The organism is Sagittula stellata E-37 (assembly GCF_039724765.1).
GTDB lineage: Bacteria > Pseudomonadota > Alphaproteobacteria > Rhodobacterales > Rhodobacteraceae > Sagittula > Sagittula stellata.
The window spans coordinates 959,149-1,012,888 of record NZ_CP155729.1 but is presented as its reverse complement, the minus strand read 5'-3'; the positions used below and the strand labels follow the sequence as shown (position 1 = coordinate 1,012,888).

Sequence of the window (53,740 nt, the reverse complement as noted above, 5' to 3'; positions counted from 1 at the left end):
GGCGGCGCCATAGCACTTGCCTCGCAGGGCGAAAGCCTTCTGCGGGTGACGGCGATCATGGCGGCCTTCGCCATGGGCGTCTCGACCCTGATCCTCGGGCTGGCCTACGGCACGCGCGGCGCCATCGGACGGCACGGCGCCACGCTCCGGCGGCTGGCGGTCGCGGCCCGGCCCGTGCTGGGCGTGGTCTTTGCCGCCACCGGGCTGGCGCTCCTGTTCAACCTCCACCATATGGTCGAGGCCTGGCTGATCGGCATCCTGCCAGCCTGGCTGATCGACCTCTCCGTTTCGCTCTGACCCGTTGTCCCCTTCCCTTGCCAAAGGAGTTTCCCATGCACCGCCGCAGCTTCCTGACCCTGACCGCGGGCGCGCTTGTCCTGCCCTTCGCCGCCCGTGCCGCGCTGGAATACACGCCCGGCCTCACCAGCCAGCGGCTCGCCGCCGGAGAGACCCTCTTCCTCGACTTCCGGGCAAGCTGGTGTTCGACCTGCGCCGCCCAGGAGCGCGTGCTGTCCGCGCTCAAGCAGGAAAACCCCGCCTACGAGCAGAACATCACCTTCATCGACGTCGACTGGGACACCCATGGCAAAGGGGAGCTGTCGCGCATGCTGAACATCCCGCGCCGTTCCACCCTCGTCGTGCTGAAGGGCGATCAGGAGCTGGGCCGCCTCGTCGCACAGACCGGCAAGGCCGAGATCAAGGCGCTGATGGACACCGCGCTCGGGGCCGCGACGTCCTGATCCGCAGGCCGCGCTACAGCACGCTTTCCAGCCCGAGGGAGGCGATCAGTTCGTAATACGCGACGACCACCGCCGCGAAGGCGGCGATCTGGATCAGCTCCCGCTTGAAGGCGTGAGAGTGGAAGAAAGCCCGGTCGCGGTGGTGGATCACGTCCATCAGCTCGTCCCCGATTCGCACCGACAGGAAGGTCCCGGCGGCGGACAGTCCGACAACGCCCCAGTAGGGCCAGGGGTGCGTGAGGATCTGATGGAACAGACGGGTCAGCACGGTCGTGTCGAAATAGGCCGGGCCCAGCAGAAGGGTTGTGCCCACGATGCTGCCCGCCAATGCCCAGACCGCCAGTTCGGAGATCACCATGCGGATGCCGAACAACACCCGCAGCGGGAAATCCAGCAGAAAGCCCGCGTCGGCGATGGGCGTGCAGAGCACGAAGAAGGCCCAGGTCAGCCCCGCCGTGACCGCACCGGTGGCCGCGTCGAACCGCACCCAGAGGTAGGCGAAGTAACCGGCGAGCAGCCCGAGCAGGAGCAGGAACTTGACCAGCACCTGCCGGCGCGGCGGCGTGGCGGACGGATCTGACGGCATGGCGGCTTCTTTCAGAGGGGCGGCGCGGTCTTCGGATATGCGCGGCCCTGCCCTTCTCCGCAAGCGGGCGTGTTGACGCGGTGGGCGCCGGGGAACACTGGCGGGACGGTGGGTAGGGCGGGCCTGCGGGCCGCCTGCCGCCTTACATGCGCTTGAGCGCCGGGGCCGGAAGAATGTGGCGTGGCGCGGGCCTTCGGGCCGCGTGGCCCTCGGATGCGGTCGGTCGGATGCGGTTTGTCAGATCCGGTCGGCGATCATCCGCAGGCCCTGCGTCACGTCGGTGCGCACCGCCAGTCTCAGGCCCGGCTCGTCCCCGGCCTTCAGCGCGGCGATGATGAGCCGGTGGTACTGCGGCGGATCGGTGCGGCGCAGGCGGCTGTAGAGCGCCCGCATCGTCGGCCCGAGTTGCAGCCAGACCGTTTCGCACATCGCCAGCATCGCCGGAGCCTGCGCCCGCAGGTAGAGCGCGCGGTGGAATTCCAGGTTCGTGCGGATGTAGGCCACCGCATCACGGTTCGACACCGCATCGCCGATGGTGGCGTTGATGGTCTGCAACCGGTCGATCAGCGCCATGTGGGCGCGGGGCAGCGCGCGCGATGCCAGTTCGACCTCCAGCAGGGCGCGCAGCGCGGCCAGTTCCTCGATCCGTTCGTTCGACAGTTCCGGCGTCGCCACCCGGCCCGAGTTCGACATCGACAGCGCGCCTTCGGCCACCAGCCGGTTCACCGCTTCGCGGGCGGGCGTCATCGACACGTCGAATTCCTTGCCGATGCCGCGCAGGGTCAGCGCCTGCCCCGGCCCGATCTGGCCGTGCATGATCCGCGTCCTCAGCCCGCGATAGACGCGGTCGTGGGCAGAGGCGGTGATCTCGGTCTTCAGTGGAACGGTTTGCATGCGGCCATGTGATCACAAACAGGCGGCAGGTCAATCGGTTCTCGCCATGCGGCACCTGAACCGGGCCATTCGGACATTACGCAACGTCAAGATGAAATTCCTGAAACAACTTCGCCCATGCGTTCGTGAATAGAGTCAAACGCCGGGCCGGAAATGGTCCGGCAGGGATCGGAGAACGTCTTGGGGCGCGTTCTTCGTTCGGGTCGGGTGCCAAATCAAGACACACCTGCGGCACCCTCCGGCTGTCATGTGCCTGGGCACGTGAAGAGCCCCAAACCAGACCATGCCCAGGCATGGCAGGGGAAGGGGGACTTCCGGGTCCCCCTTTTCCATTTCCTTTTGCCACTGCGATGAGAGCGTGCAGTCGTGGGCGCTCAAACAGCGATCCCGGTGTGCGGCGTCCAGGCGGTGCGGAAGGGCGGGCTTTGCAGGATACACCGGATGCGCGGGTCGTCCCGCGTCCGCTCGGGCGGGTGGAAGTACAGGTCGGCGTAGGCGTCGGCGAACCTTTCCTGCGTGCCGCCGGTGATGCCGTTGTGCGGCTGGCGGGCCAGCAGGCGAAAACCCTCCGCGTCGTTGCGCATGATCCAGCTCAGCGCGCCATAGCTCCAGTCGACGAGGTGCCCCAGTTCGTGCAGCAGCGTGTAATGCTTGCCGCTGGGACGGTTGTTGATCGGCCGCTGGCGCGGGTCGAAACTGTCGATGTCGATCATGATCCAGAAGCGGCGACTGTGCGGCGACAGGTCCCTCCAGCCGCGCTGCGTCGCGTTGGTCGACCCGCCGGCGTATTCGCGCATCTCGCCGGATCGGGAGTCGCGCACCTGCCGGTCGCGGATCACGATGCGTTGCAGGCTGCGCAGATGATCCGCGGGGACGCAGCGCAACGTGTGGGACAGGCGTTCCTGCTGTTCCGGGGTGATCGGCAGGCCTTCGAGCGGGATCGCGCCCGCGCGGGAGTGAAGCGTCGTCATCGGACCCTCCTTCGGGTGTGACTTTACTACCTGAAGATGTGGGGACGCGCAGCGCACCGTCACAGGCAGGGATACCTGTCTTGACGGGACGGCGCCTGTCGGGTCTGTCAGAGGTCAGTCGAACCGGTAGCGGTGCAGCTCGTTGCCGTGATCGCGCAGCCATTTGCGCGGCGCCCGCCAGTCGCCGTAGAGGCGCTCGACCTCTGCCCAGAAGCGGTCGGAGTGATTCATGTGCCGCAGGTGCGCGACCTCGTGGGCGGCAACGTAGTCCAGCACCTCCGGGTGGCCGAGGATCAGCCGCCACGAATACATCAGCCCGCCGTCCGACGTGCACGACCCCCAGCGCGACCGCGTGTCGCGCAGGGTCAGCCGGGTGTAGGGCTTGCCCAGTTTCGCACTGTAGACATCCGACGCCGCCGCCAGCCGGTCGCGGGCCAGCGTCCTGAGATAGCCCTGGAGCCGCGCCGCCGCCCGGTCGGGATCGCCCGGCACGCAAAGCACGCCGTCGCCCCGGGTGACCGAGCGCCCCGTGCCCGCGACGATCTCGTGCAGTGCGCCCTCCAGCGGGATGCGCGTGCCAAGGCCAACGGGCACCGGCGCGCCCTGGTTTTCGAGGTGGCGCCGCAGCCAGGCTTCCTTGGACCGCAGGAAGGCACGGCCCTCCGCCTCCGGCACGGCGCGCGGCAGGGTCAGCGTCACGCGCCCGTCGAGCTGCGAGATCCGCAGGCTCAGCCGGCGTGCACGGGCGGACCGGCGTACGGTGACCGCAATCTCGGGGTTGCCAGTCAGGCGGATCTGCCCCATATGACGCCTTCCCCCAAAAGCTTTGACATCGAACCGGTCATATGGCAGGGGGCGCAGATTGTCGACGGGGCCGCGCAAGGGCCCAGCATCAAGAGGGGAATACCCATGCCGAAGGAAGAATGGGGCACGAAGCGCGTCTGCCCGACCACCGGCAAGCGCTTTTACGACCTGAACCGCAACCCGATCGTCAGCCCGTACACCGGTGAGGTCGTGAACATCGACACCGGCAAGCGCAGCATGATCGCGGCGGATGCCGAGGATCAGGCCTCGAAGGCGAAGAAGAAAGACTCGGAAGACGTCGATCTGCTGGACGACGACGATGTCGAAGTCGATCTGGACGACGACGATGTTCTGGAAGACGAGGACGACGACAACGTCTCGCTCGACGACATCACGGACGTGTCCAACGAGGACGACGATTCCTGATCGCACGCTTTGGCCTCTTCCCGATGGGGAGGGGCTGCCTGCCCGCCGCAAGACGGGCCACAACAAAAGCCGCGACGCGGGGTGCATTTTCCGCTTGATCCCGCTGGCGGCTTCTCGTAATCACCCCCGCACGGCGCGGATGCGCCGCCCAGGGACGACACTTCGACAGGCCGAACGGCCCGCCGGAGAAGACCAGAAGATGGGGCCTTAGCTCAGCTGGGAGAGCGCTACAATGGCATTGTAGAGGTCAGGGGTTCGATCCCCCTAGGCTCCACCATTCTTCCTATAACGCGACAGGTCGACCGCCCGGGCAGGCACCGGGACAGGGTCCGCCCTGTCGTTTTGACGTGTTTGCAGCCGGCATTCCGGCAGACTTATCCCGCATCCTGCCAGATGCCGACCCTTCCGCGTCCGGACCCGGGCGCCCTTTTCCGGAGCCGCTCCGCATGATTCCTGCCCTGACCGACGCGCTGACCGAACGCGGTTACGCCACCCTTACCCCCGTGCAGGAGGCCGTGACCGCACCGGAGGCCTTCGGGCGCGACCTGCTGGTGTCGGCGCAGACCGGATCGGGCAAGACGGTGGGCTTCGGCCTTGCCATCGCGCCGACGCTTCTGGGCGAGGAACAGGCCTTCGGACCCGCCGGCACACCGCTGGCGCTGGTCGTGGCCCCCACGCGCGAACTGGCCTTCCAGGTGATGCAGGAGCTGCGCTGGCTGTACGAAAAGACCGGCGCGATGGTGAATTCCTGCGTCGGCGGCATGGATGTCCGGCAGGAGCGGCGCTTTCTCGAACGCGGCACGCATATCGTCGTGGGCACGCCCGGGCGGCTCTGCGACCACATCCGGCGCGGCGCGCTGGATCTGAGCGACGTGCGCGCGGTGGTGCTGGACGAGGCCGACGAGATGCTGGACCTGGGCTTCCGCGAAGATCTGGAGTTCATCCTTCAGACCGCCCCCGCCGAGCGGCGCACACTGCTGTTCTCGGCCACCGTGTCGCCGGTTATCGGCCGGATCGCGGAGGAGTTCCAGAAGGACGCCTTCCGGATCAACACCATCAACAAGGCCCAGCAGCACGCCGACATCGCCTACAAGGCGCTGCGCGTGGCGCAGGCGGATTCGGATCACGCGATCTTCAACCTGCTGCGGTTTCACGACGACGAAAGCGCGATCGTCTTCGCCAACACCCGCGCGCAGGTGAACCACCTGACGGCGCGTCTGCACAACCGCGGCCTGTCGGTGGTCTCGCTGTCCGGCGAGCTCAGCCAGCAGGAACGCACACACGCGCTGCAGGCGATGCGCGACGGGCGGGCGCGGGTCTGCGTCGCGACCGACGTTGCTGCGCGGGGCATCGACCTGCCGAACCTGTCGCTGGTCATTCATGCCGACCTGCCGACCAACACCGAAAGCCTGCTGCACCGCTCTGGGCGGACCGGGCGCGCGGGGAAGAAGGGTATCTCGGCCCTGATCGTGCCGCCCAAGTCGGTGAAGAAGGCCGAGCGCCTGCTGAAATGGGCGAAGATCACGGCGGAGTGGGCCGTGCCGCCTTCGGCCGAGGACATCAGCGCGCGCGACGAGGAAAAGCTGCTGACCGATCCGTCGTGGCAGATGGGCGTGCCGGAGGACCAGGCCGAGTTCGCCGCCCGCCTGCTTGAGGCGCACGGGCCGGAGGCAGTGGCCGCCGCGCTGGTCCGCATGCACCTGTCGCGCCATTCCGCGCCGGAAGACCTGCAAAGCCCCGACGCGCCCGCGCGCCGCGACACCAAGGGCTTCGGCCCGAGCCGCTGGTTCGCGCTGTCGGTGGGCCGCAACGACCGAGCGGAAGCGCGCTGGCTCCTGCCACTGATCCTGCGCGCCACGGACCTCGAAAAGGACGCGATCGGCGCGATCCGGGTTCAGGACACGGAGACATATGTCGAGATCGCCGCACCCCGGGCCGCGACCTTCGAGGGCGCGCTTGGAGCCGACGGGATGCTGGCCGACAACATCACGGCCCGCGCCGTGGACGGCGAGCCGGAATTCTCCCGCCGCCCCTCTGGCCCGCGCCGCGACGACGGGTTCCGCAAGGGACCGAAGCCGCATCGCGGGCGGAGCGACGATCGGGACGACCGGTCGGAGCGCAAGCCGCGCCCGCCTCGTGAAGATCGCCCGCAGCGTTCGGAGCGGACCGAGCGCCCCGCGCCAGCCGCCGCACAGGCATCCGCTCCGGTGAGCGACGCCGCGCCGCGCGCCGAAGCGTCTGCCGCCCCGGCCGCCGACGCGCCGCGCCCGAAGAAGCTCGCCGCACGTCCGGAAGGCAGATCCGAAGGCAAGCCGGCGGGCAAGTTCACCCAGCGCACCGAGGGCAAACCATACGGCAAACCGAACCGCGAACGCTCCGACCGGGACGGCCCGAAGAAGCCCTACAAGCCGCGCGCGTCCAGGGACGGCGATGGCGCACCGGCCAAGCCCGCCTACCGCAGCAATGCCTCCGACCCGTCGCAGCGCATGTCTCGCGGACCGGCGAAGGGCCCCGGCAAGGGGCCTGCGAAAGGTCCGGGCAAGGGGTCGTTCAAGACCGCATCGAAGGATGGCGCCAAGGGTCCGTCGAAGTTCAAGGGCAAGACCGGCGGCAAGCCGCGCGTCGGCGGGACGGAACCGCCGCGCCGCAAGGGCTGAGCGCGCGCGTCACGCTTCGGCAAAGGTTTCCGCGTGGAACCGGTCGACGGTCAGCGTATCGCTCCAGTGATCCCCGGGCAGCCCGGCCTTGACCATCAGCGCCTCGACGAAGGCGCGGGGGTCGGGCAGCTTTTCCCAGACCATCGGCAAAAAGGTCCCTGCGCGGTCCGCATCGCGCAGGATCAGACCGTCGCGCCCCGGCACCAGTTGCGACAGGAGATCCTGCAGGTTCGCGAAGCTCACCCGCCGCGCCGGTGACAGGATGGCGATCTTGATCGCGGTCCGCTTCAGCTCCCGTTCCTTCAGCCGGCGAAAGCGCGGGTCCTCGAAAGCGGATTTCTGGATGTTGACGGTCACGTCTTCGACCAGGGGGCGATGTGCCCTGAGACTGCCCATGCAGCCGCGCAACTGCCCCTTCTGTTCCAGCGTCACGAAACTCGCCCCAAAGGTCTGCAGCGGCGCCGGGAAGCTGGCCGTGTCGATGACCGGCGGTGTGCCCCGGCGGAGGCTGGAGGCCAGCGCCTCGCGCGCTGCGCGGAGAAGTCGGCTGCGCAGGTCCTTGTCCAGGCAGGCCGCCTGCCCCGCCGTGATCGCCCAGGCGCCGTAGCCCACGGTGCGGCTCTCGTCCCCCGTCACCTCGCCCGAGTTCGCCATGGCCAGACGGGTCAGCCGCGTGCCCTCGGCCAGTCGCGAGGCGAAGAAACCGGCGATGGCGCGTGCGCCGCAGGCTTCTTCTGGGTGCAGGTCGGGGGCGGCACCGGTTTCCAGCCGTTCGGCGGTGCGGGCGTCCTTCGCCCGCGCGTCATCGCGGGTCAGAAAGTGGCTGAGGTCGGAAGAAAGGACAATCAGCGTGCCCTCGGGCAGCGCATCCACCAGCGCCGCCACCCGATCGTTGCCAGTCCGCCCGATCACCAGCGGCAGGACGGGCACATCGGGATGCAGAGCGTGGAGGACGGGAAGCTGCACCTCGACACCGTGCTCCTGATCGTGGGCGGCGTCCTCCACATGGATCAAACCGGCGGCGACCATCGCGGCACGCGTGGCGATGTCGATGCGCTGCGTCCCCGTGGGCAGGGCGAAGGCGTCCTGCGACGGCGCGGCGATGCCGTCGAAGGCGTGCCGGTGCGAGGGTGACAACACGGCGATGGACTTGGGCGCGGCCTCCCGGGTCGTGGCCAGCGCCCGCGCGGTCAGACGCCCCGAGAAGCGGTAGCCCGCGTGGGGCGAGATCACGGCAACGGGCGGTTCGGGGGCAGTGGGCGCGCCGTCCAGCAGCGCCGCCACCTCGGCCGCCAGCGCGCCGGGCTGGCCCGGGTAGAATCGCCCCGCGACGGCGGGCTGTCGTGTGCTGGTCATCGTCACCTGCCTTCCGTTGCCCGATCATTGTCTCGCGTCGGGCACAGGAAACCAAGCGCCTTTCACGAGACCATCCTGCGACGGAAACAACCGAGAGTTCGGTCGATGTGCACTCTGCCCCAGCGAATGCCCGTTGCGCGACGGGCACAGCAGCCGATGTGACCGGAGGCGGCAGATCCTCCGGCCGGTCTGGGTTCGTTGCGCGAAAGCGTCGGCCTGAACGCAACGCGCCCCGGAAATGCCGGGGCGCGCGCGTTGGTCCGTGCGGGACAGATCAGTTGTAGGTGCAGGTCAGGACGTAGCGGCCCTTGCCCAGGAAGGGCTTTTTCCAGACAAAGCGCGTGCCCTTGTAGGGGTCCTTGCAGGCCAGAGAGGAATAGTGGCCCTGAACATAGGGATCGCCCCCGGTGAAGCACACGTCATAGACGGCAAGACCGCTGCCATACCGGTCGCAGGCCGGCGTAACCAGATCCATCGGGCCGTCATGGGATTGGTGGCCTGCGGACGCTGCGGTGGCCATAGCGGAAATTGCAAAAGCGGCAGCGCCAAGGAACGTTTTGATCTTCATTAGTAACCTCCAAAAATAAGTTGGTGATCCGAATTAAGACCGATTCGCCCCCGCCTGTCGCGCAAAAAAGGCAAAATTATGGCCAATTCCCTGACGGCGTAAGACCCCGGTTTAATTCACAATGGCAACGGCTAAATCGAGAATTATTCCCACTGCTGGAAATCGACCCAACCATTGGTTGATATTGAATCGAATGCTGGGAATTAAGTCCAGTAGGGATTTCCATAGTAGACCGACAGTGAACAATGGCGCAGCCAAAGCGATCCGCTTTCGCATGTCCAGGACAGAGCGGGCACTCCTGCCGTCCATGAGATCGGCCATGCGGGCAAAGGCCGTGTCACCCGTCTGTCCGGCGCTGCGGACCATCGTCGGCATCTGCCGCGACGCGCGGCGCGCGTTTTCGTCTCGAATGGCATATCTGTGTCAGAGCTCCGCGGCGCGAAAGGCTTCGACCGCCGGACTCGGCGCCATGTAACACACCATTCCCGCCGGTGCAGCACAAGACAGCGTGCCGCAATCCGAAAGCCCTGTCGCGCCTGTGGATATATCCGAAGGGCGCAATTCACGGCCATCTGGCGACGGACGGATATAGCACGCCGAAATTCCCGGGAGAGCCGCAGTTATCCGTACAGCGCTGCGGGACTTTGCCAAGCGGACGCGGCGGGGGGGCAAGATTTCCCGGTCGTCAGACCGAGGAAAAGCAGGCCAGCGCCGACCCATGCACGCCGATGTCCACCGGTCCGAAGAACGAGTCGACGCAGAGCGAGAAGAGCTCTGCCTCCGGAAGCCACACCATCGTGTAGGCGCCGTTCGAGCGGGTGACCATGATGCAGGTCGTGGTGGCGCCACCCGGCGCGGTCACGGTGATCGGCACATGGCGGGCGCGCAGGCGGCGGAAATCGTCCAGCAGCATCCGGTCGGCCCGTGTGGCCTTTGGGTGCATCGCCAGTTCCGCATCGACAAGCGCCGTGACGTGATCGGTCAGCGTGGTCATGGACGGGAGTCTAGCGCAGCGGTGGCGGGCGGTCAGCCCATCATGGCGCGACGGATCAGGTTCAGACCCGCCACCAGCAGCACGGCCAGCGTGGCGCGGCGGAAGGCGCGCTGGTCGATGCGGTCCTGGATGCGGTTGCCGATCCACATGCCGCAGACGGCGGTGGGCAGCAGCAAGGCCGAGAACCAGACCGACCGTTCGTTCAGCACGCCCGACCCGATGTGCGCAATGGTCAGCGCCACCGCACCCAGACCGTAGATCACGCCCTGAACGCGCATCTGCTCGGTCTTCTCGGTGCCGATGGCGGTCAGGTAGGCCACAGTCGGCGGCCCCCAGACGCCGGACAGCCCGCCGATGAACCCCGCGAAGGCGCCGATCCCGGCTTCGAGCCCGGGGCGCGTGCCGGGGGCGAGCTTCAGTTGCCATCCGGCCAGTTGCAGCATGGCGAAGACGGAGATCGGCAGGCCGATTGCCAGCAGCAGCCACTGCACCGGCAAGACCGCCACCAGTTGTGCGGACCCCAGCAGGAACACCAGTCCGACCGCCAGGAACAGCCGGAACCGCTTGAGCGACTGCCACGCGGCGCCTGCCCCCTGCCGGAGGGCCTGCATGCCGTTGGTGACGAGTGTCGGCAGGATCAGACCGGCGAGCGCCAGTTCCGGTGGCAGCAGGCTGGTCAGGCCGGAGATCATGATCATCGGCATGGCGAAACCGACCATTCCCTTGACGACGCCCGCCACGAATCCGATGGCTATGGCGGCCAGCAGGACAGGCAGGGCGAGATCGGGCAGCAAAGCGGTCATGATGCGCTGATAGCACGGGCGTCCGGGGCCCGCCGCAACAAACGTCTGCGCAAGAATTGAACACTGCGTGGCGTCCCTTGGTATTTTTGTTGCGCTGCAGGTGCAAACTGTTTAGGACCGTCGCAATCGAATTCACAACCCGAACACGTCGCGTCCGGCGACCGAAAACGACGACAAGGAGACGAGAAATGGCGCATGATGGACAAGACCTGGGCCAGGGCCGCGTGATCCTGCCCGACCTTCTGAGCCTGACCGGCGCGGCGGTAGCCCCGGTGGAACAGGTGTTCGAGGCCGCACGCGCGCGCGTGCGCGAATTGGTCAGCGTGGACGGTCGCGTATCGGCCCGCGCGGTGGAGGACAACCAGACCGCTGCACACGGCCTCGCGTGGTTCGCCACCTACCTCGAGTCGCTGCGCCAGATGCAGGGCTGGGCAGAGAAGCTGACAGCCGAAGGGACCTTCGGAGAGGTCGAGCAACTGCTGCACCAGATCGCCTTTGGCGAGTACCTCGCGCAGATCATGGGCGGCATCCAGATGAACCAGGGCGAGATGGTGCGCCTTGCCAACCTGGGCGTGACCCCCGCCGAAGCCGCGCCGCTGGCCAGCGAGGCCATCGTCACTTTGACGCTGAATGCCAACAGCCAGGCCGCGCGGACCCGGTTGGTGGAACTGATGGAGGAACGCTCGGCCGAAATCACGGTCGGCCGCAGCGGTCTCGACGAAGAGCTGGAGATGATCCGCGAGCAGTTCCGCCGGTACGCCGTCGACAAGGTGGAGCCCTTTGCCCACGAATGGCACCTGAAGGACGAGCTGATCCCGATGGAGGTCATCGAGGAACTGTCGGAGATGGGCGTCTTCGGCCTGACCATCCCCGAAGAGCACGGCGGCTTCGGCCTGTCCAAGGCGTCGATGTGCGTGGTGTCGGAGGAGCTGTCGCGCGGGTATATCGGCGTCGGCTCGCTCGGCACCCGGTCCGAGATCGCCGCAGAGTTGATCATCGCGGGCGGCACGGAGGAGCAGAAGGCGAAGTGGCTGCCAAAGCTCGCCTCGGGCGAAGTGCTGCCCACCGCCGTCTTCACCGAGCCGAACACCGGGTCCGACCTCGGATCGCTCCGGACGCGGGCGGTGAAGGACGAGAACGGCGACTACCGGGTCACCGGCAACAAGACGTGGATCACCCACGCCGCCCGGACCCACATCATGACGCTACTGGCGCGCACAGATCCGTCGACGGACAACTACAAGGGTCTGTCGATGTTCATCGCCGAAAAGACGCCGGGCACCGACGAGGCACCCTTCCCCACCGAGGGCATGACCGGCGGCGAGATCGAGGTGCTGGGTTACCGGGGCATGAAAGAGTACGAGCTGGGCTTCGACAACTTCAAGGTCAAGGGCGAGAACCTGCTGGGCGGCGTCGAGGGCAACGGCTTCAAGCAGCTGATGGAGACGTTCGAATCGGCGCGCATCCAGACGGCGGCGCGGGCCATCGGCGTGGCGCAAGCGGCGCTGGACGTGGGCATGCGCTACGCGCTGGACCGCAAGCAGTTCGGCAAGGCGCTGATCAAGTTCCCGCGCGTGTCGGGCAAGTTGGCGATGATGGCGGTCGAGGTGATGATCGCACGGCAACTGACGTATTTCTCGGCGCGGGAGAAAGACGAGGGCCGGCGCTGCGACCTTGAGGCCGGGATGGCGAAGCTGCTGGGCGCGCGTGTCGCCTGGGCCGCAGCGGACAACGCGCTGCAGATCCACGGCGGGAACGGTTTCGCGCTGGAATACACCGTGTCGCGCATCCTGTGCGACGCCCGCATCCTCAACATCTTCGAGGGCGCGGCGGAAATTCAGGCGCAGGTCATCGCGCGGCGTTTGCTGGGCTGACATTGTCATCATGGACGGGAAAGGCGCCCCCGGAGGGCGCCTTTTTCGTGGGCCGGGACACGCGGCGACACAGGCCACGTCGGTCTCCAAAGGCGCGCCCGGGACAGGCGCGCCTTTCCGCACTCAGGCTGGGGTGGGCGTGAGGGAGTGAAGGAAGGCCCGCCAGCCGCCGAACGCGGTGATGTCCTCTGCGCCCTCGACCGCCGCCGCCTCGACCAGGAAACCCTTGCAGGTTTGTTCGTCCTCCAGCGTCAGCGTGCCGATGGACAGGGGAGAAGGGATACCGGCCATGAAGGCGCCGACAGCGGCGGTGGGCACAGCCCAGAGCTCGATCTCGATCGCCTTGCCGCCACGGTTCACCCACAGGAGGCCCGGCTTCGGCACACCGCGCCCGGGCAGCTGGAACAGACGGTAGTCCGCGCTGGTCCGGGCGGGGCCGAGGCAGCGGGCGCCGAGGCGGGTCAGCTCGCCATTGAGCGGTAGGCCGGACATATGCGCCCCCACGGCCGCAATCACGGTTTCGTTCCGGGCGCACGTCGGAAGCGGCAAGGGCATGGGGATGGCAAGACCGTTGCCGGGCGTGACAGCGGCATCCGTCTCGATCCGGGCGGCCAGCGCCGCCAGAAGCCCGTCCCTGCCCGAAGCGGCCAGCAGGGTGAGGCTGCCGGGACGCCCGTCGCTGCGCGGCCTGGTGGGCACGGCAAGGCCGCACATGTCCAAGAGGTTGACGAAGTTGGTGTAGGTGCCGAAACGGGAGTTGGGCTCGACCGGGTCGGCCTCCAGATCGGCGCGGGTGTAGAAGGTCGGCACGGTGGGCACGATCAGCATGTCGTAGCGTTCGAGCACCGGCTGGACCGCGCGACGCAGGTCGGCGAGGCGGTAGAACCCCCGAAAGGCGTCAACGGCGGTGAGCCGGTCGGCAGCCGAAACGATGGCCCGTGTGACCGGGTGCACAACGTCGGGTTCGACCGCCATGATGTCTTCCATCGCGGCCTTGCGTTCGGCCACCCATGCGCCCGAGTACAACATCTGCGCCACGTCGTAGAACGGCGTCAGGTCGATTTCCTCGACAGTCACGCCCATGTCCATCAGCCGCGCGGTGGCAGCGGCGAAGGCTTCTGCCTGCAGGGTGTCGTCGAAGAACTTTGCCGAGGCCGCGTCCGGGATCGCAACGGTCAGTGTCTCGCGCGTGTCGAGCGCGGGCGCGGGCAGGTCGCGGGAATAGGCGTCGGCGGCATCGTAGCCGGCGGCAACCTGCAACGCCCGCCAGCCGTCCGCCACCCCTGCCGAGAAGATGGAGATCGTGTCGAGCGTCCGGCAGGCGGGCACCATGCCGGTGGCGCTGAGCAGCCCGAGCGAGGGTTTGAATCCGACGATGTTGTTGAGCGCGGCAGGCACCCGCCCCGATCCGGCGGTGTCGGTGCCCAGCGCGAAGCTGACGATGCCCTGCGCCACGGCCACGGCAGACCCGGAGGAGGAGCCGCCCGGGACGATCTCCGGATCGACGGCATTGAACGGCACGGCGTAGGGAGAGCGCATCCCGACGAGGCCCGTGGCGAACTGGTCGAGGTTGGTCTTGCCGATCACCAGCGCCCCGGCGGCACGCAGGCGGGCGACGACAAAGGCGTCCTCGGCGGGTTCGTAGGCGAAGGCGGGACAGGCGGCTGTGGTGGGCAGGCCCTCGACGTCGATGTTGTCCTTCACGGCGAAGGGCACCCCCCAAAGCGGATAGGCCTCCGGGTCGAAGGGCGGCAGGGCCATGGCTTCTGCCACGACCTCGGCCCGGTCGCGCAGCGCGATGAAGATGCCGGGGTCGCCGACCTCGGCGATCCGGGCATAGACGGCGGCGATCACCGTGTCGGGCGTGGTGCCCGCGGCATAGAGGTCGTGCAGCGCGCCGATCCGCAGGTCGGGCGCCTGATGCGTCATCACGTTCATAGGTCAGTCACCTTCCAGAAATTCCACCGGCTTCGTCCACTGGATCAGCACGACGCAGCCTTCGTCCGAGCGCACGGTATGCACGCTGCCTTCGGGGTTCAGCACGAGGCTGCCCGTGGGGTAGTGCCCGTTCTCGTCGCTCTGGCTGCCGTCCAGAACCAGCACGGTTTCCATGCCGCTGTGCCTGTGGCGGGGCGCGGCGGCACCGGGCTCGTAGCGCAGGAGCGCGACCTGGGGAGAGCCTTCGGCGATGGTGCACATCTCGATCCCGTCGCGGAACGGGGCGAAGGTCATGGTGCGCCAGCTTCCAGCGGTGAGGGCCGCAATGGACAGTGTCTCAGGCATCGGCCATGTCCAGCGCCGTGAGGATCGTGGCCACCGGTGCCGTCCAGCCGACAATGGCGCCCTGCGCGCGGATCATCTGCAGCGCGGCCTGCTTGAATTCGGGGAAGTAGCTTTCGGTTGCGTCCTCGGCCAGCAGGCCGTCGAAACCACGGTCGTTGGCCTCGCGCATGGTGGTCTGGACACAGACCTCCGTCGTGACACCGGCGAAGATCAGGGTCTTCGTTCCGAGACAGGCGAGGTAGGGTCCGAGGTCGGTGGCGTAGAAAGCCCCCTTCCCCGGTTTGTCGATGACCTTCTCGCCGGGGATCGGCGCGAGGTCCGGGACGATCTCGGCCCCCGGCTCTCCGGCGATGAGGACGCGGCCCATCGGCCCCGCGTCCCCGATCCGGAGCGAAGGCGCCCCGCGCAGACGCTTGGCGGGCGGGCAGTCCGACAGATCGGGCTTGTGGCATTCACGGGTGTGGATCACCGGGATGCCGGCCTTGCGGCACCCGTCGATCAGCCGGGCGGTCGCGGGCACGATGGCTTGAAGCCGGGTCACGTCGTTGCCCAGCGAGGCGCCGAACCCACCCGGTTCGATGAAGTCGCGCTGCATGTCGATCACGATCAGCGCGGCGGTCGCGGGGTCGAGGTCCAGCGGAAAGGGCTGTGCGGCGATCCTCATGCGTGACCTCCCATGTGATGACCGATGGTGGGCACGTCCGCTTCGGCGGCGGTGCATTCGTAGACCAGCGCGCCCTCGGACATGACCAGCACGCGGTCGGCCAGTTCGAGGATCTCGTCGAGGTCTTCGCTCATCAGAAGCACCGCCGCCCCACCGTTGCGGGCGGTCATGATGCGCGACCGGATCTCGGCCACGGCGGTGAAGTCCAGCCCGAAACAGGGGTTGGAGATCACCAGCAGGTCCACGTCTCCGTCCAGTTCGCGGGCCAGCACGGCACGCTGCACGTTGCCGCCCGAAAGCGCCGCGATGGGGCTTTCGATGGAGGCGCACTTGACCTTGTACTCAGCCACGAGACGGTCGGCCTTCTGCTTCATGGCGCGCGGGGCAAGCCAGAAGCGCGGCCTGTCGCGGCCCGTCTCGAACGACCGGAAACCGATGTTCTCGGCCACTGTCATGCGCGGCGCGCAGGCGTTCTGCAGCGGCTCTTCGGGCAGGTAGCGGACCTTCAGGCGGCGTTCTTCGGCCCGGGTGGCGCCGTAGGGGACGCCGTGCACCGTCATCGTGCCCGCCGAGGGTGTGCGCTGGCCGGTGAGGATTTCCATGAGCTCCATCTGGCCGTTGCCGGAGATGCCCGCGATGCCGACGACTTCGCCCGCGCGGACCTTCAGCCCGTCGATGGCGATCTGCCCCAGGCCGGAGCGGTCGGTCGCGCGGATGCCGTCGAGCGCCAGAACCGTCTCGCCACTGGTTTTCGCGCGCGGGGCGGCGTCGGCAGGCTTTGCGTCGCCCATCATCATCGCGGCCATGTCGGCGTGGCTGAGGTCCTTCACTATGCCGCCGCCGGTATATTTGCCACGCCTGAGGACAGAGACTTCGTCGGCAAAGGCGGTCACCTCGCGGAACTTGTGCGAGATCATCAGGACCGAGAGCGTCCCGGCCTCGCACAGCTTGCGGACATGGCCCAGCACCTCGTCCGCCTCGTCGGGCGTCAGGACGGAGGTGGGCTCGTCCAGGATCAGGAAGCGGCGGCCGAGATACAGTTGCTTGAGGATTTCCAGCTTCTGCTTCTCGCCCGCCGCAAGACGATGCACGGGTTCCGCAAGGGGAACGCGGAACGGCATCGCATCCATGAAGGCAGACAAGTCGCGCATCTCCTTTTGCCAGTCGATGACCGCGGGCACGTCGGCCCGGCTGATGACGAGGTTTTCCGCCACTGTCAGCGCCGGAACCAGCGTGAAGTGCTGGTAGACCATGCCCAGCCCCTTGGCGTGGGCGTCCTTCGGATCGGCCACATCGCCGTCGAAACCGTCGATCAGAAGGTTGCCGGAGGTGGCGTGGTAGAACCCCATGATGCATTTGACGAGGGTCGACTTGCCCGCGCCGTTTTCGCCCAGCAGCGCGTGGAAGCTGCCCGGCTTCACACGGATCGACACATTGTCGAGCGCCGTGAAATTGCCGAAGCGCATGGTCATGCCGACCGTCTCGATCCCGATGGCGCCGGTGCCCTGCGGTTTGGCGATGGGGGCGGTGGGGATCCGGTCGAGCGACGACATCTTCATGGCAGCACCTTCAACAGCGCGTCGGAGGTCGCGGTGGCGCCAAAGACGCCGCCCTGCATGTGGATCATGTGGATCGCGGCGGCGTGGTTCGCCGGATCGGTTGCGGCACAACAGTCGGTCAGCATGACGCATTCGAAGCCGCGGTCGTTGGCCTCGCGCATGGTCGTGTGCACGCAGACATCCGTGGTGATGCCGGTCAGGACGATGTTGTCGATGCCGCGCAGCCGCAGGATCATCTCAAGGTCGGTGGCGCAGAAGCAGCCTTTGCCCGGCTTGTCGACGATGACCTCTCCCGGTTCCGGGGTCAGTTCGCCGATGATCTCCCACCCCGGTTCGCCGCGTGTCAGGATGCGCCCGCAGGGGCCGGGATCGCCGATGCCCGCGCCGATCTGCCGGGACCGCCAGCGCTTGTTGTCGGGCAGGTCCGACAGGTCGGGCCGGTGACCCTCGCGCGTGTGGATCACCATGTAGCCCTTGTCGCGGAAGGCCTTCAGCACAGACTGGATCGGCTGGATGGGTGCGCGGGTCAGCGAGATGTCGTATCCCATGCTGTCGACGTAGCCGCCCACCCCGCAGAAATCCGTCTGCATGTCGATGATGATGAGCGCGGTGTTGTCGGGCCGCAGGTCGCCGTTCCACGGCCAGGCATAAGGCGCGGAGTCGATGGTCGTGCCCACGGGCGTTTCGGTCATGACGTTCATCTGTGGGTCTCCGTTTACTTGGTGATGGACAGTTCGCGCGGGGCGCCGGTCAGCGCGCCGGATTTCGATGACGACAGGATCAGGACGATCAGCGTCAGTACGAAGGGCGCGGCGTAGGAGAGGTAGTAGCCCGAGGTGATGCCGATGGATTGCAGCGCCGGGCCAAGCGCGCCCGCCGCGCCGAACAGCAGCGCCGCGAAGAAGCACCAGACCGGCGACCAGCGGGCGAAGATCACCAGCGCCACGGCGATCAGGCCCTGCCCCGACGAGATGCCCTCGTTCCACGAGCCGGGGTAGAAGAGCGACAGGTACGCCCCGCCGATGCCCGCCAGCGCGCCACCGAAGGCGGTGGCGAGGATGCGGACCTTCGACGGGCTGATGCCCAGGGCGCGGGCCGCGTCCGAGCTGTCGCCCACCACGCGGAGCGTCAGGCCGATGCGGGTTTTCTTCAGCATCCACGCCAGCGCCACGGCCAGTACGGCACCCGCGATGAACAGCACGTTGACCTTCAGCGCGGCCTGCACCTGCGGCAGGTCGGACCACCAGCCGAGGTCGATCGCGGGCAGATCCGGGGCGACCGGCTGGATGTAGGGTTTGCCGAAGAAGAACGCGAGCCCGGTGCCCAGCAGCATCAGTGCGATGCCGATGGCGATGTCGTTGACCTTCGGCAGGGAGCACAGGAGCCCGTGGATCAGGCCGAAGACCGACCCAGCCAGCGCCGCAGCCAGCACCCCCACCCAGGCAGAGCCGGTGAGGTAGGCCAGCGCGTAGCCCGCCATGGCCCCGAAGACGAGCGTGCCTTCCAGCCCGAGATTGATGCGGCCCGACCGCTCGGTGATGACCTCGCCCAGCGACACGAACAGGAAGGGCGTCGACACGCGGATCGCTCCGCCCAGCATCGCGAGGGGAACGGCCCAGAGGCCGATGTCGCCATTCATGTCCGGTCTCCTTTCGTGAGCCATCCGATCAGGTTGATGCGGCCGGTGAAGGTTTCGGATGCGAGGATCGCCACGAAGACGAAGCCCTGCAGCACGAGCATGGTGGCATCGGGCAGATCCATGCGCCGCTGCACGAGGCCGGAGGACGCCTCGAACCCGGCAAGCAGCAGCGCCACCGGGATGATGGCCAGCGGGTTGTGACGGGCGAGAAAGGCCACGAGGATGCCGGTGTAACCGTAGCCCGCCGCCAGCGAGGCATTGGCCGATCCGTGCACCGCCGAGACCTCGAAGTAGCCCGCAAGACCGGCACAGGCGCCGCCGAGCGCGGTGAAGCCGATCACCAGTTTGCCCACCGGCAGGCCCTGCACCTGTGCGGCGCGGACGTTGCCCCCGGCGATCCGGGCCGAAAAGCCCAGCGTCGTACGCTCGATCAGCACCCAGGCCAGGATGCAGCAGACCACGCCCACGGCGAGCCCCCAGTGCACGTTCCACCCCGGCAGGTCGCCGACCCTGAGTGTCTCGGCCAGGGGCGCGGTGGAAGGCTTGTTGAGCGAGGCGGGATCGCGCAGCGGCCCTTCGACAAGGTGGTTCATCAGGGCGATGGCGATGTAGGCCATGAGGAGCGAGGCGATGGTTTCGTTCACGCCGCGCCACTGGCGCAGGGCGCCGACAAGGCCGATCCACACGCCGCCGGTTGCGGCGGCCATGAGGGCCAGCAGCGGCATGGCGATGAGCGCGGGCCACCCGGCCAGCGCAGCCGCGAGGCCGCCGGTCATCACGCCGCCCAATACGATGGCCCCTTCCCCGCCGATCACCACCAGCCCGAGCCGCGCGGGGATGGCGACGCAGAGCGCCGCGAACAGCAGCGGGGCGGCCCGCGACAGGGTGTTCGTCCACGAGAAGGCCGTGCCGAAGCCCGCCTTGTAGACGAGCTGGTAGAACTCCACCGGGTTCTTGCCCAGAAGCAGCAGGAACAGCCCGAAGACCGCGAACCCTGTCAGCAGCGCCGCGACGGGCAGTATCAGGCCCTCGACCCGTCCTGCCAGCGGCACCAGCCAGGCCCGCATGTCGCGGACCGGGCCGGTCATCTCCGCCCCGACCGACATCTTACGAGGTCGACCCGATGACGCCCTCGACGAGGTAGTTCATCGATTCCAGCGCCACGTCGGTTTCTTCGTAGGAGGTGCCCGCGGGGGCGATCTCGTTGCCGGTGTTGTCCATAAGCGGACCGTTGATGACGGCAAAGCCGCCGGACATGATCTTGGCGTGCGTGTCCTCGAATTGCGCGCGCGCGGCGTCCGACACGGCGGGGCCAAGCGGCGACATCTTGATGAAGCCTTCCGCCAGCCCGCCCCGGACGAAGTTGTCAATGGGTTCGCCCGCCATCGTCTTCTGCACCATGTCTGTGTAGACGGTCGCCCAGTTCCACTCGGCCCCGGTCAGGTACTTCTCGGGCGCAAGCTCCGACTGGTTGGCATGGTAACCGCAGATGAAGCAGTCGCGCGCGGCGGCTGTCTCCATCACCACTTTCGGGCCGTCGACGTGGCAGGTGATGACATCCGCGCCGGCATCGGCCAGCGCGTTGGTCGCCTCTGCCTCCTTCACGGCCATCGACCATTCGCCGGTGAAGATGACCTGGCAGGTGATCTCCGGATCGACGGACCGGGCGCCCAGCAGGAAGGAGTTGATGTTGAGCAGGACCTGAGGAATCGGCTTGGCCGCGACGAAACCGATCTTCTTGGTCTTCGTGGCGTGGCCCGCCGCGATGCCGTTCAGGTACTGGCCCATTCCGATGTAACCGAAGTAGGAGCCGGTGTTCTCCGGCATCCCCTCGGACCAGAGGCCGCCGCAGTGCTCGAACCGCACGTCCGGGTAGTTCGGCGCCACGGTCAGGATGTGCGGGTTGAAGTAACCGAAGGACGTCGGAAACAGCAGCGTCGCCCCGTCGAAGTTGATCATCGACTCCATGGTCTGTTGCACGTCCTGCGTCTCGGCGACGTTTTCCTCTTCGATGACGGTGACGCCTTCCATGCCCTTGATGACGGCGGCGGCCTCGGCGTGGGCCTGGTTGTAGCCGTAGTCGTCGCGGGGACCGACGTAGATGAAGCCGACGGTCAGGCCACCCGCCGCACGCGCCGGCATGGCAAGCCCGCCGAGCGCCGTCGCCCCGGCCATGCCTGCCGTCGTCGACAGGAAGCGGCGGCGTGTCAGGAAACTGGTCATTCTATTGTCCCTCTCTGCTGTGGCCCGGTGGCATCCGGGTCGCGTTGACGTTAAGGTTAAGCTATGCTGCGGTGCTGTCTGCTGCTAAGTTCGCCTCATTGCGATGCAGAAAACGCACCGGTCATCATGAAGCATCTGGAAACCCTGGAATTTATCGAAGCGATCAACCGGGCCGGGTCCATACGCGGCGCGGCGGAGTCGCTTTCGATCACGTCGACGGCCCTGAACCGGCGCCTGCTGGCGCTGGAGGAGGAGTTGGGCGCACCGGTCTTCGAGCGGCTGCCACGCGGCGTGCGCCTGTCCACGGCGGGGGAACTGCTGATCCAGCATGTCAGGACCCAGCGCGCAGACCTCGACCGGCTGCGCTCGCAGATTTCGGACCTGAAGGGAGAGCGGCGCGGCCATGTCAAGGTGGCGTGCAGCCAGGCCCTGCTGCCCTACTTCATGCCGCGCGAGATCAACAATTACCGGGCGGAGCACCCGCTGGTGACCTTCGAGGTCAACCTGCGCGACCGTTACCGCGCCGAACGGGCGCTGGTCGCGCACGAGGCCGACATCGCGCTGGTCTTCGAACCGGTACGCCTGTCGGACGTGCAGGTGCTGGCGACCGCGCCGCAGCCGGTGCACGCGGTCATGTCGCACGAACACCCGCTGGCGGCGAAGAAGGTGATCCGTCTGTCGGATCTCTCGACCTTCCCGGTGGGGATGCCAAGCGAGGAGTTCGGCGTGCGCTACCTCCTGGATATCGCGATGCGCCGGTCCGCCGTTCAGATCGTGCCGGGGATCGAATCCGACAGCTTCGAGTTCCTGCGCTGCTATCCCGGGCCGGAGTTGATGGTCACGTTCCAGATCCCCATCGGCCTGCCGATGGACGATTCGGGGCCGGTGGTGTCCCGGCCCATCGACACGCGGGACGTGCCGGCGGGGGTGCTGTACCTCGCGCAGATGCGGCAAAGGACGCTGCCGGTCGCGGCGGCGAACTTCGCCCGGCAACTGGCGCAGGCGCTGGACGTCGCCAGCGGGCGGGGCGGGCACGCCTGACGACTGTCCCTTCGCTGTGGTCCTTGACGCTCGGTGCACCGGGAGAACGGCGGCGGTGTCTGGATCAGCCGGATCTTCGGCGATCCACCGGACGTGGTCGGCGCCCCTGTTCCAAGCGTCTCGCGTTCCCCTGTGCAAGAAGCGGTGAAATGGCTCCCGGGCCAAAGGCGTGGATGCGGACGGTCGTGGCGGGCCTTCTGCCGATCCCCCAATAACGCCAGTCGCAGGTGTCTTTCCGGATGGGCGCGAACATGATCCGGATCAAGGCGGCGGCGCGACCTGCGTGGTCATCAGGAGCGGATACACATCTCAGGAGTCAGATATGTCTTTCACCGAAAAGTCCGCCGAAACGCGCAACAACCTGCGTACTTTGCGCCGGTCAATCCCCGACACCTTCGCGGGCTTCGTCCAGATGGAGCAGGCGGCCTCACGCGATGGCGCGCTGTCGCACAAGGAAAAGGAATTGATCGCCCTTGGCATCGCTGTCGCGCTGCGTTGCGAGGACTGCATCATCAGCCACGCGGGCGCCTGCCTGCGGGCGGGCTGTTCACGGGAAGAAGTGGCGGAGGCCCTGGGGACCGCGATCCAGATGTCGGGTGGACCGGGCCTGATGTACGCGGGCAAGGCAATGGCCGCCTTCGACGAATTGTCCGCCGGGTGATGCGCGGGAACGCTCTGCGGTTTCTGTGATGGGGCTGCCGTTGCACCGCCTTCCGTGTGAACAACGACGGGCACCGGGATCTCCCAGGTAGCGGCGCTCGATTTCGCGCCACGCGGGCGACAAGGGTCAGGGCCGGGGCAACGGATGCCTCATCGAGCACGGCATGGGAAACCGGATCAACGTCGCCCCGTCGTGGAGATCGCGCGCCACTCTATGCGCCCGGCGAAACGCAAAGCAGGGTGGAGTTAACTCCACCCTACCTCATGTTTCGCCAGCTGTGCGGTCAGGGGTCAGCCCCGCAGTACGCCGCCCGTGGCCTTTGTCACCTTCTCGACGATCTTTGCCGCAACCGCCTCGATGTCCTTTTCTTTAAGCGTCGCATCCGTGGGCTGAAGGCGCACGGTGATGGCGAGGGACTTCTTGCCCTCCCCCAGCGCGCCGCCGATGAACTCGTCGAAGACGCGCACGTCCGAGATCAGGGCCTTGTCGGCCCCCTGCGCCGCGTTGACCAACATCAGCGCCTCCACGTCGCGATCCACGACAAAGGCAAAGTCGCGCTCCACCGCCTGCAGGTCGTTCAGTGCAAGCGCCGGACGGGTCGCCCCGGCCTTGCGCGGCAGCGGCACTTCCGCCGGATAGAGCGTGAAGGCCACGGCCGGTCCCTTCACGTCCATCGCCGACAACACCCGCGGGTGCAGTTCGCCGAAGACGCCCAAAACCTTCTTCGGACCGAGGCAAAGCTTGCCGTGACGGCCCGGGTGCCACCAGCCCTCGGCGCCGCGCAGGATCTGCACCTTGGCAGGCGCGCTCATCGCGGCCAGCACCGCCTCTGCATCCGCCTTGGCATCGTAGACGTCGACAGGGCGGGACGCACCATGCACGTCCTTCGGCCCGGTCCGCCCGACCAGAAGGCCGGAAACCATCAACGCCTGCTCTCCCGGCTCGCCGCCGTGGAAGGCATGGCCGACCTCGAACAGCGCCACGTCGGCAAAACCGCGCGCTTGGTTGCGGGCGGCAGCGCGCAGCAATCCCGGCAGGAGCTGCGGACGCATGTGGCTCATGTCACTGCTGATCGGATTGGCCAGCATCGTCGCATCGTCGCCGCCACCGAACAGCCCCGCGGCCTCGGAATCGATGAAGCTGTAGGTCACGCACTCGTTGTAGCCGAGCGCCGCTGCCGTCCGCCGCGCCAGTTGCTCGCGCTTCTGAAGCGGCGAGAGGATCGGCCTCTGCACGCCCGGCACCCTGGCCAGCGGCTTGCCCTTGAGTTTCGTCAGGGAGGCGACGCGGGCCACTTCTTCCACCAGGTCGGCCTCGCCCTGCACATCCGGGCGCCAGGACGGCACATGGGCCATGTTGCCCTCCATGCGGAAGCCCAGGCGGGTCAGGGTCTGGCGCTGCTCGCTTTCCGGGATCTCCATCCCGACAAGGGACACGACGCGCGCCGGGTCCAGCCGATAGGCGCGCGCGGTATCCGGTACGCGGCCCGCGACCACCACCTCGGACGGCTCGCCGCCGCACAGGTCGAGGATCATCTGCGTTGCATCCTCGATTGCCTGCATGTTGTAGGCCGGGTCGATGCCGCGTTCGTTGCGGTAGCGCGCGTCGGAGTTGATCTTGAGGGCGCGGCCGGTGTGGGCGATCTGGATGCGGTCCCAGACGGCGGCCTCAAGGAAGACATTCACCGTCTCCTGCGTGCAGCCGGTCGACAACCCGCCCATGATCCCGCCGATCGACTCGATGCCCGCCGCATCGGAAATCACCACCTGCCCGGGGCCGAAGGTGTAAGTCTTTTCGTCGAGGCCCGTGAGCGTCTCGCCCCCCTCGGTGCGGTGGATGCGCAGCGCGCCGCCCTGAACCTTGTCGGCATCGAAGACATGCAGCGGGCGGTTCCGGTCATGGGTGAAGAAGTTGGTCACATCCACCAGAGCCGAGATCGGGCGCAGACCGATGGCGCGCAGGCGGTCGTGCAGCCACTTCGGCGAGGGCGCGTTCTGCACACCGCGAATGAGCCGGCCCGCGAAGATCTCGCAACCGTCGGTGGCGGAGTCCGCGTCGATGGTGACGGAGATCGGACAGGGATACTGGCCCGCGACGTGCTCTTGCTTCAGCGGCTTCAGTTTGCCCAGGCCGCGCGCTGCCAGGTCGCGGGCGATGCCATGCACCCCCAGCGCGTCCTGCCGGTTCGGCGTGATGGCGATCTCGATCATCGGGTCGACCTTCGCCGGGTCGTTCTGCGCCAGCCAATCGGTGAACGTCTGGCCAACCTCGCCGGAGGGCAGCTCGATGATGCCCGTGTGCTCGTCCGACAGCTCCAGCTCGCGCTCGGAGGCCATCATGCCGTGGCTCTCGACGCCCCGGATGTTGCCGACAGACAGCGTGGTGTCGATGCCGGGCACGTAGTCGCCGGGTTTCGCCAGCACGACGGTTATACCTTCGCGTGCGTTCGGCGCACCGCAGACGATCTGCTTCTCGCCCTCGTCGGTCATCACCTTGCAGACCCGCAGCCGGTCGGCGTCCGGGTGCTGCTCGGCGTGGACCACCTTGGCGAGGGTAAAGGCCTTCAGGCGGGACGCGGGATCGACGACCTCCTCGACCTCAAGCCCGAGATCGGTCAGCGTCTCCGCGATCTCGTCGACAGAGGCGGTGGTGTCGAGATGCTCTTTCAGCCAGGAGAGGGTGAATTTCATGTGCCGGGCCCCGATCAGAAAATACGTCCGGCCTCCCTTACCGCAGCCCCGATGGGAGGGGAAGGGCGACCCTGTGCTTCTCTGCTTTGCAAATACTCACTGCAACGGGCGTCTCAGGCGATACCGCCCCCGGAAGGGCGGCACCTGCAACCAGACTGCGCCAAGACCAATGGCAACGAAAAGCCGCATCTCAGATCAGCGGGACAGCCCGCCGTGCAGGGTCGGCACGTCCAGCGAGGCGAAGCCGTAGTGGCGGAGCCAGCGGAGGTCGCTGTCGAAGAAGGCGCGGAGGTCGGGGATGCCGTATTTCAGCATGGCGATCCGGTCGATGCCCATGCCGAAGGCGAAGCCCTGCCATTCGTCCGGGTCCACGCCGCCGGAGCGCAGAACGTGCGGGTGCACCATGCCCGAACCCAGGACCTCAAGCCAGCCGTCGCCCTGCCCGATCTTGAGCTGGCCGTCCTCCCACGAACACTGGATGTCGACCTCGGCCGACGGTTCGGTGAAGGGGAAGTGCGAGGCGCGGAAACGGGTCTTGATGCCGTCGATCTCGAAGAAGGCGGAGAAGAACTCCTCCAGCACCCACTTGAGGTTCGCCATGGAGATGTCCCGGTCGATGGCGAGGCCCTCGATCTGGTGGAACATCGGCGTGTGGGTCTGGTCGTAGTCGGCGCGGTAAACGCGGCCCGGCGCGATGATCCGGCAGGGCGCGCCGTGTTTTTCCATGTGACGGATCTGCACCGGCGAGGTGTGGGTGCGCAGCACGTGCGGCGGGCGGTTGTCGCCCTCTTCGCGGTGCATGTAGAACGTGTCCATCTCGGCCCGCGCGGGGTGGTGTCCGGGGATGTTCAGCGCGTCGAAGTTGTACCAGTCGGTGTCGATCTGCGGGCCTTCGGCCACGGCAAAGCCCATGTCGGCGAAGATCGCGGTGATCTCTTCCGTCACCTGGCTGATCGGGTGGATCGAGCCCGCGCGCTGCGGACGCACCGGCAGGGTCACGTCCAGCCATTCGGTCTTCAGCCGTTCGTCCAGCGCCGCATCGGCCAGCGCGGCCTTCTTGGCGGCCAGCGCGGTGTTGATCTCGTCCTTCAGCGCGTTGAGCGCCGGACCGGCGGTCTGGCGTTCTTCGGGGGACATCTTGCCCAGCTCGCGCATCTTCAGGCTGATCTCGCCCTTCTTGCCGACAGCGGCGACGCGCAGGTCCTCGAGCGCGCCTTCTTCGGCCGCCTTCGAGATGAGGTCGAGATACTTGTTTCTCAGATCGTCCATGTCATGGCTCCCGCGTGTGCGCGTGCTGAGTACCGAGGGACGCCGGGGGAAACAAGGCCGGAGCGCGACGGCAGGGCCGGGAAACGTGTTCCGGCTGCCATGAAACGGCCCCGTGTTGTCCGGACGGGACCACTTGAAGCGCACGGGTTTCGTGTCAGGTTGCCCCGCGAGGGAGGATCGCGATGCGACTTGTCGGACTATTGATATGCCTTGCGCTGGCAGCCTGTGGGCGCACCGTGCCGCCCGGCGCGCGGATCGTCGTCGCGGGCGATTCGGTCATGGCCTGGAACCGCAACAGCGGCGGGTCGGTGGCGGACAACATGTCCGCCTTCCTGCGGGAACCGGTTGGCGACGTGGCGACGTCGCTCGCCCGTGTCACGAAAGGCGTGGGACCGCTGAGCATACCGTCACAGGTCGCGCGCCTGTCCCCGGAGTGGATCGTTCTCGACGGGGGCGCCAACGACCTGCGTGAGGACTGCGGCTGCACCCGGTGCGAAGCGGTGCTCGACGTTCTGGTGTCCGAGGACGGGCGGACCGGCGCGGTGCCGGACCTGATCGCGGGACTGCGCGGCAAAGGCAGCAAGGTCATCTGGGCGGATTATTACACCGCCCCGCGCTACGCCGGCACGATCTGCGTCGGGCCCTATCTCGAATACGAGGCGCGGCTGTCGCGGATGGCGGCGCGCGATGCGGGCGTTGTGCTGGTCGACCTTGCAAATGTCATGCCCTCATCGGATCTGTCGCTGTTCGCGTGGGACAAGATCCATCCGTCTCCGACCGGGTCTGCCCGGATCGCCAGGCTGCTGGCAGACACACTGAGAGCAGAGCGGGCGAAGGATGGCGGGGGCTGACGACCGCCAGCCGCACGGCAAGTACAAAAGCAAACGGCCGCCGGAGATCCGACGGCCGTTCCTGTTCAAGACCTGAGGGTGGGCAGCTTACGCGGCCAGCGCGCCCTTGGCCTGCTCTACAATCGCGGCGAAGGCGTCCGGTTCGTGCACGGCGAGATCCGCCAGCACCTTGCGGTCCACTTCGATACCGGCTTTGGACAGGCCGTTGATGAAGCGCGAGTAGGTCAGCGTTTCGTCGTTCAGGCGAACAGCGGCGTTGATCCGCTGGATCCACAGCGCGCGGAACTGGCGCTTGCGGTTCTTACGGTCGCGGGTTGCATACTGGTTCGCCTTGTCAACCGCCTGTGCCGCCACCTTGAAGGTGTTCTTGCGGCGGCCGTAGTAACCTTTGGCCTGGTTGGTGATCTTCTTGTGGCGCGCGTGTGTGACGGTACCGCCTTTGACTCGGGGCATATCTGATCCTCCTGGCTAGCGGTTAGCGATCGTAGGGCATGTAGCCCTTGACGATCTTGGCGTCGGGGGCCGACAGCGTGGTCGTGCCGCGCGCGTCGCGGATGAATTTCTTGTGGCGCTTGATCATGCCGTGGCGCTTGCCGGCCTGGCCAGCGATGACCTTTCCGGTCGCGCTCACCTTGAAGCGCTTCTTGGCGCTCGACTTGGTCTTCATCTTGGGCATTTCGGTTCCTCTTCAAAGAGCGCCCTCGCTTGCGTTCGGGCCGCCGTTGTTGACGCGACTCGGCATGCCAAAGAAGGCCGGCCGCGCGGTTGAAGGGCGCCCTATAGAGGGACATGTCGATTTTGGCAAGGGGGCCTGTGCGTTGCGCGCGGCGCGCAGGGCTATCCGATCACCTGCCCGATGACGCCGTAGACGATGTCGGGGATCTGGTCGAGCCGGAACCCGCCCTCTTGCGCGCGCCAGGCCCAGGTTCCAAGCGCGCAGCCGCCAAAAAGAAGGATCGTGCCCACGACCGGCGCGCGGCGGTCCGTCCAGGCTGAGATCAGCGCCGGCAGCGAAAGCACCACCAGCAACATGCCCATCACGAGCGCGGTCTTCGGATCGAGCGTCATTCGGGCCTCCGCCTGTCGGGGCCACAGTGCGTCACCGGGACGCCCGGGTCAAATCCGGCGCCGTATGGGTTTGGGCCTGCGGGCATAGACGCGCCAAGGGGCCGGGGCGCACCCATGGCGCGCCCCGTTCGCCGGATCACTCCGGATCGGTGGAATAGATCAACCGTTCGTTGCAGGGTGCGACGCGCAGGATGTTGGTCGTGCCGGAGGTGTTGAACGGCACACCGGCGGTCACCACGATCTGGTCGTCCTCCGTGGCGTAGCCTTGCGCGCGCGCAGCGCGGGCGGCGTTGACCACGGCCTGTTTGAACCGCTCAAGCTCGCCCGTCATCACGCATTGCGTGCCCCAGTTCAGGGACAGGCGGCGCGCGGTGCCGCGACGGTTGGTCAATGCGATGATCGGCACACGGGGCCGTTCGCGCGACACCAGCCCCGCGGTGTTGCCGGAAGAAGTGAAGCAGCAGATCGCCTTGATGTCGGTCGTCTCCGCGATCTCGCGCGCGGCGGCGACGATGCCATCGGCCACCGTCCGGCGGTCGGCATGGCGGGACGCCTCGATGATGTCGCGGTAGGTCGGGTCGCTCTCGACCGACACGGCGACGTTGTTCATGGTTGTCACCGCCTCGATCGGGTATTGGCCGGCCGCGGATTCGGCCGAGAGCATGATCGCATCGGTGCCTTCGTAGATCGCGCCGGAGACGTCCGAAACCTCGGCCCGCGTGGGCATCGGCGATTCGATCATCGATTCGAGCATCTGCGTGGCGACGATCACCGGGCGCGCCTTTGCACGGCACTTCCGCACGAGCCGCTTCTGAATCGGCGGGACGGAGTGGACGGGCAATTCGACACCGAGGTCGCCGCGCGCCACCATGATTCCGTCGGACACTTCGAGGATCGCGTCGAAGTCCCGCACGGCGGCGGGCTTTTCGATCTTGGCGATGAGGGCGGCACGACCGTTGGCGAGGTCGCGCGCCTCCTGCACGTCGCGGGCGCGCTGCACGAAGGACAGCGCCAGCCACTCGATCCCGAGCGAACAGACGAATTCCAGATCGCGCTTGTCCTTGTCCGACAGCGCCGCCAGCGGCAGCACCACGTCGGGAACGTTCACGCCCTTGCGGTTGGAGATGGTGCCTCCCGCTTCGACGATGCAATTGGCATGATCGTCGGTGCATTCAGAGACCTTGAGGCGGATCTTGCCGTCATTGACCAGAAGGTGCGAACCGGGTTCAAGCGCCTCGAAGATTTCCGGGTGCGGAAGCTGCACGCGCCTCGAATCGCCCGGCGTATCGTCGAGGTCGAGCCGGAACTCCTGCCCCCACTCAAGTTCTTCGGACCCGTTGGCGAATTCGCCGACGCGCAGCTTCGGTCCCTGCAGGTCGGCTAGGATGGCGATGGGGCTGTCGAGGTCCTGCTCCACCTTGCGAATGATGCGGTGACGCTCTTCGATTTCCTCGTGGGTGCCGTGGGACATGTTGAGCCGGAACACGTCTGCGCCTGCCTCATGCAGGGCCCTGATCATTTCGTAGGTCGAGGATGCGGGGCCGAGCGTGGCCACGATCTTGACGTTGCGGTCGCGTTTCATGGCGGTAGACCTTTCCTTGTCGTCCTGTCCCGTCCTGTTCACCCGGCGCCCGGTCCGGGTCTGCCGCGTCCTTGGTGCCGACCCTGCCACGGCCGCATGCGCGAACTCGACTGAGTTACCGCTAACACGCCTGCTTTATCGCCTAAGTGCGGGGCTTGTGCAACGAGATGTCGCACATTTTCATTCCCCGCAAGGGCCTCTATGTGTAGCTGGCCGGAGGTGACCTGACCATGACATACACACCATTCATGATGGAAGGGGCAGAGCGCCAGAGCCGCTTTCTGATCACCTGCGATCATGCCACGAACCGCGTGCCGCCGGACCTGGGCGGGACGCTGGGCTTGCCGGACGAGGACATGGCCCGGCACATCGCCTACGACGTGGGCGCGGCGGGCGTGTCGCGGGCGCTGGCGGTGGAACTAGGCGCGCCGGTGGTCATGGCGAACTTTTCGCGGCTGGTGATCGACCCGAACCGCGGCGCCGACGACCCGACCCTGCTGATGAAGCTCTATGACGGGACGATCATCCCCGGGAACCGCCACGCGGACGCCGCCGAGAAAGCGCGGCGCATTGCGGCCTACTGGCAACCCTACCACGACGCGCTGGAAGGATTGGCGGCGCGGCGGGACGACACGGTGATCGTGGCAATCCATTCGTTCACCCCGCGCCTGCGGGGTCGCCGGCCCCGGCCCTGGCATGTGGGCATCCTGCACGCCTGGGACGCGCGCCTGTCCGATCCGCTGATCGAGCGGCTGGAGGTGGAGCCGGATCTCGTCGTTGGCCGCAACGAGCCCTACCCCGGCCACCTGCCCGGCGACGCCATCGACCTGCACGCGCTGAGGCACGGGCGGGCGAACACGCTGATCGAGATCCGCCAAGACCTTATCCGCGACGAGGCCGCGCAGGTGATTTGGGGGAAACGCCTGGCGCCGATGCTGGTCTCGGCGCTGGAAAAAGTATCAGATTAAGGCCGCGGTCCAGTGGCCCCGATGACAAGACGAGCGACAAGAGGAGAGACGACATGGATGACGCAACCCGGACCGAGCTGGAAGCGGCGGCCTTCCGTCGCCTGCGCAAGCACCTGATGGAAGACCGTCAGGACGTGCAGAACATCGACCTGATGAACCTCGCCGGCTTCTGCCGCAACTGCCTCAGCCGTTGGTACATGGAGGCCGCGCAGGAAAAGGGCATGGACATTGACCAGGCAGAGGCGCGGGAGATTTTCTACGGAATGCCCTATGGCGAGTGGAAAGCCCTGAACCAGACGGAGGCCGACGCGGGCAAGCAAGCCGCCTTCGAGAAGGCGTTCAAGGAGAACGTGACCGACAAGGGCTGAACGCCCGGGCAGTGCAGGTTGGATCGGGGCAAAGCGGAGAATCTCCGCCCTACAGGTCCGCCCGCCCCTGGCCGGGCGCGCACGTCGGCCCGGTCGGCTAGGTGCGGGCAACCGTTTCGGCGCTTCGAGTCCGTAGGGTGGGGCTATGCGCCACCCTACCCCAACGCCTTCTGGAACGCCGGCCGGTCGCGCAGGCGATCGAGGTAGTCCGCGAAGGCTTGCGGCGGATCGGGAAAGTTCGCCGACCTTGCCCAGCCGCCACAGTGTCCGAGGATGAAGTCGGGCACGGTCATCTCGTCCCCCATCAGGAAGGGTCCCTCCACCTCGGCGAAGAGACAGGCGACCGCAACGGCATAGTCCGCCCGACAGGACGGTTTGATCTCGGGCACACGCGCCGGTTCGGGCAGGACGAAACTGTGCCGCGCGGCGCACCAGAGCGGCGCTTCGATCTCGTCGAGGATCCGGAAGGTGAAGGCGTCCTGCCGCGCACGCTCGTGGCTGCCTGCGGGAAAGGTGAAACGGCCATGGGTGTCCGCGAGGTAAGTCAGGATCGCCGAACTGTCGCGCAGGCAGATGCCGTCCACCTCCAGCACCGGGATCTTGCCCGAGGGTGTCAGGGCCCGCACCTCGTCCGATCGCGGCGCCATCGGGATGTGAAGGAAGGCGGCGTCCAGTTCTTCAAGCATCCACAGGACGCGGAAGGTGCGGCTGCGCACCGCCCCGTATACAGTGAATGCCATGGCTGCTCCCTCTGACTTTGCGTTCAGAGTGCTTGTCCGATTAACCACCCGCAAGACGCGCTGAGGTACGTTGGCGGCAAATCGCTCAACCCCGACGTGCTGACGGTTTTCAGGACCACGGTCACGGGCGCCTTGGCACGCGCCTATCGCCGCGCGAGGTGGGCCAGACGTACGAAGGCGCGCTCGACCAGCGCGAAGGCCGGGGCCTTCTGGCCCGCGCTGCGCAGGGTAAGGTCTGCGTCCATGAGCAATTCGAGCGCCGACTCCAACCGGTCCAGGCGCCAGCCCTGTGCCTGGCGCAGGATGCGGTCCCGTCTTGGCCCGTAGACCGGAGGCCGCAGCCGTCCGATGCCCTGCGCCGGACCGCCGGGCGCCGAAGCGAGCGTATACAGCATTCGGAAATGTCGGGTTCCCATGATCAGCAAGGTTACCGGCGCCACCCCCTGCCCCGAAAGACGCTGCATCACCGGCGCGATTTCCCCGGTCCGGCCTTCCGCGAGGATGTGGAACACGTCGTCCATGTCCGCCTCGAAGGACGCCGGGGCGTTAAGCTCGACCTCCGCGACCGAAAGCGGCGCGCTGTCGTCCAACTTGTAAAGCGCGATCTTCTCCAGCGTCATGCGGAAATCGCCCGGCGTCAGGTCCCGCCCCAGCCCTTCGAGCGCGCCCATCGCATCGCGGCCGACCTCGGAGATGCCGGCGCGTTTCAGCTCCGCCTCGATCTCCGACCGCGTGAGTGCGTTGTTGTAAAGCGCTGCAGCGAAGGCGCGTTTGGAGCCTTCGAAAAGCTTGCGCAGAGCGGATTTGGCGGCCAGCGACCCACCGGTCGCGACGATTGTGGCGTCGCCTTCCTGCCAGTCGTCCAGCGCCGCTTTCAACGCGTCGGTCACGCCGTCCCCGGCCTCTTCGACGACAACGGCGCGGGCGCCCGGAAAGAAACCCGTTGCCTTCACCGCGTCCAGAAGCGCTGCTGGATCGCGGCGCAGCTCGGCCCCGTTCAGGCGTGTTATACGCATTTCCTCGTCCGCGCCCGGACCGGTGAGATTGGCGACCAGCTCCTGCCGTTTCATCGCGACACGCATCGTGTCTTCGCCGTAGATCAGCACACCCGCCGCCTTGGGATCGGGCTTGCGGAAGAAGGCGTCGGCGTCGCGCGGCGTCAGCTTCATGCGGGCGACGCGGGGGCCGGGAAGTCGGCGGCGCGCAACAACAGGTCGTCGATCATCTGGTCAGCCAGGATCACCATAAGGCGTTCCTGCGCGTCGCGCTCTGCGGCGCTGGTCGCCACGGTCGAACCAGTCGTGGAATACCCGGTGAAGGCATTGGTCCGTCCGTCGTGCAGAACCGCACCGGTGGTGGCGTCGGTGAGGGTGTAGAAAACCCGGCCGATCAGGCGGTAACGCGTGATGTTGCCTGTCGAAGTTACGCCGATGTCCTGTTCCGTCACCTGGATCCGCACCGCCAGCGCGTAGGGGGCACCGCTTGCGGGACGGCCCAGACGCTCTTCAAACCGGCGATTGAAGACGTAGCGGCGGTCGTTGTCCGGGGCCTGAAGCGCCACGGCGTTCAGCAGTTGCGCCCCGCCGCCGCCCGGCGCGTAGACCGGCGTGAAACCGCAGGCCGCAAGCGACAGGGTCAGCGCACCGAGGCCCGCGAGCACCGCGCGGCGGTTCAGGTTTCCCGTTCTCGTCTCAGACGACCACATTCACGATCCGCCCCGGCACCACGATCAGCTTCTTCGGCTGGCCCCCGTCGAGAGCCTTCACCACAGCTTCGTGCGCAAGGACCAGCTTTTCAACCTCTTCCTTCGCCAGATCCTTCGGCACGTCGATCTCGCCCCGGCGTTTGCCGTTGACCTGGATCGGCAGCGTGACGGTATCTTCGACCAGCATCTTCGGATCGGCCTTGGGCCATGCCGCAACGGCGATCAGACCCTCGCCACCCAGCGCCTGCCAGATTTCCTCTGAAAGGTGCGGGGTCATCGGCGACATGAGCTGCGCAAGCGTCCGTGCGGCGAAGCGCTTCGTCTCGGTTCCTGCGCGGGACTTCGACAGAGTGTTTGTGAAGGCATACAGCTTGGCGATGGCGGCGTTGAAGCCGAAGCTTTCGACACCCATCGTCACGTCGTGGATCGCCTTGTGCGTCTCTTTCAGGAGCGCGGCATCCTCCTGCGTCGGCGGCACGTCGGCCCCTGCGATCTCGGAGGCGATGCGGAAAACGCGGGCCAGGTGCTTCGACGCGGCCTCTGCCCCGGCGGCGGTCCATTCCACGTCCCGCTCGGGGGGCGAGTCGGACAGCACGAACCAGCGCGCGGTGTCGGCGCCGTATGTGGCGATGATGTTCATCGGGTCCACAACATTGTTCTTCGACTTGGACATCTTGGCCGAGGGGATGACCTCCACCTGCGTGCCATCCTTCAGGAAACCGCCGCCATCGCGCAGTTCGACGTCCTCCGGGTAGTGGTACACCGGGCGGCCGTCTGTCCCCTTGGTCTGGTAGATCGCGTGCGTGACCATGCCCTGCGTGAAGAGCGCGTTGAACGGCTCGGCGGATTTTTCCGGCAGGTGGCCGGTGCGGATCATCGCCCGGGCGAAGAAGCGCGAGTAGAGCAGGTGCAGGATCGCGTGCTCGATGCCGCCGATGTACTGGTCTACGTTCATCCAATAGGCGGCGTCTTCCAGGTCGGTGGGCGTCTCGGCGTGCGGCGCGGTGAAGCGGGCGAAGTACCACGAGGAGTCCACGAAGGTGTCCATCGTGTCGGTCTCGCGCTTCGCAGGCTTGCCGCAGGTCGGGCACGCGCAGTCGCGCCACGTCGGGTGACGGTCGAGCGGGTTGCCCGGCACGTCGAAGGTGACGTCGTCGGGCAGCCGGACCGGCAGGTTTTCCTTCTTCTCCGGCACCACGCCGCAATCGTCGCAATGCACGACCGGGATCGGGCAGCCCCAATAGCGCTGGCGGGAAAGGCCCCAGTCGCGCAGGCGGAACTTCTCGACGCCCTGACCCATGCCCTTCGCCTCCATCCAGTCGATGGTGGTGTCGACGGCTTCCTGCCCGGTGGCCACGTCGAGCCCGGCGAAGTGGTCGATCCACTTCACCTTCTCCGTCTTCGGCGGGATGAAGGCGGTGTCGGTCACAGGCTCGGGGTCTTTGAGCGACAGGAAGGTGTCGATCACCGGCAGGCCGTACTTGCGGCAGAAGTCGAGGTCGCGCTGGTCGTGCGCCGGAGAGCCAAAGATCGCGCCCGTGCCATAGTCCATCAGGATGAAGTTGGCGATCCAGACCGGCACTTCCCACGACGGGTCGAGGGGGTGCTTCACCTTCAGCCCGGTGTCGAAGCCCAGTTTCTCCGCCTTTTCCAGCGCCTCTTCGGTGGTGCCGCCCCTGCGCATCGCCGCGACGGCCTGCGCCAGGTCCGGATTGTCCTTCTCAAGCGCCTTTGTCAGCGGGTGATCCGGCGAGAGGCCCAGGAAGGACGCGCCCAACAGCGTGTCGGGGCGGGTGGTATAGACATCGATGGCCTCGAACCCGTGCGACGGCTCCGTCAGAGACCAGGCGAACTGCAACCCGCGCGACCGGCCGATCCAGTTGGCCTGCATCAGCTTCACCTTCGCGGGCCAGTCGTCCAGCCCGTCGATGGCATCCAGAAGCTCACCGGCCATGTCGGAAATCTTGAAGAACCACTGCGTCAGTTCGCGGCGCTCGACCTCGGCGCCGGACCGCCAGCCCTTGCCGTCGATCACCTGCTCGTTCGCCAGAACGGTCATGTCGACCGGGTCCCAGTTCACCACGGCGTTCTTGCGGTAGACCAGTCCCTCGGACAGCATGTCAATGAACAGCGCCTGCTGCTGGCCGTAGTACTCCGGGTCGCAGGTGGCGAACATGCGCGACCAGTCGAGCCCGAAGCCCAGCGGCTTCATCTGGCCGACCATCGTGTCGATGTTGCCGTAGGTCCAGTCCTTCGGGTGCCCGCCGGACGCCATCGCCGCGTTCTCTGCCGGCATCCCGAAGGCGTCGAACCCCATGGGGTGCAGCACGTTGAACCCGTTCTGCTTCTTGTAGCGCGCGATCACGTCGCCCATCGTGTAGTTGCGGACGTGACCGATGTGGATGCGGCCCGAAGGATAGGGAAACATCTCCAGCACGTAGTACTTGGGCTTGTCGCCTTCACGGGTGGCCCTGAACGTCAGGGCCTCTTCCCAGGCCTTCTGCCACTTCGGCTCGATGCTGGCGGGGTCATAGCGCGACATGTATTCCTCCGGGGACGTGGCGGCGGGCGGGTATCCGGTGGCGTGATAAGGTCCGGGAGGTCAAAGGTCCAGTGGCCGTTTGTCGTCGGCCGACACCGCGCCGTGTCGGCGGAACCGGGGTTTCCGGAGCCGCACGGGAGGGGTCGCGAAGGGCCGTGCCCCAGCCATGCACCGGGGCTGTGGCGGGTATGCTGCATCTGCACTGGATGATTGCCGCGCTGCGGCATAACTTGTTGCCAACGGGGGTAACCCAACCGAAGAGGCAAGATTATGGCACATATCACTCACGAGAGCGCACCGCGCCGCAACGTTCTGGCGGACATGTTCAACGGCATGATGGAGGGCCTTGCCCGTATCGCCGAGAGCAGCCACCGCATGAAGGAACTTGAGCGTCTGCAGGCAATGTCCGACGAACAGCTCGCGAAGCGCGGCCTGAAGCGCGAAGACATCGCACGTCACGTGTTCCGCGATGTCATGTACGTCTGAACTCAGGGGCACAACGTCCCTTTGATTTCAAACCGCCGTGCGCCTTGAATGGCCGCGGCGGTTTTGTTTTGTCCGCCCTCGGTCGCCGCGCAACGCATTCCCGCACCTTTTCTGTCCCACGCTGTCAGGCGGCGCGGCCCTTGGGAGGCTCCGCACGAATCGCGGAACGGGGCATTGGGACGGCAGACCATGTCGGCCACCAAACCAGCCCCCGCCCCGGAAACGCGAAAGGGCCGCCCCGAAGGACGGCCCCGAAATACATTCCGGCAAAGCCGGATAACGCTTAGTTCTGCGCGTAATATTCGATGACCAGGTTCGGCTCCATCATCACCGGGTACGGCACATCCGAGAGACCCGGAGTGCGCACGAAGGACGCGGTCAGCTTGTTGTGGTCGACTTCGATGTAGTCGGGAACGTCACGCTCCGGCAGCTGGGTCGCTTCGAGGATGGCGGCCATCTGCTTGGACTTCTCGCGGACCTCGATCACGTCGCCTTCCTTCACGCGGTAGGACGGGATGTTGACGCGCTGGCCGTTCACCAGGACGTGGCCGTGGTTCACGAACTGGCGGGCGGCGAAGACGGTCGGCACGAACTTGGCGCGGTAGACGACGGCGTCGAGGCGGCGCTCGAGCAGGCCGATCAGCAGCTCGCCGGTGTCACCCTTCGCACGTTCCGCGTCCGAGAAGATGCGGCGGAACTGCTTTTCGGTCAGGTCGCCGTAGTAGCCCTTGAGCTTTTGCTTGGCGCGCAGCTGAAGGCCGAAGTCGGACATCTTCTGCTTGCGGCGCTGGCCGTGCTGGCCGGGGCCGTATTCGCGGCGGTTGACCGGGGACTTCGGGCGGCCCCAGATGTTTTCGCCCATACGGCGGTCGATCTTGTACTTGGCAGTCGTGCGTTTGGTCACGGCTGATCTCCTTCTTGTGTTTCGAAGGGCGTTGTCCTCTCCCCGGACGGGTTGCCCCGCGCCCCGGAGTGACAGGCATCCCCTTGCGGGGGCCACCAACACCAATGGAGCGGCCCAAATACACTGCCCCGGTCCAGAGTCAAGCCTTGGCCCACCCGATCTGGCCAATTCGACGCGAAGGCGAACTTTAAGTCGGACTTAACCCCCCGCCGGTCAAATGCCCAAGTCGCGACCTCGCGGCGAATACGGAGCGCCTCCCATGCCGAAGATCAACACCGGCCCTCGCAATGCCCTGGAACACGCGGTCGATGCGCGCGACGCGGGCGTCATGGACATGGTACGCCGTGCGATCCAGCACCGCCAGGTCATCCTCGCCTTCCAGCCGGTCATGCAGGCGGCGCAACCGGACAGGATCGCGTTCCAGGAAGGGCTGGTTCGCGTGCTGGACGACACCGGGCGGGTGATTCCCGCGGGCGAGTTCATGGATACCGTCGAAGACACGGAATTTGGGCGCCTCCTGGATTGCATCGCGCTTGAAAAGGGCCTGTTGGAGCTGCGACGCGTCCCCCGGCTGCGGCTGTCCATCAACATGTCGGCGCGATCCATCGGCTACAAGAAGTGGATGCGCACGCTTCAGCGCGGCATCGCAGACGATCCCACAGTGGCCGAACGTCTGATTCTGGAGATCACGGAACATTCCGCCATGCTCGTTCCGGAACTGGTCACGACCTTCATGGACGACCTGCGAAAGAAGGGAATCACCTTCGCCATCGACGATTTCGGCTCTGGCTACACCGCGCTGCGGCACTTCAAGGACTTCAGCTTCGACATTCTCAAGATCGACGGCGCCTTCTGCCGAGGCGTCGCAAAGGATCCCGACAATCAGGTTCTCGTCGGCGCGATGGTCAGCATTGCCGAGCATTTCGACATGTTCACCGTCGCCGAATGCGTCGAAACACAGGCAGATGCGACCTGTCTTGCCGGTCTCGGTGTCGATTGCCTTCAGGGCTATCTCTACGCCGCGCCCACCGTCACACCGGCATGGCAGGCCGACCAAACGCGCCGTCAAGCCTGACGTCACGTCTCTCTGAGACACCCTGCCTCTTTTGAAGGGTGAAGAAATCGTTTAGTTCATGTCCTCGACAGGCGACACAGAAGCGGTCCGCGCCCCGCGGGCTCGCGATTAAACTTACGCTTGGCCAGGAGGACACCACATGACCAATGTCGTTATCGCAAGCGCTGCACGCACCGGCGTCGGCAGCTTTGGCGGCTCGTTTGCCAATACTCCGGCGCACGATCTGGGTGCTGCCGTGCTGGAGGCGCTGGTCGCCCGCGCCGGTATTGCGAAGGAAGACGTTTCCGAAACCATCCTGGGCCAGGTGCTGACAGCCGCGCAGGGCCAGAACCCCGCCCGCCAGGCGCACATCAACGCGGGTCTCCCGAAGGAATCGGCGGCCTGGGGTATCAACCAGGTCTGCGGCTCGGGCCTCCGCGCCGTTGCCCTGGGTGCACAGCACATCATGCTGGGCGACGCCTCCATCGTCTGTGCCGGCGGCCAGGAAAACATGTCCATGAGCCCCCATGCGCAGAACCTGCGGCAGGCGCACAAGATGGGCGATGTGAAGTACATCGACACGATGATCAAGGACGGCCTGTGGGACGCATTCAACGGCTACCACATGGGTCAGACCGCCGAGAACGTGGCGGACCAGTGGCAGATCACCCGCGAGATGCAGGACGAATTCGCCGTCGCGTCGCAAAACAAGGCCGAGGCCGCGCAAAAGGCCGGCAAGTTCGACGACGAGGTGATCCCCTTCACCATCAAGACCCGCAAGGGCGATATCGTCATGGACAAGGATGAGTACATCCGCCACGGCGCCACGATGGAAGCCATGCAGAAACTGCGCCCGGCCTTCACCAAGGACGGTTCCGTCACCGCGGCCAACGCCTCCGGCCTGAACGACGGCGCGGCGGGTGTCCTGCTGATGTCCGCCGACGAAGCCGAGAAGCGCGGGATCGAGCCGCTGGCCCGCATCGCATCCTACGCGACCGCCGGCCTCGACCCGTCGGTCATGGGTGTCGGCCCGATCTACGCTTCGCGCAAGGCGCTGGAAAAGGCTGGCTGGTCGGTCGACGACCTCGACCTCGTTGAAGCAAACGAAGCCTTCGCCGCCCAGGCCTGCGCCGTGAACAAGGACATGGGTTGGGACCCGTCCATCGTGAACGTGAACGGCGGCGCCATCGCCATCGGTCACCCGATCGGCGCTTCGGGCGCGCGCGTCCTGAACACCCTGCTGTTCGAGATGAAGCGCCGCGATGCCAAGAAGGGTCTCGCAACGCTCTGCATCGGCGGCGGCATGGGCGTCGCGCTCTGCGTCGAGCGCCCGTAAGACGGACCAGAGGCGGGCCCTTCGGGGCCCGTTTCCTTTCATGCCAAGTCTCCCCGAAGACCCCGCCCAGATCGTCTTTTCCGGTGGAGGGCTGCGCTGTTTCTGGCAGGGCGGCTTCCTGACCCGGCTTGCGCAGGACATGTCCTTCGCGCCGAAACGCATCACCGGCGTGAGTGGCGGCGCACTGGCCGGCGCCGCGTGGATCGCGGGCATCGAGCACCGCCTGCTGGACACGATGTGCGCGGCTTTTGAACGACGCGACACGAACATCGACCTGTTCGAGGCGGACAAGAACGGCATCACCCCGCATCAGGAGCTGTACTGCGACGTCGTCGGCCGTGTGCTGAATGACGAGGCCGCCCGCAGGATCGCCCAGGGTCCCGCCTTCCAGATCCAGATCGCCCACCCGCCCGAGACCGGGCTTGCGACGCTGACCGGCACCGCCCTGGCCGCGACCTACGAGGCGGAACTGCACATCGTCGGATCGCCGCATTTCAATTGGGCCGAGAAGATGGGCCTGACGTCGAACCTGATCGACGCGAAAGCCGCGGCGCGCAACGGGCGGCTCGCGGATCTCGTCAGCGCCGCTGCCGTGATCCCGCCGGTTTTCGAACCGCCCCTGTGGGAAGGACGGCGGGTGGTCGACGGCGGCATGGCCGACCAGGCGCCGATGCCGGACCCGGACGAGGGCGAGACGCTGGTGCTGTTGACCCGCGAATACAAAAAGCTGCCCGACGTGGCGGGCCGCACCTACGTCTGGCCGGGCAAGGAAACTCCGGCCGACAAGATCGACTTCACCGATCCGCAGAAGCTGCGGGACACCTGGGCCTTGGGGGAACGCGACGCAGAGCGCTACCTCGCGCGGGGCTAAGGAAAAAGTCTCAACAAAAATCGCGGAAGCGAAGAAATTCAGAGCAACTTTGTTGCGCCATCGCAAACAAGCCGGTAACAAAGTTACCAAAGATCAAGCCACTGACTGGAGGAGTTCCCATGGCAAGAGTAGCACTCGTTACCGGCGGCAGCCGCGGCATTGGTGAAGCCATCTCGAAGGCGCTGAAGGCGGAGGGCTACACTGTCGCCGCCACCTATGCAGGCAACGACGAGAAGGCCGCCGCTTTCACCGCCGACACGGGTATCAAGACCTACAAATGGAACGTCGCGGACTACGAATCGTCCAAGGCCGGCATCGCGCAGGTCGAGGCGGATCTGGGCCCGATCGACGTTGTCGTCGCCAATGCGGGCATCACCCGTGACGCACCGTTCCACAAAATGACGCCCGCGCAGTGGAACGAAGTGATCGACACCAACCTCACCGGCGTATTCAACACCGTCCACCCGGTCTGGCCCGGCATGCGCGAGCGCAAGTTCGGCCGTATCATCGTGATCTCGTCGATCAACGGCCAGAAAGGCCAGTTTGCCCAGGTGAACTATGCCGCGACCAAGGCGGGCGATCTTGGCATCGTGAAGTCGCTGGCACAGGAAGGCGCCCGCGCCGGCATCACCGCCAACGCCATCTGCCCCGGCTACATCGCGACCGAGATGGTCATGGCCGTGCCCGAGAAGGTGCGTGAATCGATCATCGGTCAGATCCCTGCGGGCCGCCTTGGCGAGCCGGAAGAAATCGCGCGGTGCGTCGTGTTCCTCGCGTCCGACGACGCGGGCTTCATCAACGGCTCCACGATCTCGGCCAACGGCGCACAGTTCTTCGTCTGATCATCCGTAAGATCTCATAAGGCGGCGGTCTCGTAGGGGACCGCCGCTCACCCGCATGAGGCGTTTTCATCAGCCTTCGATGGTAGCGCCGAATTGCGGGCGCAGCGGCTTCATCGGTTCCTTGCCAAAAAAGAAGTCGATCTTTTCCCGGCGCATGCTTGCATCCAGAGTGAAGACCTCGCTCTTGGCAATTTCGTAGGTATAGCCGCCCCGCAATACGAAAACTCCGATAACGTAATGGATCGCGGCCACTTTCATGTTGGCCGGAACCTCCAACCTGTCACCAAGAAAGAACCGGCCTTTCTGTTGCAGCTGGAATTTCGAATAATGATCGCCGGTCTTTCGATGGAGCCAGACATATTTCGGGGCGCCTTTGCCGGGGTCGATGTCGACCAAGTGACCGATGAGTACCAATTTACTCTCCTATGAAAACTCTTAAACACATTCGCGATCCGCAGTTGTACTGCTGCAACAGTATAAATCCATTTCAGCAAAATCGTCGACCCGTTTCGTCGCGAGACGTTTGAGCATCCTTTCTCGCTTGCGTTCGCATGAGCGCCGCACGGCCATAGCGAACAGATCTGTGCGAAAAATCACCATGTGGGCGCAAATTTCAAGGATATGCCACGCTGACGCACGATCTATATGGAGTGTTGTCAACACGACAGGAGACGATCAATGCTCACCCAGATCAACGGACTGCACCACGTGACCTCGCTCGCTTCGGGCGCGCAGGAGAACAACGCCTTCTTCACCAAGGTTCTCGGTCTGCGACGGGTCAAGAAGACCGTGAACTTCGATGCGCCGGACGTCTACCATCTTTACTACGGCGACGAGATTGGCACGCCCGGCACGGTGATGACCTACTTCCCCTTCCCGAACGCCAGCCGCGGCCATCCCGGCACCGGTGAAGTCGGGACGACGGCGTTCGCCGTGCCGAAGGACGCCCTGCCCTACTGGGAAACCCGGCTGGCCGAGCACAAGGTCGACGGGCTGGTCCGCACGGACCGGCTTGGCGAGGAACGGCTGATGTTCAAGGGACCGGACGGCGACGGGTTTGCGCTTGTCGGTGCCGATGACGAACGCGCGCCCTGGGTTGCCGATGTCCCTGCGGATGTCGCGATCCGCGGGTTCCATTCCGCCGATCTGCGCCTGTCGCAGCGGGACGCGCAGGCCAGTGCCCAACTGCTGCGCTTCATGGGGTACGAGAAGGACGACTCGCAGAACAACGTCACCCGATTCCGCGTGCCCAACGGCAACGAGGCGCAGGTGATCGACATCACCGAAGTGGACGCTGGGCGCGCAGACCAGGGCGCGGGCAGCGTGCACCACATCGCCTTTTCGGTCGACAACCGCGCAAAGCAGTTGGAGGTTCGCAAGGCCTTGATGGACACCGGTTATCAGATGACTCCCGTGATCGACCGGGATTACTTCTGGGCGATCTACTTCCGGACCCCCGGCGGCGTGTTGTTCGAAGTTGCGACCAATGAGCCGGGGTTCGACCGGGACGAGGACACAGCGCATCTGGGCGAGGCGCTGCGCCTGCCCACGCAGCACGAGCACCTCCGCCCGCAACTGGAACGGCAGCTTGAGCCACTCCATGACTGACTACGCGTTTGCCGAGACCGGTGGCGTGCCCGGCGCGCCGCTGGTCTTCACCTTCCACGGCACGGGCGGCGACGAACACCAGTTCCACGACTTCCCCCGGCAGGTGCTGAAAGACGCGCATGTGATCTCGCCACGTGGGGACATCTCTGAACACGGGGCGCTGCGTTACTTCCGGCGCAAGGCGGAGGGCGTCTACGACATGGACGATCTCTGGGCACGCACGGCCGCAATGACGGAATTCGTCGAGGCTGCCAAGGCGCGTGTCGGCGCGCAGCGAGTCGTCGGCATGGGCTATTCCAACGGGGCGAACATCCTCGCAGCCGTCGTCATGCGCGCGCCGCACCTGTTTACCGACCTTGCTTTCCTGCATCCGCTGATCCCGTGGGATCCGGCCCCGCAGCCGGGCCTGCAAGGCGCCCGCGTTCTCATCACTGCAGGAGAACGCGACCCGATTTGCCCGGCGCCTCTCACACGGTCGTTCGAAAGCTGGATGGTGGCGCAGGGTGCAGAGGTCGACACGCTCTGGCATCCCGGCGGCCACGAGATCGCACAGTCGGAGGCTCTGGCGCTCGCAGATTTCCTTGCGCAAACGCCCAAAGCCCGCTGACGTTCGGCGGGCGCTATCCATTCAGCGATGTCTGGAAAACAAGGCGCTGCCCGGGATTTCGGGCAGGGCGCTGCTTTCCACGCGACCGGGAAACCTGTCCTGAGAGGATGCCCCAGGACAGGCCGCTCCGCCGCGCGTCAGGCGACGGCAGTCGAAAGGCGCGTGATCTCCTCTTTGATCCGCAATTTCTGCTTCTTCAGGTGCGCGATTTGCAGGTCGTCGGTACTGGGCGCGCGTTGCGCCTGCTCCACGGCCTCGGACAGGGCATGGTGCTTCTTCTTCAGTTCCTGCAGATGCGAACTCAAGCTCATGGGATCCTCCTTTCGCTGGTTGGTACAATCAGTGCATCACAGCTTCATCAATCTGTCACGCGGCGCGTGCAAAATGGGTTGCCGAAAACTTCAAGAATTGCGGAAATCAGCCGATTTCGGGTTCGAAAGTTAACGCCGCCCCTTCCATCATGACGGAAAAGAAGCATTCGGAGTAATTCTTTCGCCCGTTTCCCATCACATCCTCAGGGTGAATCACCTTCGGCGGATAGAACCTGAAGGGGGTGCGCGCCTCTTTCCGCCCGCGCAGCAGAACGAGTCGCGGCGGACGTCCGGGGCGCGGCAGAAGCGGGAGCAGTTCCAGTCCCCCCAGCACCGCCTGCATGGCGGCCATCAGTTCGGGCAGCCGTTCCACCCGCTGGATGAAGGTCGCGTGCCCGCGTGGCTTCAGGCGGCGGGCCGCCGTCTCGACCCAGACCGAAAGCGGCACGTCGCCGGTGCGCCCCCTACCCCGTCCACCGTCCAGCGCCAGCAGCCCCTTTCCGGTCTCGAAATAAGGGGGATTGGCGATCACGTGGTCGAAACTGCGGGCTTTCAACGCCGCGGGCGGCGCGGCAACGTCGCCCTCGTGGATCTCGCCCGCAAGCCCGTTGCCGGCAAGGTTCCGGCGGGCGAGATCGGCATAGCCCGGCTGAATCTCCAGCCCTGTCAGGGTCAGCCCCGGCACGCGCCAGCCGAGACAGCAAAGCGCCGCGCCTCCACCGCAGCCCAGCTCCAGCACCGTCTCTCCGGCACAGGCCTGAACCGATGCGGCGAGGATCACCGGGTCGGTGCCCGCCCGATAGCCCTGGCGCGGCTGCAGGACCGTCACCCGCCCGCCAAGCATGGCGTCCCGGGTCAGGTCCGGAGCGGCGAAGGGATCAGCGCGCAATGTCCACTCCGGCCTCCTCCATAAGGCGTCGGGCCCGGTCCAGATCGCTGGACAGGACCATCAGACGGCGCGGCAATATGCCGATGGATCCTTCGAGGACGCTCATGTTTACGTCCAGCTCAAAGCTGGCTATACCCTCAGCGTCCAGAAGGGTCTTGGCCAACGGGATCACGGTGATGTCGGTGGTGCGCAGAAGCTCTTCCATGACGGGGATTTAAGGACAGGGCCCGGCACTTGTCGAGCCTTGGACAGGAGCGCGATGTTGGATCAGCCACGCATGAAACCGCATGAACGCCTCGCAGCCGATCTGGTGGCCGAGATGGCGGCGGTGAACGACCTGATCCGGGAGCGTATGGCCTCCCGGCATGCACCCCGGATTCCGGAGGTGACAGCTCACCTCGTGGAGGCCGGAGGCAAACGGTTGCGGCCCATGCTGACACTCGCCTCGGCCAAGCTTTGCGGCTACGACGGCCCGTATCACGTGCACCTCGCCGCGACGGTGGAGTTCATCCACACCGCGACGCTGCTGCACGACGACGTCGTGGACGAAAGCGAGCGGCGCCGCGGACGGCCGACGGCGAATCTCCTTTGGGACAACAAGTCGTCGGTGCTGGTGGGCGACTACCTCTTTGCGCGCTCTTTCCAGTTGATGACCGAGACGGGCAACCTGCGTGTCCTGCGCATCCTGTCGGACGCGGCGGCCACCATCGCAGAGGGCGAGGTCCTGCAACTGACCGCGGCGCAGGACCTGTCGACGACCGAGGACATCTACTTGCAGGTGGTCCGCGGCAAGACCGCCGCGCTGTTCTCGGCCGCGACCGAGGTGGGCGGCGTGATCGCCGGTCGGCCCGAAGAGGACGTGCGTGCGCTGTTCGACTACGGTGACGCGCTGGGGATTGCCTTCCAGATCGTCGACGACCTGCTGGACTATTGGGGCGGCGACGCGACCGGCAAGAACGTCGGCGACGACTTCCGCGAACGCAAGCTGACCCTGCCGCTGATCAAGGCCTTCGCCAAGGCCGACGACGCGGAAAAGGCGTTCTGGAAAAGGGTCATCGAGAAGGGCGACCAGCGCGAGGGCGACCTCGAAGAGGCGTTGCGCCTGCTCGAACGCCACGGCGCGCTCGAAGAAACCCGGCAAGAGGCCCTCGCCTGGGCGGAACGCGCGAAGACCGCCATGCAGAAGCTGCCGTCGAGCGGCCTGCGCGACCTGCTGATCGAGTTGAGCGACTATGTGGTGTCACGGGTCAACTGAGGTGTGACGCCAGTCCGGGGGCTGCAATGTTCGACCGTGTGATGATGGTCGACTGGTCCGGCGGCAACGACCGCGGCGCACGCCCCAAACGCGATGCGATCTGGATCGGCGAGACAGGCCGCGACCCTGTGTATTGCCGCAACCGCCGTACCGCCGAAGACCTGCTGTCTGAGCGGATCGCCGATGCGCTGGCCGGAGGCGCGCGGTTGATGATCGGTTTCGATTTCCCCTTCGGCTATCCGGTCGGCGTGGCGCAGGCGCTCTGTGAAGGGAGCGTGCTCGACCTCTGGGACTGGCTCGATACGCGGATCGAGGACACGCCAAAGGCCAACAACCGCTTCGACCTGGCCGGACGCATCAACCTGTCGCTCGGCACGCCCGGGCCATTCTGGGGCAACGCGCTGAAGCGGGATGTGCCGGGACTGTCGCGGACGAAATCCGGCTATGCGAACCCCTTTCCCAACCGGCGCGCCTGCGAACTGAGGTCGCCCGGCACCTTCACCGTCTGGCAACTGGCCGGCGCGGGAGCGGTCGGGTCACAGGTGCTGATGGGTCTCCCGGTGCTGGCACGTCTGCGAAGACGGTTTCAGGTATCCGTCTGGCCGTTCGAACCGCTGGACGCCCCCGTCGTCTTCACCGAGGTCTGGCCCGGTCTGATCGAGCCCGTTGTGCGCACGGCAGAGGGCATCCGCGACGCGGTGCAGGTCGATTTCCTGGCACGGGGGATTGGGCGGTTGAACCCGGACAGGTTGGAGGCGATGCTGGCCGTCGACGTGCCGGAAGCCCGGGCCGAGGAAGGCTGGATCCTCGGGCTGGGTTTCGAAGAGGAGTTGCAGGACATATGCCGCTGAAACCGCCCCCCTTGCGCAACGATTGTTTTGCCCTTCCCCCGGGTGTCGACTGGACGCCGGTCGACACGGCCCTGACGATGCTGCAGCGACGATTGGCGCCGGTCGTCGCCCGCGAGCACGTTCCGCTGGACGCTGGCCTGGGGCGGGTGCTGGCAGAAGACCTGTTGGCGTACAGATCCAACCCGCCAGAGGCCAACACCGCCGTAGACGGCTACGGTTTTGCCGGTGGCTCTGTCGGCGCGGGTGACGTGGTGCTGCCGCTGGTGGAGGGCCGTTCCGCCGCCGGGGCGCCGTTCGCGGGCCGCGTCCCCGAAGGGTCCGCTGTGCGGGTGCTGACCGGCGCGGCCTTGCCGGAGGGCGTCGACACCGTCGTTTTGGACGAGGATTGCGCCACGGGCGATGGGCAGGTGGCCTTTCGCGGGCCGGTGAAGCGTGGTGCGAACACTCGCAAAGCGGGCGAGGACGTGGCCGAGGGCGCCTTGGCCCTGTCTGCCGGGCGCGTCCTGACTCCGGCCGATCTGGCGCTGGCCGCTGCAGTGGGTCACTCCGCCCTGCCCGTTTTCTCGCGGCTGCGGATCGGGGTGCTGTCCACCGGCGACGAGATCGTCGAGCCCGGCAACAGGGCGGCCCCGGGGCAGATCTTCGACGCCAACCGCCCGATGCTGCTGAGCATGGCAACGCGCTTCGGTTACGAAGCAATCGATCTGGGGCACGTGCGCGACAACCGGGATGTCCTGCGGGCCCGACTGGACGGAGCGGTCGGCGCGGTGGACGCGATCCTGACCTCGGGCGGGGCATCGGCAGGCGACGAAGACCATGTTTCCGCGCTGTTGCGCGACACCGGCGCCCTTGCCGAATGGCGCATCGCCCTGAAACCCGGGCGGCCGCTGGCGCTTGGCATGTGGCAGGGTGTTCCGGTGTTCGGTCTGCCGGGCAACCCGGTGGCGGCCTTCGTCTGCACGCTGGTCTTCGCACGTCCCGCCATGGGGCTTCTGGCCGGAACCGGCTGGCAGGCGCCAGTGGGATTCGACGTCCCCTCCGCTTTCACGAAACGGAAGAAACCGGGCCGTCGGGAATACCTGCGCGCCCGCATCCGCGAAGGCCGCGCAGAGGTCTTCGCCTCCGAAGGATCGGGCCGGGTGTCGGGACTGAGCTGGGCTGAGGGCTTTGTGGAACTGGACGACGGCGCCAGAGACATCGCGCCGGGCGACATTGTCCGGTTTATCCCGTTCGGCAGTTTCGGGCTGTAGCGCGGCCCGTCACGCCACGCAGGCCTGCCAGGGTCGATCAGTCGAAGGTGCCCGCGACCCGCCCGAGCAGCATGAAGGCGCGCGACGTCCGGGTCGATGCGAAGGCCGATATGTCCTCGTCCGAGAAGCCCGGCTCGACATTGGCGAACATCTGGTCGTAGCGCCGCAGGAAATGGTGTGCCGCATCGCGGAAGATCGTGTCCTCGCGCATCCGTGCGGCGGTCAGCGCCAGCGACGAGCGGTCGTGCACGCCCCCCAGCGGCGCAATGGTCCGCCCCCGGTCGCCCCGCGCGAAGGCGCGCCAGACCTCGGGCCGGGCCATGTCCGGGCGCAGGTCGTCCATGTAGATGCCGTCCTGGCTCATCAGGGTCAGCACGTCCTGTGCGGCCTGGATCAGCTTGGCCGCCGACCGGTCGCGCAGCGCACGGCGCAGCGCGGCAAAGCCCACTTCGTCCTCGGCCGTCTCGGGGAAATGCAGCGCGCGGATCAGGTCTTCGTTCGACAGGGGCGGCTGCATCGCCTCGGCAGGCGTGCCAAGCGACAACGTCGGCTGGTTGTCCTCCGCCTGGTTCGCCTGAGCCTGCAGCGCCATGGGATCGGCCTGCCGGATGCCACCCAGCATGGCCAGCGTGGTTTCCAGATTGCGTACCCCGCCGCCCAGTTCGTCGAGCCGCTTCAGTACCGCGGGATGCGGCTGCTGGCCCTTCCCGGCCTGCGACTGCGCGACGTAAGCCTGGCGCAGCGCGTCGATGGCCGCCTGAAGCCGGGCGCTTTCCGTGCGCATGACCCTGGCGGCGCGAATGGCCATGGCGGCCACCCAGATCATCGCCACGGGCAGCACGATCGCCATAAGGACCTGCAGGAAACGCAGGCCCTCTGCCCCGGTGTCACCGCCGGTCAGGAAATAGGACGATGCCACGATCAGCCAGATCACCGACAGCACAAGCGCCGTGATCTCGACCGCGGTGATGCCCGCCGCCTCGCCCCGGCTGTAGAGGCCGGGCAACGTCGGACGGGCTTCCTTTGGTTCCGCCATCTGGCCCGCTTACTTGTAGGAGACCGAAAGGATCTCGTAAGACTTCTCGCCGCCGGGCGTGCGCACTTCGACGCTGTCACCCTCTTCCTTGCCGATCAGGGCACGCGCGATGGGCGATTTCACGTTCAGGAGCCCCTTTTCGATCGAGGCTTCGTGTTCGCCCACGATCTGCCAGGTCTTCTCCTCGTCGGTGTCCTCGTCGACGACGGTCACGGTGGCGCCGAACTTGACGGAGCCAGACAGCGAAGCCGGATCGATGACCTCGGCCAGACCGATCACGCTTTCGAGTTCCTTGATCCGCCCCTCGATGAAGCCCTGCTTTTCGCGCGCGGAATGGTATTCGGCATTCTCCTTGAGATCGCCGAGTTCGCGCGCCTCCGAGATGGCCTGGATGATGGCCGGTCGCTCCACGGACTTGAGCTGTTTCAATTCTGCTTCGAGCGCGGTGAAGCCCGCGCGGGTTATCAGGATCTTGTCCATATAAGATTTTCTTTGCTGAGATAAGCGTCGTGGTCGAGTGTCGTCGCCGTCCGCCACGATGTAAAGTGCCCGGGCTGCGGTTGCCAGCATGTTTTCGCGGAAAGGCGGACGCGCGCGCGCCATGCCGCCAAGGTTCCCACCGCCATGACGCTAGTGATTCGGCCGAGCACCATGGAAAGAGATGCGCGAAGTTCTTGCAGAGACTGTCTCAAATTGCGAAACAATCAAAGAGTGCAGGGAGGATAGTTCTCTACCTGCCGGTAGGTGCGAGATTTCTGAACACATTTCCACCGTAAAGGGTACGTTCCGGGCGTGTTTCCCGGCCGCGGCGGTCCGGACATGCGACACGCTAAAGACGATTCATAAGACCTGAGGGAAAACCTATGCCGACAACCCGCGACGACAATCTGTTTGGGACAGACATGGCCGATTTTATCGCTCTCCTTGAGGGCAATGACACGTACCACGGCCTTGAAGGCAACGACACGATCGATGGCGAGGCCGGTGACGACGTGTTGTGGGGCGGTCTCGATGACGACTGGCTCAAGGGGGGCATCGGCTACGATCTGCTGTTGGGTGGCGAAGGCAACGACACCATCGAGGGCGGGCTGGACAACGACACCATGGACGGTGAAGCCGGAAACGACCTCATGCTGGGCGGCGAAGGCGACGACTGGATGAAAGGCGAGGACGGCAACGACACCATGGACGGCGAGTCCGGCAATGACACGGTCGAAGGCGGGCTTGGCGACGACTGGATGAAGGGTGAACAGGGCCGCGACCTGATGCTTGGCGGCGAAGGCAACGACACCATCGAGGGCGGGCTGGACGACGACACCATGGACGGTGAAGCCGGGAACGACCTCATGCTGGGCGGCGAAGGCGACGACTGGATGAAGGGTGAGGACGGCAACGACACCATGGACGGCGAGTCCGGCAATGACACGGTCGAAGGCGGGCTTGGCGACGACTGGATGAAGGGTGAACAGGGCCGCGACCTGATGCTTGGCGGCGAAGGCAACGACACCATCGAGGGCGGGCTGGACGACGACACCATGGACGGTGAAGCCGGGAACGACCTCATGCTGGGCGGCGAAGGCGACGACTGGATGAAGGGTGAGGACGGCAACGACACCATGGACGGCGAGTCCGGCAATGACTTGATCGAGGGCGGTGCCGGAGCTGACTGGCTGAAGGGCGAAGGTGGCAACGACACGCTGTTCGGGGGCGCGGGCGATGACCTTCTGGTCGGGGGCGACGGCGCAGATGTGTTTGTTTTCGCACAGGAAAGCGGCTTCGACATTGTTGCGGACTTCCAGGACGGCATCGACAAGGTCAATCTGACCGACCTGTGGGGCGGTGTAATCTCTATCTTCGATACGGCCGAGGGCGCATTGGTCAGCGTCGAAGGCTACGACGTGGCCCTGTTCATGGACATCGCCGCCTCTGCGCTCGGGTTCGACGATCTGGTCTTCTGATCGCCACGGGGGCCGCCGGTCTGGCGGTGGCCCCTGTCTCAAATCGCGCTTTTGGTCCGTCCGATGTCGCTTTTCTTCGGCAATGGCCCTTCTGCTGCGGCTAGCTGCTGCTGAGCGTGCGGCCTCGTGACGCTGCGCGCGCATTGACGAATGCCGCGCCGCCGCGCTAGGAATCTTGAAATTTTATTACCCGGCCGCCGCGTGCGTGTCCTTGGGGGTGCCTCTGGAGGGAGCGACATGAGCGAGATCGAGCGCGAAGCGATGGAATACGACGTGGTGATTGTCGGGGGCGGCCCTGCCGGCCTCTCTGCCGCGATCCGCCTGAAGCAGCTTGACCCCGAACTTTCGGTTGTCCTGCTAGAGAAAGGTTCCGAAGTGGGCGCGCACATCCTGTCCGGGGCGGTCCTGGACCCGTGTGGGCTCGACGCGCTGATCCCCGACTGGAAGGAAAAAGGCGCGCCGGTCACCGTTCCTGTGAAGAAGGACAACTTCTACATCCTTGGGGAAGAGGGCAAGGTCCGCATCCCGAACTGGCCGATGCCGTCGCTGATGGACAACCACGGCAAGTACATCGTCTCCATGGGCAACGTCTGCCGCTGGATGGCAGAGCAGGGCGAGGAACTGGGCGTCGAGATCTTCCCGGGCATGGCATGTTCTGAACTCGTCTATGGTGACAACGGCGAGGTGAAGGGCGTCGTCGCCGGGGTCTTCGGGCTTGAGCCGGACGGCTCCTACGGGCCGAACACCGAACCGGGCATGGAACTGCACGGCAAGTACGTCTTCCTGGCCGAGGGTGTGCGCGGCTCGCTCTCGAAAGAGGTGATCGCGAAGTACGACCTGTCGAAGGGCAAGGAGCCGCAGAAGTTCGGCCTCGGCATGAAGGAAATCTGGGAAATCGACCCGGCCAAGCACCGCGAGGGCACGGTCACCCACACCATGGGTTGGCCACTGGGTTCGAACGCCGGGGGCGGGTCGTTCATTTACCACCTCGACAACAACCAGGTTTATGTCGGCTTCGTGGTGCACCTGAATTACAAGAACCCGCACCTCTATCCCTACATGGAATTCCAGCGTTTCAAGCATCACCCGATGGTCGCGGACCTGCTGGCCGGCGGCAAGCGCGTGGCCTACGGCGCGCGGGCGATCTCGGAAGGCGGCTACCAGTCGATGCCGAAAATGGTCGCGCCGGGCGTGGCGCTTCTGGGTTGCTCGGTGGGCATGGTCAACGTGCCGCGCATCAAGGGCAACCACAACGCGATGCTCTCGGGAAAGGCCGCGGCGGAAGCCGCCTATGCCGCGATCAAGGCAGACCGCGCGGGCGACGAATTGACCGATTACGAGACCGAGGTGCGCGATGGCGCCATCGGCAAGGACCTGAAGCCGGTGCGCAACGTGAAGCCGATGTGGTCGAAATGGGGCATGGCCCCGTCGCTGGCGCTTGGCGGGCTGGACATGTGGACCAACAGTCTGCTCGGTTTTTCGTTCTTCGGCACGCTGGGCCATGGCAAGACCGACGCGGAAGCGACGGGCAAGGCGTCGGACTTCACGCCGATCGAGTATCCAAAGCCCGACGGCAAGCTGTCCTTCGACCGGCTGACCAACGTCTCCTACTCGTTCACCAACCACGAAGAGAGCCAGCCCGCGCACCTGAAGCTGAAGGACCCGGCAGTCCCGTTGAAGAACCTCGCGACCTACGCCGGACCGTCGCAACGGTATTGCCCGGCGGGCGTCTACGAGTTCGTGGAGAAGGACGGCGACAAGCAGTTCGTCATCAACTTCCAGAACTGCGTGCACTGCAAGACCTGCGATATCAAGGACCCGGCCCAGAACATCAACTGGACGGTTCCGCAGGGCGGCGACGGTCCGAATTATCCGAACATGTGAGCACGGGCGCTTTTCGCTTAACCTCACATAAACACGGATTTGCCACTGTCCCTGAAAATGCCAAACGGGGGC

General features: G+C 66.1%; 55 protein-coding genes and 1 tRNA gene (1 of these 56 cut by a window edge). 23 read left to right on the top strand and 33 right to left on the bottom strand.

The features are described from left to right. Nucleotides 1–297, top strand: partial view of a cytochrome c biogenesis CcdA family protein gene (locus tag ABFK29_RS04785; protein WP_005855183.1) — the 3' end only. Its footprint begins 417 nt before the window's first position; only the last 297 of its 714 coding nucleotides appear in the window; the start codon falls outside the window, past its left edge; the stop codon is at nt 295–297. 35 nt (nt 298–332) lie between these two features. Next, on the top strand, nt 333–740 hold the full coding sequence (locus ABFK29_RS04780) for a thioredoxin family protein (protein ID WP_005855181.1): 408 nt from the start codon (nt 333–335) through the stop codon (nt 738–740). Nucleotides 741–753: 13 nt separating this feature from the next. On the opposite strand, the gene ABFK29_RS04775 is transcribed toward ABFK29_RS04780, so the two are convergent. From ABFK29_RS04775 to ABFK29_RS04760, 4 genes are all read right to left on the bottom strand, one after another. Further along, the gene (locus ABFK29_RS04775; RefSeq protein ID WP_005855179.1) at nt 754–1,326 is read right to left on the bottom strand and encodes a hypothetical protein; all 573 of its coding nucleotides are present in this window, start codon (nt 1,324–1,326) and stop codon (nt 754–756) included. A 237-nt stretch (nt 1,327–1,563) separates the two neighbouring features. Beyond that, complete coding sequence (locus tag ABFK29_RS04770) at nt 1,564–2,220, bottom strand: GntR family transcriptional regulator (protein WP_005855178.1); 657 nt, start codon at nt 2,218–2,220, stop codon at nt 1,564–1,566. A gap of 374 nt (nt 2,221–2,594) precedes the next feature. Then, nucleotides 2,595–3,191, bottom strand: coding sequence for a hypothetical protein (locus tag ABFK29_RS04765; RefSeq protein ID WP_005855176.1), 597 nt, complete (start codon nt 3,189–3,191; stop codon nt 2,595–2,597). Nucleotides 3,192–3,305: 114 nt separating this feature from the next. Then, nucleotides 3,306–3,995: a M48 family metallopeptidase gene (locus tag ABFK29_RS04760; RefSeq protein ID WP_005855174.1), complete on the bottom strand. Its 690-nt coding sequence runs from the start codon at nt 3,993–3,995 to the stop codon at nt 3,306–3,308. Between the two features lie 105 nt (nt 3,996–4,100). On the opposite strand from ABFK29_RS04760, the gene ABFK29_RS04755 reads away from it, so the two are divergent. The 3 genes from ABFK29_RS04755 to ABFK29_RS04745 all read left to right on the top strand — a co-directional run bounded on the left by ABFK29_RS04755 (nt 4,101) and on the right by ABFK29_RS04745 (nt 7,078). Continuing rightward, nucleotides 4,101–4,421 (top strand): TIGR02300 family protein, encoded by a 321-nt coding sequence (locus tag ABFK29_RS04755; RefSeq protein ID WP_040604123.1) that lies wholly within the window; start codon nt 4,101–4,103, stop codon nt 4,419–4,421. Nucleotides 4,422–4,622: 201 nt separating this feature from the next. Beyond that, a tRNA-Ala gene (locus ABFK29_RS04750) sits at nt 4,623–4,698 on the top strand. Nucleotides 4,699–4,867: 169 nt separating this feature from the next. After that, nucleotides 4,868–7,078, top strand: a complete 2,211-nt coding sequence (locus ABFK29_RS04745; RefSeq protein ID WP_005855169.1) for a DEAD/DEAH box helicase — start codon at nt 4,868–4,870, stop codon at nt 7,076–7,078. A 9-nt stretch (nt 7,079–7,087) separates the two neighbouring features. Here the strand turns inward: ABFK29_RS04745 and amrB are convergent, their stop codons facing one another. The 4 genes from amrB to ABFK29_RS04725 all read right to left on the bottom strand — a co-directional run bounded on the left by amrB (nt 7,088) and on the right by ABFK29_RS04725 (nt 10,799). Next, nucleotides 7,088–8,434 (bottom strand): AmmeMemoRadiSam system protein B, encoded by a 1,347-nt coding sequence (gene amrB / locus ABFK29_RS04740; RefSeq protein ID WP_050772336.1) that lies wholly within the window; start codon nt 8,432–8,434, stop codon nt 7,088–7,090. A gap of 274 nt (nt 8,435–8,708) precedes the next feature. Beyond that, nucleotides 8,709–9,002, bottom strand: a complete 294-nt coding sequence (locus ABFK29_RS04735) for a hypothetical protein (RefSeq protein WP_005855165.1) — start codon at nt 9,000–9,002, stop codon at nt 8,709–8,711. Between the two features lie 685 nt (nt 9,003–9,687). Further along, nucleotides 9,688–9,996, bottom strand: coding sequence for a hypothetical protein (locus ABFK29_RS04730; RefSeq protein WP_005855161.1), 309 nt, complete (start codon nt 9,994–9,996; stop codon nt 9,688–9,690). 32 nt (nt 9,997–10,028) lie between these two features. Continuing rightward, the gene (locus tag ABFK29_RS04725; RefSeq protein WP_005855160.1) at nt 10,029–10,799 is read right to left on the bottom strand and encodes a sulfite exporter TauE/SafE family protein; all 771 of its coding nucleotides are present in this window, start codon (nt 10,797–10,799) and stop codon (nt 10,029–10,031) included. 188 nt (nt 10,800–10,987) lie between these two features. Between ABFK29_RS04725 and ABFK29_RS04720 the strand changes: the two genes are divergently transcribed. Next, the gene (locus ABFK29_RS04720) at nt 10,988–12,673 is read left to right on the top strand and encodes an acyl-CoA dehydrogenase family protein (protein WP_005855158.1); all 1,686 of its coding nucleotides are present in this window, start codon (nt 10,988–10,990) and stop codon (nt 12,671–12,673) included. 123 nt (nt 12,674–12,796) lie between these two features. Here ABFK29_RS04720 and atzF read toward each other — a convergent pair whose 3' ends face one another. Genes atzF through ABFK29_RS04680 form a run of 8 tightly spaced genes read right to left on the bottom strand, consistent with a single transcriptional unit; the run spans nt 12,797 to nt 21,041 of the window. Next, nucleotides 12,797–14,611 carry an allophanate hydrolase gene (atzF, locus tag ABFK29_RS04715; RefSeq protein ID WP_005855156.1) on the bottom strand — a complete coding sequence of 605 codons (1,815 nt, stop codon included), beginning with the start codon at nt 14,609–14,611 and terminating at the stop codon, nt 12,797–12,799. 3 nt (nt 14,612–14,614) lie between these two features. Next, the gene (locus ABFK29_RS04710; protein ID WP_005855154.1) at nt 14,615–14,956 is read right to left on the bottom strand and encodes a cupin domain-containing protein; all 342 of its coding nucleotides are present in this window, start codon (nt 14,954–14,956) and stop codon (nt 14,615–14,617) included. Further along, nucleotides 14,949–15,620: a cysteine hydrolase family protein gene (locus ABFK29_RS04705; protein ID WP_005855152.1), complete on the bottom strand. Its 672-nt coding sequence runs from the start codon at nt 15,618–15,620 to the stop codon at nt 14,949–14,951. Before ABFK29_RS04705 ends, ABFK29_RS04710 begins: the two co-directional genes overlap by 8 nt. Beyond that, on the bottom strand, nt 15,617–17,179 hold the full coding sequence (locus ABFK29_RS04700; RefSeq protein WP_005855150.1) for an ABC transporter ATP-binding protein: 1,563 nt from the start codon (nt 17,177–17,179) through the stop codon (nt 15,617–15,619). The genes ABFK29_RS04705 and ABFK29_RS04700 overlap by 4 nt, the downstream gene beginning before the upstream one ends. Beyond that, nucleotides 17,176–17,880, bottom strand: coding sequence for a biuret amidohydrolase (biuH, locus tag ABFK29_RS04695; RefSeq protein WP_005855149.1), 705 nt, complete (start codon nt 17,878–17,880; stop codon nt 17,176–17,178). Before biuH ends, ABFK29_RS04700 begins: the two co-directional genes overlap by 4 nt. A 14-nt stretch (nt 17,881–17,894) precedes the next feature. Beyond that, nucleotides 17,895–18,818: an ABC transporter permease gene (locus ABFK29_RS04690; RefSeq protein WP_005855147.1), complete on the bottom strand. Its 924-nt coding sequence runs from the start codon at nt 18,816–18,818 to the stop codon at nt 17,895–17,897. Further along, complete coding sequence (locus ABFK29_RS04685) at nt 18,815–19,906, bottom strand: ABC transporter permease (RefSeq protein WP_198135674.1); 1,092 nt, start codon at nt 19,904–19,906, stop codon at nt 18,815–18,817. The genes ABFK29_RS04690 and ABFK29_RS04685 overlap by 4 nt, the downstream gene beginning before the upstream one ends. Before the next feature lie 19 nt (nt 19,907–19,925). After that, nucleotides 19,926–21,041: a BMP family ABC transporter substrate-binding protein gene (locus ABFK29_RS04680; RefSeq protein WP_005855143.1), complete on the bottom strand. Its 1,116-nt coding sequence runs from the start codon at nt 21,039–21,041 to the stop codon at nt 19,926–19,928. Nucleotides 21,042–21,167: 126 nt separating this feature from the next. Here ABFK29_RS04680 and ABFK29_RS04675 point away from each other — a divergent pair, with 126 nt between their 5' ends. Together ABFK29_RS04675 and ABFK29_RS04670 are read left to right on the top strand one after the other, a co-directional pair. Next, nucleotides 21,168–22,082, top strand: coding sequence for a LysR family transcriptional regulator (locus ABFK29_RS04675; protein WP_005855141.1), 915 nt, complete (start codon nt 21,168–21,170; stop codon nt 22,080–22,082). A 322-nt stretch (nt 22,083–22,404) separates the two neighbouring features. Continuing rightward, nucleotides 22,405–22,743: a carboxymuconolactone decarboxylase family protein gene (locus ABFK29_RS04670; protein ID WP_005855139.1), complete on the top strand. Its 339-nt coding sequence runs from the start codon at nt 22,405–22,407 to the stop codon at nt 22,741–22,743. A 290-nt stretch (nt 22,744–23,033) separates the two neighbouring features. Here ABFK29_RS04670 and pheT read toward each other — a convergent pair whose 3' ends face one another. Both pheT and pheS read right to left on the bottom strand, forming a co-directional pair. Then, nucleotides 23,034–25,433 (bottom strand): phenylalanine--tRNA ligase subunit beta, encoded by a 2,400-nt coding sequence (gene pheT / locus ABFK29_RS04665; RefSeq protein WP_005855137.1) that lies wholly within the window; start codon nt 25,431–25,433, stop codon nt 23,034–23,036. A gap of 195 nt (nt 25,434–25,628) precedes the next feature. Further along, nucleotides 25,629–26,702, bottom strand: a complete 1,074-nt coding sequence (pheS, locus tag ABFK29_RS04660; protein ID WP_005855135.1) for a phenylalanine--tRNA ligase subunit alpha — start codon at nt 26,700–26,702, stop codon at nt 25,629–25,631. A gap of 182 nt (nt 26,703–26,884) precedes the next feature. Between pheS and ABFK29_RS04655 the strand changes: the two genes are divergently transcribed. Beyond that, a complete protein-coding gene (locus ABFK29_RS04655) occupies nt 26,885–27,553 on the top strand; it encodes an SGNH/GDSL hydrolase family protein (protein WP_040604034.1) in 669 nt (222 codons plus the stop codon). Nucleotides 27,554–27,640: 87 nt separating this feature from the next. Here ABFK29_RS04655 and rplT read toward each other — a convergent pair whose 3' ends face one another. The 4 genes from rplT to pyk all read right to left on the bottom strand — a co-directional run bounded on the left by rplT (nt 27,641) and on the right by pyk (nt 30,203). Then, entirely contained in the window at nt 27,641–28,006 is a 366-nt protein-coding gene (rplT, locus tag ABFK29_RS04650) for a 50S ribosomal protein L20 (protein WP_005855131.1), read from the bottom strand. Between the two features lie 22 nt (nt 28,007–28,028). After that, on the bottom strand, nt 28,029–28,229 hold the full coding sequence (gene rpmI / locus ABFK29_RS04645; protein WP_005855129.1) for a 50S ribosomal protein L35: 201 nt from the start codon (nt 28,227–28,229) through the stop codon (nt 28,029–28,031). A 161-nt stretch (nt 28,230–28,390) separates the two neighbouring features. Continuing rightward, nucleotides 28,391–28,621, bottom strand: coding sequence for a hypothetical protein (locus tag ABFK29_RS04640; protein WP_005855127.1), 231 nt, complete (start codon nt 28,619–28,621; stop codon nt 28,391–28,393). A gap of 136 nt (nt 28,622–28,757) precedes the next feature. Further along, nucleotides 28,758–30,203, bottom strand: coding sequence for a pyruvate kinase (gene pyk, locus ABFK29_RS04635; RefSeq protein ID WP_005855125.1), 1,446 nt, complete (start codon nt 30,201–30,203; stop codon nt 28,758–28,760). A gap of 230 nt (nt 30,204–30,433) precedes the next feature. Here pyk and ABFK29_RS04630 point away from each other — a divergent pair, with 230 nt between their 5' ends. Continuing rightward, on the top strand, nt 30,434–31,171 hold the full coding sequence (locus ABFK29_RS04630) for an N-formylglutamate amidohydrolase (protein WP_005855123.1): 738 nt from the start codon (nt 30,434–30,436) through the stop codon (nt 31,169–31,171). 53 nt (nt 31,172–31,224) lie between these two features. After that, on the top strand, nt 31,225–31,539 hold the full coding sequence (locus tag ABFK29_RS04625; protein WP_005855121.1) for a DUF1244 domain-containing protein: 315 nt from the start codon (nt 31,225–31,227) through the stop codon (nt 31,537–31,539). Nucleotides 31,540–31,694: 155 nt separating this feature from the next. Here the strand turns inward: ABFK29_RS04625 and ABFK29_RS04620 are convergent, their stop codons facing one another. The 4 genes from ABFK29_RS04620 to leuS form a co-directional block, all read right to left on the bottom strand. Beyond that, nucleotides 31,695–32,279, bottom strand: coding sequence for a glutathione S-transferase family protein (locus ABFK29_RS04620; protein WP_005855119.1), 585 nt, complete (start codon nt 32,277–32,279; stop codon nt 31,695–31,697). Between the two features lie 143 nt (nt 32,280–32,422). Then, complete coding sequence (gene holA / locus ABFK29_RS04615; RefSeq protein ID WP_005855117.1) at nt 32,423–33,448, bottom strand: DNA polymerase III subunit delta; 1,026 nt, start codon at nt 33,446–33,448, stop codon at nt 32,423–32,425. Next, complete coding sequence (gene lptE, locus ABFK29_RS04610; protein ID WP_005855115.1) at nt 33,445–33,984, bottom strand: LPS assembly lipoprotein LptE; 540 nt, start codon at nt 33,982–33,984, stop codon at nt 33,445–33,447. Before lptE ends, holA begins: the two co-directional genes overlap by 4 nt. Continuing rightward, complete coding sequence (gene leuS, locus ABFK29_RS04605; RefSeq protein WP_005855114.1) at nt 33,971–36,526, bottom strand: leucine--tRNA ligase; 2,556 nt, start codon at nt 36,524–36,526, stop codon at nt 33,971–33,973. The genes lptE and leuS overlap by 14 nt, the downstream gene beginning before the upstream one ends. A gap of 270 nt (nt 36,527–36,796) precedes the next feature. On the opposite strand from leuS, the gene ABFK29_RS04600 reads away from it, so the two are divergent. Continuing rightward, nucleotides 36,797–37,012, top strand: a complete 216-nt coding sequence (locus ABFK29_RS04600) for a hypothetical protein (RefSeq protein WP_005855112.1) — start codon at nt 36,797–36,799, stop codon at nt 37,010–37,012. 283 nt (nt 37,013–37,295) lie between these two features. Here the strand turns inward: ABFK29_RS04600 and rpsD are convergent, their stop codons facing one another. Further along, nucleotides 37,296–37,916: a 30S ribosomal protein S4 gene (gene rpsD, locus ABFK29_RS04595; RefSeq protein WP_005855110.1), complete on the bottom strand. Its 621-nt coding sequence runs from the start codon at nt 37,914–37,916 to the stop codon at nt 37,296–37,298. A 259-nt stretch (nt 37,917–38,175) separates the two neighbouring features. Between rpsD and ABFK29_RS04590 the strand changes: the two genes are divergently transcribed. The 4 genes from ABFK29_RS04590 (at nt 38,176) to phbB (ending at nt 42,019) form a co-directional block, all read left to right on the top strand. Next, a complete protein-coding gene (locus tag ABFK29_RS04590) occupies nt 38,176–38,991 on the top strand; it encodes an EAL domain-containing protein (RefSeq protein WP_005855108.1) in 816 nt (271 codons plus the stop codon). Nucleotides 38,992–39,130: 139 nt separating this feature from the next. Beyond that, nucleotides 39,131–40,306: an acetyl-CoA C-acetyltransferase gene (locus ABFK29_RS04585; protein ID WP_005855106.1), complete on the top strand. Its 1,176-nt coding sequence runs from the start codon at nt 39,131–39,133 to the stop codon at nt 40,304–40,306. Between the two features lie 40 nt (nt 40,307–40,346). After that, complete coding sequence (locus tag ABFK29_RS04580; RefSeq protein ID WP_005855104.1) at nt 40,347–41,177, top strand: patatin-like phospholipase family protein; 831 nt, start codon at nt 40,347–40,349, stop codon at nt 41,175–41,177. A 119-nt stretch (nt 41,178–41,296) separates the two neighbouring features. Continuing rightward, entirely contained in the window at nt 41,297–42,019 is a 723-nt protein-coding gene (gene phbB / locus ABFK29_RS04575; RefSeq protein ID WP_005855103.1) for an acetoacetyl-CoA reductase, read from the top strand. 69 nt (nt 42,020–42,088) lie between these two features. Here phbB and ABFK29_RS04570 read toward each other — a convergent pair whose 3' ends face one another. Beyond that, nucleotides 42,089–42,433, bottom strand: coding sequence for a hypothetical protein (locus tag ABFK29_RS04570; protein WP_040604032.1), 345 nt, complete (start codon nt 42,431–42,433; stop codon nt 42,089–42,091). A gap of 264 nt (nt 42,434–42,697) precedes the next feature. Between ABFK29_RS04570 and ABFK29_RS04565 the strand changes: the two genes are divergently transcribed. Both ABFK29_RS04565 and ABFK29_RS04560 read left to right on the top strand, forming a co-directional pair. After that, nucleotides 42,698–43,627 carry a VOC family protein gene (locus ABFK29_RS04565; RefSeq protein WP_005855099.1) on the top strand — a complete coding sequence of 310 codons (930 nt, stop codon included), beginning with the start codon at nt 42,698–42,700 and terminating at the stop codon, nt 43,625–43,627. Further along, nucleotides 43,620–44,234, top strand: coding sequence for an alpha/beta hydrolase (locus tag ABFK29_RS04560; protein WP_005855097.1), 615 nt, complete (start codon nt 43,620–43,622; stop codon nt 44,232–44,234). The genes ABFK29_RS04565 and ABFK29_RS04560 overlap by 8 nt, the downstream gene beginning before the upstream one ends. 137 nt (nt 44,235–44,371) lie before the next feature. On the opposite strand, the gene ABFK29_RS04555 is transcribed toward ABFK29_RS04560, so the two are convergent. The 3 genes from ABFK29_RS04555 to ABFK29_RS04545 form a co-directional block, all read right to left on the bottom strand. After that, nucleotides 44,372–44,545 (bottom strand): YdcH family protein, encoded by a 174-nt coding sequence (locus ABFK29_RS04555; RefSeq protein ID WP_005855095.1) that lies wholly within the window; start codon nt 44,543–44,545, stop codon nt 44,372–44,374. A 106-nt stretch (nt 44,546–44,651) separates the two neighbouring features. Further along, nucleotides 44,652–45,389, bottom strand: coding sequence for a tRNA1(Val) (adenine(37)-N6)-methyltransferase (locus ABFK29_RS04550; RefSeq protein WP_005855093.1), 738 nt, complete (start codon nt 45,387–45,389; stop codon nt 44,652–44,654). Between the two features lie 34 nt (nt 45,390–45,423). Continuing rightward, on the bottom strand, nt 45,424–45,639 hold the full coding sequence (locus ABFK29_RS04545) for a DUF2007 domain-containing protein (protein ID WP_005855091.1): 216 nt from the start codon (nt 45,637–45,639) through the stop codon (nt 45,424–45,426). A gap of 72 nt (nt 45,640–45,711) precedes the next feature. On the opposite strand from ABFK29_RS04545, the gene ABFK29_RS04540 reads away from it, so the two are divergent. The 3 genes from ABFK29_RS04540 to ABFK29_RS04530 are packed head-to-tail and all read left to right on the top strand — an operon-like array spanning nt 45,712 to nt 48,790. Beyond that, nucleotides 45,712–46,689, top strand: coding sequence for a polyprenyl synthetase family protein (locus ABFK29_RS04540; RefSeq protein WP_005855089.1), 978 nt, complete (start codon nt 45,712–45,714; stop codon nt 46,687–46,689). A gap of 26 nt (nt 46,690–46,715) precedes the next feature. Further along, nucleotides 46,716–47,540 carry a hypothetical protein gene (locus ABFK29_RS04535; protein WP_005855086.1) on the top strand — a complete coding sequence of 275 codons (825 nt, stop codon included), beginning with the start codon at nt 46,716–46,718 and terminating at the stop codon, nt 47,538–47,540. Next, the gene (locus ABFK29_RS04530) at nt 47,531–48,790 is read left to right on the top strand and encodes a molybdopterin-binding protein (protein ID WP_005855083.1); all 1,260 of its coding nucleotides are present in this window, start codon (nt 47,531–47,533) and stop codon (nt 48,788–48,790) included. Before ABFK29_RS04535 ends, ABFK29_RS04530 begins: the two co-directional genes overlap by 10 nt. 37 nt (nt 48,791–48,827) lie before the next feature. Here the strand turns inward: ABFK29_RS04530 and ABFK29_RS04525 are convergent, their stop codons facing one another. Both ABFK29_RS04525 and greA read right to left on the bottom strand, forming a co-directional pair. Further along, on the bottom strand, nt 48,828–49,826 hold the full coding sequence (locus tag ABFK29_RS04525; protein ID WP_005855081.1) for a hypothetical protein: 999 nt from the start codon (nt 49,824–49,826) through the stop codon (nt 48,828–48,830). Nucleotides 49,827–49,835: 9 nt separating this feature from the next. After that, entirely contained in the window at nt 49,836–50,306 is a 471-nt protein-coding gene (greA, locus tag ABFK29_RS04520) for a transcription elongation factor GreA (RefSeq protein WP_005855079.1), read from the bottom strand. A 383-nt stretch (nt 50,307–50,689) separates the two neighbouring features. Between greA and ABFK29_RS04515 the strand changes: the two genes are divergently transcribed. Then, nucleotides 50,690–51,784, top strand: coding sequence for a calcium-binding protein (locus ABFK29_RS04515; RefSeq protein WP_005855077.1), 1,095 nt, complete (start codon nt 50,690–50,692; stop codon nt 51,782–51,784). Between the two features lie 237 nt (nt 51,785–52,021). After that, nucleotides 52,022–53,668 (top strand): electron transfer flavoprotein-ubiquinone oxidoreductase, encoded by a 1,647-nt coding sequence (locus ABFK29_RS04510; protein WP_005855076.1) that lies wholly within the window; start codon nt 52,022–52,024, stop codon nt 53,666–53,668. Nucleotides 53,669–53,740 lie beyond the last annotated feature (72 nt).

Bases quoted from the DNA above. Each gene is read 5' to 3' on its own strand.
- ABFK29_RS04780 (WP_005855181.1), top strand. From the start codon at position 333: ATGCACCGCCGCAGCTTCCTGACCCTGACCGCGGGCGCGCTTGTCCTG.
- ABFK29_RS04565 (WP_005855099.1), top strand. From the start codon at position 42,698: ATGCTCACCCAGATCAACGGACTGCACCACGTGACCTCGCTCGCTTCG.
- ABFK29_RS04655 (WP_040604034.1), top strand. From the start codon at position 26,885: ATGCGACTTGTCGGACTATTGATATGCCTTGCGCTGGCAGCCTGTGGG.
- ABFK29_RS04525 (WP_005855081.1), bottom strand. From the start codon at position 49,826: ATGGCGGAACCAAAGGAAGCCCGTCCGACGTTGCCCGGCCTCTACAGC.
- ABFK29_RS04775 (WP_005855179.1), bottom strand. From the start codon at position 1,326: ATGCCGTCAGATCCGTCCGCCACGCCGCCGCGCCGGCAGGTGCTGGTC.
- ABFK29_RS04670 (WP_005855139.1), top strand. From the start codon at position 22,405: ATGTCTTTCACCGAAAAGTCCGCCGAAACGCGCAACAACCTGCGTACT.
- ABFK29_RS04560 (WP_005855097.1), top strand. From the start codon at position 43,620: ATGACTGACTACGCGTTTGCCGAGACCGGTGGCGTGCCCGGCGCGCCG.
- lptE (WP_005855115.1), bottom strand. From the start codon at position 33,984: ATGTGGTCGTCTGAGACGAGAACGGGAAACCTGAACCGCCGCGCGGTG.
- ABFK29_RS04530 (WP_005855083.1), top strand. From the start codon at position 47,531: ATGCCGCTGAAACCGCCCCCCTTGCGCAACGATTGTTTTGCCCTTCCC.
- atzF (WP_005855156.1), bottom strand. From the start codon at position 14,611: ATGAACGTGATGACGCATCAGGCGCCCGACCTGCGGATCGGCGCGCTG.
- greA (WP_005855079.1), bottom strand. From the start codon at position 50,306: ATGGACAAGATCCTGATAACCCGCGCGGGCTTCACCGCGCTCGAAGCA.
- ABFK29_RS04765 (WP_005855176.1), bottom strand. From the start codon at position 3,191: ATGACGACGCTTCACTCCCGCGCGGGCGCGATCCCGCTCGAAGGCCTG.
- ABFK29_RS04755 (WP_040604123.1), top strand. From the start codon at position 4,101: ATGCCGAAGGAAGAATGGGGCACGAAGCGCGTCTGCCCGACCACCGGC.
- ABFK29_RS04540 (WP_005855089.1), top strand. From the start codon at position 45,712: ATGAAACCGCATGAACGCCTCGCAGCCGATCTGGTGGCCGAGATGGCG.
- ABFK29_RS04590 (WP_005855108.1), top strand. From the start codon at position 38,176: ATGCCGAAGATCAACACCGGCCCTCGCAATGCCCTGGAACACGCGGTC.
- ABFK29_RS04585 (WP_005855106.1), top strand. From the start codon at position 39,131: ATGACCAATGTCGTTATCGCAAGCGCTGCACGCACCGGCGTCGGCAGC.
- ABFK29_RS04730 (WP_005855161.1), bottom strand. From the start codon at position 9,996: ATGACCACGCTGACCGATCACGTCACGGCGCTTGTCGATGCGGAACTG.
- ABFK29_RS04745 (WP_005855169.1), top strand. From the start codon at position 4,868: ATGATTCCTGCCCTGACCGACGCGCTGACCGAACGCGGTTACGCCACC.
- holA (WP_005855117.1), bottom strand. From the start codon at position 33,448: ATGAAGCTGACGCCGCGCGACGCCGACGCCTTCTTCCGCAAGCCCGAT.
- pheT (WP_005855137.1), bottom strand. From the start codon at position 25,433: ATGAAATTCACCCTCTCCTGGCTGAAAGAGCATCTCGACACCACCGCC.
- ABFK29_RS04770 (WP_005855178.1), bottom strand. From the start codon at position 2,220: ATGCAAACCGTTCCACTGAAGACCGAGATCACCGCCTCTGCCCACGAC.
- ABFK29_RS04515 (WP_005855077.1), top strand. From the start codon at position 50,690: ATGCCGACAACCCGCGACGACAATCTGTTTGGGACAGACATGGCCGAT.
- rplT (WP_005855131.1), bottom strand. From the start codon at position 28,006: ATGCCCCGAGTCAAAGGCGGTACCGTCACACACGCGCGCCACAAGAAG.
- ABFK29_RS04625 (WP_005855121.1), top strand. From the start codon at position 31,225: ATGGATGACGCAACCCGGACCGAGCTGGAAGCGGCGGCCTTCCGTCGC.
- phbB (WP_005855103.1), top strand. From the start codon at position 41,297: ATGGCAAGAGTAGCACTCGTTACCGGCGGCAGCCGCGGCATTGGTGAA.
- ABFK29_RS04510 (WP_005855076.1), top strand. From the start codon at position 52,022: ATGAGCGAGATCGAGCGCGAAGCGATGGAATACGACGTGGTGATTGTC.
- ABFK29_RS04550 (WP_005855093.1), bottom strand. From the start codon at position 45,389: ATGCTTGGCGGGCGGGTGACGGTCCTGCAGCCGCGCCAGGGCTATCGG.
- pyk (WP_005855125.1), bottom strand. From the start codon at position 30,203: ATGAAACGCGACCGCAACGTCAAGATCGTGGCCACGCTCGGCCCCGCA.
- ABFK29_RS04690 (WP_005855147.1), bottom strand. From the start codon at position 18,818: ATGAATGGCGACATCGGCCTCTGGGCCGTTCCCCTCGCGATGCTGGGC.
- ABFK29_RS04640 (WP_005855127.1), bottom strand. From the start codon at position 28,621: ATGACGCTCGATCCGAAGACCGCGCTCGTGATGGGCATGTTGCTGGTG.
- ABFK29_RS04535 (WP_005855086.1), top strand. From the start codon at position 46,716: ATGTTCGACCGTGTGATGATGGTCGACTGGTCCGGCGGCAACGACCGC.
- ABFK29_RS04720 (WP_005855158.1), top strand. From the start codon at position 10,988: ATGGCGCATGATGGACAAGACCTGGGCCAGGGCCGCGTGATCCTGCCC.
- ABFK29_RS04680 (WP_005855143.1), bottom strand. From the start codon at position 21,041: ATGACCAGTTTCCTGACACGCCGCCGCTTCCTGTCGACGACGGCAGGC.
- ABFK29_RS04620 (WP_005855119.1), bottom strand. From the start codon at position 32,279: ATGGCATTCACTGTATACGGGGCGGTGCGCAGCCGCACCTTCCGCGTC.
- biuH (WP_005855149.1), bottom strand. From the start codon at position 17,880: ATGAACGTCATGACCGAAACGCCCGTGGGCACGACCATCGACTCCGCG.
- pheS (WP_005855135.1), bottom strand. From the start codon at position 26,702: ATGGACGATCTGAGAAACAAGTATCTCGACCTCATCTCGAAGGCGGCC.
- rpmI (WP_005855129.1), bottom strand. From the start codon at position 28,229: ATGCCCAAGATGAAGACCAAGTCGAGCGCCAAGAAGCGCTTCAAGGTG.
- ABFK29_RS04580 (WP_005855104.1), top strand. From the start codon at position 40,347: ATGCCAAGTCTCCCCGAAGACCCCGCCCAGATCGTCTTTTCCGGTGGA.
- ABFK29_RS04675 (WP_005855141.1), top strand. From the start codon at position 21,168: ATGAAGCATCTGGAAACCCTGGAATTTATCGAAGCGATCAACCGGGCC.
- ABFK29_RS04725 (WP_005855160.1), bottom strand. From the start codon at position 10,799: ATGACCGCTTTGCTGCCCGATCTCGCCCTGCCTGTCCTGCTGGCCGCC.
- ABFK29_RS04630 (WP_005855123.1), top strand. From the start codon at position 30,434: ATGACATACACACCATTCATGATGGAAGGGGCAGAGCGCCAGAGCCGC.
- ABFK29_RS04685 (WP_198135674.1), bottom strand. From the start codon at position 19,906: ATGACCGGCCCGGTCCGCGACATGCGGGCCTGGCTGGTGCCGCTGGCA.
- leuS (WP_005855114.1), bottom strand. From the start codon at position 36,526: ATGTCGCGCTATGACCCCGCCAGCATCGAGCCGAAGTGGCAGAAGGCC.
- ABFK29_RS04700 (WP_005855150.1), bottom strand. From the start codon at position 17,179: ATGAAGATGTCGTCGCTCGACCGGATCCCCACCGCCCCCATCGCCAAA.
- ABFK29_RS04760 (WP_005855174.1), bottom strand. From the start codon at position 3,995: ATGGGGCAGATCCGCCTGACTGGCAACCCCGAGATTGCGGTCACCGTA.
- ABFK29_RS04710 (WP_005855154.1), bottom strand. From the start codon at position 14,956: ATGCCTGAGACACTGTCCATTGCGGCCCTCACCGCTGGAAGCTGGCGC.
- amrB (WP_050772336.1), bottom strand. From the start codon at position 8,434: ATGACCAGCACACGACAGCCCGCCGTCGCGGGGCGATTCTACCCGGGC.
- ABFK29_RS04705 (WP_005855152.1), bottom strand. From the start codon at position 15,620: ATGAGGATCGCCGCACAGCCCTTTCCGCTGGACCTCGACCCCGCGACC.
- ABFK29_RS04555 (WP_005855095.1), bottom strand. From the start codon at position 44,545: ATGAGCTTGAGTTCGCATCTGCAGGAACTGAAGAAGAAGCACCATGCC.
- ABFK29_RS04735 (WP_005855165.1), bottom strand. From the start codon at position 9,002: ATGAAGATCAAAACGTTCCTTGGCGCTGCCGCTTTTGCAATTTCCGCT.
- ABFK29_RS04600 (WP_005855112.1), top strand. From the start codon at position 36,797: ATGGCACATATCACTCACGAGAGCGCACCGCGCCGCAACGTTCTGGCG.
- ABFK29_RS04545 (WP_005855091.1), bottom strand. From the start codon at position 45,639: ATGGAAGAGCTTCTGCGCACCACCGACATCACCGTGATCCCGTTGGCC.